A 57,671-nucleotide genomic window follows, 5' to 3' on the forward strand; every position below is an offset into this window, starting at 1 on the left:
GGAAGAATGCTTGCTTCCTGTAGGATCTATTGTCTTGATTATTGGTGCAGGCGGTGGCTTCAAACAAGTATTAATCGATAGTGGAGTAGGTACAACGATTGGTCAAATGTCTGAACATCTATCTCTATCACCACTTGTACTTGCATTTTTAATTGCTGGATTAATCCGTATCGCTACGGGTTCAGCAACAGTTGCATTAACAACAGCGGCGGGTATTGTTTCACCGATCATTGAGCACATGTCTGGTGTTAATTTAGAACTTCTGGTTATCGTTACGGGCGCGGGTTCACTAATGTTCTCTCACGTTAATGATGCTGGATTCTGGATGGTGAAGGAGTATTTAGGATTAACAGTAAAAGAAACGTTCAAAACATGGACTGTTCTGGAAACGCTTCTATCCTTTATTGCTTTTGCAGGAGCACTTATTCTAAATGCAATAATCTAAAAATAAGACTCTTTTACTCTGTGTAAAAGAGTCTTATTTTTTTATGAAAGAAAAGAATTTACTAGAAAAATAATCAAAATATTTTATTTATTCGTTAAATTATGGCAAAATAGAAATAGAAGAACAATAGCTTCTAAGAAGGGAATGACAGAGAGTGAGTAATCAACTAGTATTTTTCACAAACTTTTCAGAAGGAAAATTAGATTCAGACGTTTCTTGGTATTGTCCACCAGCTCAATTTCAAATTGATACGGAAACGAATCGATTAGTGATTAAAACAGACGCTAAAACAGATTTTTGGCAGCGTACTCATTATGGCTTTGAAGCGGACAATGGACACTTTCTTTATCGTGAAGTAGAAGGCGACTTTGAAATCATGACAAAGGTGCATACATATCCAGTTAATCGCTACGATCAAGCAGGTCTCATGATTCGTGTATCAAAAGATACGTGGATCAAAACGTCAGTTGAATACAACCCCGATGGCCCTAACCAATTAGGAGCAGTCGTAACCAACCAGGGCTTCTCAGATTGGTCCAGTCAAAATTTTACTCAAAACAAATCAGCGCTTTATTTTAAAATTCAGCGCAAAAATGATGATTACACCGTTTGTTATTCAAGTGATGGAGATTCCTGGACTCAGCTCCGACTCGCTCACTTATTGCACTCATCCAAAGAACCTGTTCAAGTTGGGATTTACGCTTGTAGTCCTCAAGGAGAAGGATATGAGGCCCAATTTGATTTTATAAAAGTAGAAAAGCTTTAAACGAAAAACACGATTTAGTCACAGCTAAATCGTGTTTTTTATTTAGAGAGTACATTATCTAAAGGCTGTGTGGCAGCAGTGGGTGTCGATTGATTGTGTAAAGCAATTTTTTGTTTGAAATAGCTGATGACAAACCCTGTAATCGCAATGGACATAACAGAGAAAATTCCTTTTGAAAATCCAATTGAATACATGCTCGACAGCACGACGAGGAAATCAAATGAAAAATTCACTTTTCCAGGATCCCAACCGAATTTTCGCTGCGCGAATAACGCTAGAATATTAGCACCCCCAAGAGAAGCTCCGTTCATAAATAAAATGGATAAGCCAAGACCGGCAATTAGTCCGCCCGTAACAGCACCCATCAGGCTGGGAAGTGTAAAAGCAGGAAGCAAGTAATCGAGTGAAGTGAGAAGTGATAGCAAAGACACTGATCCTATAGTTGTGACGGTAAATTTCCATCCCATTTGAAAGAAGGAAAAGAGATAAAAAGGAATATTAATGAGAAAAAAAATCACCGCAAACGACAAAGGAAGGGCATATGACAAGCTAAGAGACAGACCAGCTGTTCCCCCCGTCACTACGTGAGAGTGCCGCAAGATAAGAACACCAATACTTGCAATCGTACATCCAAGAATAATCCATAAAACTTTTTTCATAAATAAACCCCTTTGTTTGTTTTTTCGGAATTTTCATTTTCAATTATCTACTTTAATGATAGGATATTAAATAAAGAAAACACATGTATAAATGAAGGAAATAATACTTGTTCTGTTATCAACTTGAATAAAGATTTTATTTATTATATTCATTTTGAAAGGAAAGGTTTGTATGGATCAAATCGATGCACAATTATTGTCTATTTTGCAAAGAGACGGGCGTATGACGATTAGTGATTTATCAAAAAAGCTGGCTCTTAGCCGTCCAAGCGTATCAGAAAGGCTGCAGCGCCTTCAGGAACGAGGAGTGATACAGCGTTTCAGCGCTACGGTGTCTCCGAAAGCTTTAGGGAGAGATACACAGCTGTTTATTCAAGTAAGCGAATTAAAAAGAAAACCAGAGGAATTTGAAGACTTTATTGAGCAAAATGAAGATGTGCTTGAATGTCATCGCGTAACGGGACCGGTTTCTTATTTTATCAAAGCAGCCGTATCTGGAATGGATGGACTTAGAATGCTCGTGGATGAACTGATTCCTTATGGAAATGTGAATACCTCAATTATTTTAAAGTCGCCTGTAGAAAACAGGATGATTACTCCTATACAAAAACCGACCCCATAAGAGGCCGGTTTTTTGTGTAAGGACATATTAATAAAACCCTTTAATAATATAAAAATGATTTTGCAAAATATCAGGAACTTCTTCTTCTGAAACGTTTCTTTTCGTCTTTTTTCCGCCGTCTGTTACAGTTAGTGTTTCACCAGAGAGGGTAATTCGCCCTGTAGGTGTTGCGATCGTAACAAGGCGTTTGTGTACAAACGGAGAATCAGCTGACGTTTGATTGAACTCACACATGGGAGTAAAGTCTGTCAGTTTCTTAGGAAGCGTAGACACACGGTACAGCGTTTTCCATACATCATCTTCCCATCGCTGCAAATCATACATATGCTCAGCAACGTTTGTCATACGATAAGAGCCGCTTACATCTCTTACTACTTCGCCATTTAAAGGCATTGGCTTGCGAACAGAATCTCCAAATCCAACGTCTACGATATAAGACTGATTTTCAACCGTCACAAGGTTTGTAGCGTGACTTCCTTCAATGGTCCACGTGCCATCGGGTTTTTTGACGGTAGCTGAAACGTACGAGACTTCATAACCGCTTTCTTTTAACAGCCAGCCAAATAAACCGTTTAATTCGTAGCAAAATCCTCCGCGCAAATTTACAATTACTTTTTGAAAGATCCGTTCTAAATCAATGATAATAGGAGTTTGAGACAAAACGTCTAAGTTCTCAAACGGAACATGAAGCATATGCTTGTTCTGTAAAGCAGCTAAGTTTTCATACGTTGGACTATCCGGTTTCTTAGCTAAAAACCGACTAAAATAATAATTAATATTCATCAAATACACCTCTTAGTGAATCATTTCTCTTTGTCTTTAAGCTTAGCAGAATATTCATGTAACAGCGTTTTTTCAATGGTTTCTTTGGAAGTAAATTCTTTCAATCTCAGCTTTTTGTTCTTTACTGACTTCTCTTAAAGGATTAGTGGCTAGAAAACATAGTGGACAGACAAATCAAAATAAAATTCAGCGTGTGCTTTCATCCCGTCATGCTCCTTTATGGCATGTTTTTAGTTTATCAAAAGTAAAGACGGTTCTTCCAACTTGGGGACTGTGGAAAAATAGTTGACAAAATTGGATAACTCTTTCTATAATATATTCAATACATATCACGAGCGATTAGTTCAGTGGGAGAATACATCCTTGACAGGGATGGGGTCGGGGGTTCGAATCCCTCATCGCTCATACCAAAGCCGTTTTCTTATTAATAAGAGAGCGGCTTTTCTCTTTGGCTTAACAAACCAATGCTATATTAAATCTTGAGCGCGCATAGAAGAATTAAAGTATAATGAAACATAGTGCATCAGGTCATGATAAAGATAATCACTAATTTAAAATAAATGAGGGTACAAAATGAATCAAAGAAGTTTTAGTCAATATGGTCTTAGTGACAAGGTAGCTAAGGCGCTTTCTAGCCTGCAATACAATCATCCTACGGAAGTACAAAGTAAGGTGCTTCCCATTGCGCTAGAAGAAAGAGATGTGGTCGTGAAGTCTCAAACAGGAAGTGGAAAAACGGCTTCCTTTGGCATTCCACTGTGTGAATTAGTTAATTGGGAAGAAAATAAGCCCCAGGCCTTAGTGTTAACACCTACACGAGAGCTGGCTGCGCAGGTAAAAGAAGATATTACAAATATCGGCCGTTTTAAGCGAATTAAAGCAGCAGCTGTTTATGGAAAATCACCGTTTGCCAAGCAAAAAGTAGAATTAAAGCAAAAAACACATATTGTTGTAGGTACGCCTGGACGAGTGCTTGATCATATAGAAAAAGAAACGCTGGCATTAGAGAAAATTCGTTATTTGGTTATTGATGAAGCAGATGAAATGCTAAATATGGGTTTTATTGACCAAGTGGAAGCGATTATTCAACATCTTCCTAGTGAGCGTGTAACGATGCTTTTCTCGGCTACGCTTCCGGAAGATATTGAAGAACTGTCTCGCAAATATATGAAGAAGCCGGTTGATGTTGAAATCAAAGCGAACGGATTAACAACAAGCACGATTGACCATTCTATTATAACAGTACAAAATGAAGGTAAATTTGAACTGCTGAAAGACGTAACTACAGTAGAAAATCCAGACAGCTGCATCATTTTTTGCCGCACGCAAGAGCAGGTAAATACGCTGTTAGATGATTTAGATGATCTTGGATATCCTTGTGATAAAATTCATGGGGCAATGGTGCAAGAAGACCGTTTTGAGGTTATGAATGATTTCAAAAAAGGGAAATTCCGCTATTTAGTAGCAACAGATGTAGCTGCGAGAGGAATTGATATTGATAATATCACGCACGTTATTAACTATGACCTTCCGTTGGAAAAAGAAAGCTACGTTCACCGTACGGGAAGAACGGGACGTGCCGGTAAAAAAGGGAAGGCTATCACATTTGTAACGCCTTATGAAGAGAGAATGCTATCGGAAATTGAAGAATATATTGGTTTTTCGATTCCAGTATCTACTCCTCCTTCTAAAGAAGAAGTACAGCAGGCAGCATTCGCTTTTAATGAAAAAATTAATGAGCGTCCAGAAGTTAAAAAAGATAAAAGCGAGTCATTAAATAAAGACATTATGAAGCTGTACTTTAACGGCGGAAAGAAAAAGAAAATTCGAGCGGTCGATTTTGTAGGAACAATCGCAAAATTAGACGGAGTAACCGCAGACGATATTGGAATTATTACCATTCAAGAAAATGTCTCGTATGTAGAGATTCTGAATGGAAAAGGTCCCAAAGTGTTGCAAGCAATGAAAAACAAAACAATTAAAGGAAAGAAATTAAAAGTTCATAAAGCGATTAAATAATAAAGGCAAGTCCATCTTTTTAAAGATGGGCTTTATTTATACAGCCAATAAAGGAGTTGAAAGTATGAAGTACATAAAAGAAGCGTGTGTAGAAGGGTATGAGCAGGCAAAAAAAGCCGAAAAGCTAGGAGCAGACCGCATTGAATTATGTGACAATCTCAGTCAAGGAGGCACTACGCCAAGTTACGGCACCATTCAACATGCAAGTGAACATCTTGATACAGATATCAACGTGATTATTCGCCCAAGAAGCGGTGATTTTTTATATTCCGAAGCAGAATTTCAAATTATGAAAAAAGACGTTAAAGCATGTAAAGACCTTGGAGTAAACGGAGTAGTATTCGGCATATTAACAGAAAAAAATGAAATCGATCACGGACGCACTAAAGAATTAATAGCAGAAGCTCGTCCTTTAAGCGTTACGTTTCATATGGCATTTGATGAGATTAAAGATAAATACAAAGCCATTGATATACTTAGTGAAATGGGAGCAGACCGCATTTTGACCAAAGGTGGGAAAGGGTCTGCTTTGCAAAACTTGCAGGTGATCCGAGAACTGATCACATACGCCAATGACCGTCTTATTATTTTGCCCGGCGGAGGAATTCATGAAGGCAACGCAGATCGGGTTATAAAAGACACACAGGCGACTGAATTACACGGAACAAAAATTGTAGGAGATTTATCGGATTAAATAAAAAGAGGCTGGGACAAAAGTATGTTAGTCAAAGTGAAAAACGAACCACTAATCAACATGTTTGATTGGTGGTTCGTTTTTTTGTGATGGTAAATATAGTTTTATGTGTTTCGTTCCTTCTAGCAGGTGATTGGAGGGCAAGGCGAAGACTCCTGCGGGAACAGCGGCCGCCCGCGGAAAGCGAAGTCTTGCACGGAAATCAACTGCGGTGTAATAAGCAGTCCAGCTCATCTATCTCCCTTGTTCATCTTTAGGTTGGATTCATTTCGTTATGTCTCAACCTCTTTTATTTTGATGTGTTTTCTTTTGCTGCTAAGCCGCTCGTCATTTTGGTACGCTGAAAGAAAAACGAACCTACGACGAGTACAGCAATTAAAAGAGTTAAAAAGAACTGTGAACGCAATGAATCAATAAATGCCATGGCAATAAAGATACTAGTGATGGCAAGGATTGTAGCGTAAGTTAAGTAAGGAAACAACCACATTTTAATTTTTAATGCTTCAGGGTTTTCTTTTTCATATTTTTTTCTCATTTTAATTTGTGAAAATGCAATAACGAGGTACACAAGAAGGGCTACGCCGCCTGATGCATTCACTAAGAACAAAAAGATTTTATCTGGCGAAATATAGTTAAAGATGACGCTGATGTACGAAATAACTGTACATGCTAATATCGCGCTAACCGGTACGCCTTTTTTATTTAATTTTGAAAAGCTTTTTGGCGCATTACCATTTTGAGACATGGAAAACAGCATACGAGAGCTTGTATACAAACCAGAATTCAGACAAGAAAGGACAGCTGTTAAAATAATAAAGTTCATAATTTGAGCGGCGGCCGGTATGTTTACTAATTCAAGAATAGAGACAAATGGGCTTTTCATTAGGCTTGATGAATTCCACGGAAGAACGGTTACTAAAATAAAAATAGATCCTAAATAGAAAAATAAAATACGATAAATAACGGTATTGGTCGCAATGGTAATGGCTTTTTCAGGTTGAGAAGATTCACCTGCCGCGGTTGCAACAATTTCTGTTCCCATAAAGGAGAACATGACAAGGGCGATTCCTAAAAATACAGAGCTAATTCCATTCGGTAAAAAGCCGCCTTTATGCAAAAGATTGGAAGTGCCGGGAGAATCAATTCCTGGAATGAATCCACAAATAATAGCAATACCTAAAAGTAAAAAAAGAACGATACTGACAACTTTAATGAGAGAAAACCAATATTCAAATTCTCCGAAAGATTTAACAGAGTACAGATTGGTCATCGTTAATAAAAAAGTAAGAGCCAGGCTGACTCCCCAAGACGGTAAAGACGGGAACCAGTATTGAATAATATTTGCACCTGCAATGGCTTCAACAGCAATAACGATAACCCAGAAAAACCAGTAGAGCCAGCCAATTGTGTAGCCGGCCCAAGGGCCTAATGCCTCTTTTGCATAAGTGGAAAACGAACCGCTGGAAGGATTTGCAGTAGACATTTCTCCAAGCATTCGCATGACTAAAATAACGAGTAAACCAGCAAATGCGTACGAAAAAATAGAGCCGGGTCCAGCGGTGTTAATGAGTGATCCGCTTCCAATAAACAATCCAGCGCCAATAATTCCTCCAAGAGAAATCATGGTGATATGCCGGATCTTTAACTCTTTTTTTAACTGTGGCTGTGGATGGCTGTTCATTTGTAACCTCCTATATAACCTGAATTTTTAGTTAATACGGAGAATTATAGTATGTTATAAGGTGCAAGGACAGGATGTTGTTAGAAGTTCTTTCATATAAAAAACCGGATATGAATGGTTGCATTCATATCCGGCTTACTCTGACACAGACATTCATTATGCGTAGAAAGTACCTGATTAGCGCCTTTTTTCTTTATTATAATAAGCAATGCAGATGAATTTTTTATGAATGGTAGCTGAAAATAAGCTGAATGATTGTTTTAGATACGTTAATCAAAAGAGATGTACATCCGATTAAAGGATAATATGGAATGATATTCAAACTCTCCGTAAAGCGCTAAATGCGGGTTTTCCTTTCTGAAAACGGGTATATATAGTAGTAAGAAGTTCATTCTTTTACTAAGTATAAAAGAAAGATGTGCGATAGAAACAGGAGGTTATAAATAATGAAACATGTTGAAGTAGTAGAAAACGGAGCGAATATTAACGAAGCAGTTAATCAATTTGCAGATAAAGGTTTTGAGAAACATGAAGTATACGTGTTTACCTATGACAAGGAAAATTCTAAAAATTTAACTGAAGTAACGGACACAAATATTATTCGACTGTCTGAAGAAGGTCCTTTACATTCAGCAGCGAGTTTATTTTTAACAAGAGAAGATGAGCTTCGAACAAAAATGGCTTCGCTAGGCTTATCAAAAGACGAAACTAAAAAATATGAAGAAGAGTTAAAGAAAGGCAGTGCGATTGTAGTGGCTGCTACGGGAGAAAGAAAAGACGTTTAATTAGGGCAAAAGTAGTTTAGTTAAAGTAAGATCCGAACGAGGTTATTCTCTATCAAGAATCAGCCGCGTTCGGATTTTTTTGTGGGGACGGTGTAACAAGTGATCTATACGAGCTCCTTTATTCCATTTGTTTGTCTTTAAATTCACTCGATTTCGTTATGTCTCACACTCTTTTTTGTTTTTTCCAATATATGATTGATAAAACTAATGGTATTAGTTAAAATAAAAACTAATACCATTAGTTTTTATTTTGATAATAGGGGATGAGGAAATGAGAATAGTTCGTGAGAAAATGTTGTATCAATTGACGTTTTTGCCTCGATTTTTTCCAGTGAATTGTTATTTAGTCGAAGAGAAAGACAGTCTTACGTTAATTGATGCGGCTCTTCCTTACAGCGCGTCAGGTATTTTGAAAGCTGCAGATCAAATTGGAAAACCGATTACTCGAATTGTTTTTACTCATACTCATGAAGATCACATCGGAGCGATTGATAATTTGAAGAAAAGTTTGCCGAATGCTTCTGTTTATATGTCGCAAAGAGATTATCGATTATTTTCAGGAGACTTTGCACTCAATTCTGAAGAACCTCAAAACCCAATCCGTGGAGGAATACCAAAACTAGGAAAGATTTCAACTAAAATTGATCATTTCATCGAAGAAGAGTCTTATATAGGCTCACTTGCTCCTATTTTTACACCTGGACATACACCTGGGTCTATGTCTTTTTTAGACCAGAGAACAAACGCATTAATTGCGGGAGATTCTTTCCAAGTGCGGGGAGGAGTTGCCGTATCAGGTCAGTTAAAACCGCTGTTTCCGTTTCCTGCCTTTGGAACGTGGAGCAAAGAGCTAGCGCTTAAAAGTGCAGAAAAGCTATATGAATTAAACCCGTCACTTCTTGCTGTTGGACACGGAAGAATGCTTTCTCAACCGCTAAAAATGATGGAAAAAGCAATACAACAAGCAAAAGTAAAAATAGAAAAGAGGAGATGAAGGGATGTCGCCACGACAAGGACTAGATTTCAAAAAGGTTATTCAAACAGGTGGAAATTTGGCCAATCGTGAAGGGTTTTATGCTGTTACAATTGCTTCATTAGCCAAAGAATTAGATGTTCGCCCTCCGTCTTTGTATAATCATATAAAAGGGTTAGAAGAGCTGCGCAAAGAACTGGCTTTAAGCGGACTGCAGCAGCTACACTATCTTCTAAAAAGTGCTGTTGAACATGCTTCTGCAGAAGACGCTGTTTATCAGCTAAGTAAAGCGTACGTTTCATTTGTAAGAAAGTCTCCCGGAATATACGAAGCAACGGCAACGGTGGCACCAACGATACAGGATGAAGAAGTACAAAAAGCATCTGATAACATCGTATTTTTAGTGCTGGAGGTGTTAAAACCGTATCATCTTCCGGAAAGTGAAGCCCTTCATGCTGTTAGAAGTCTCCGCAGCATTTTACATGGATTTTCTTCTTTGGAGCAAAAAGGGGGATTTGGCATGCCGTTGAGTACTGATGAGACACTAGATTTTTTAATTCGTACGTTTGTATTGGGGCTACACCGGTATGAACAGACCCCATAAATTTCATTAATGCCACTAAGCCTAACGCTTTAATGGAAATTGAAAAAAAACAGAAAGAATGATAGATTACAAATAAAGACATTTATTCCTATTGTTTTAGGGTTGTTACTGATGAAGCAGGCAAAACCTAAGCTGCAAGGACAGAAAAGGTAGTTTCTGTTTGTTGCTGTTTAGGTATTTTTTGCTTTTGTTTAAAATAACCAGCTCTTTTAATTTATTTTATAAAGGGGAAATCTTCTGAGAATGGAGAGAAACAAACATGCTTAATTCAAGAATGATCGTCATATTAAGAGAACTAATGTCCGTACAGTCTACATTATCAACCGTTACGAGCGAATATTTAGCAACAGTAAATCAGGTATCTTCTCGAACTATTCGAACGGATATAAAACAGTTAGATGACATGTTGTCTCAGTACGGGGCCAAAATTAAATCAGCTCGAGGGACGGGATATGAACTTAGCGTTTTAGATGAAAAACAATTTCATCAGCTATTAAAAGAACTTTCGGCTAATCAATTATTTGATTCAACTTCTATTCCAACCGTTCCTGATGACCGCGTGCATTATTTAATTAAAAGACTGCTGCTAGCAGACGGATATTTGAAGCTCGAAGATTTAGCAGACGAGTTATATATTAGCAAATCAACGGTTCAAAACGATTTAAGAGATGTTAAAAAACAGCTGTGTAAGTATGATATTCTTTTAGAAAAACGTCCTAACTATGGCTTGAAAGCTAAAGGGGACGAAATGAAAATGAGATTTTGTATGTCTGAGTACATATTTAACCGAAAAGATAAAGAAGTAGATATGGTATACAATGAAATATCCATCCTGCCCCAAGAATCAATCTTAACGATTAAAGCCCACATTTTAAATCAAATAAAACGATACAATATTATGGTTTCAGATATTGGATTAAATAATTTAATCATTCATTTAGCAATAGCTTGTAAGCGAATACAAGAAGAAAATTTTATCTCTTTGTATTCAGAAGACTTGCTTGAAATTATGGAGCATAAAGAATATGAAGTAGCAGCTGAAATTGTGAGGGAAATTGAAAAGGCATTCAAGATTCGTTTTCCGAAATCAGAAACAGCGTATATCGCCATTCATTTGCTAGGTACAAAAATGCTCAACAGTAGCAATCATGAAGACAAAGAAGTGAAGCAGTTTATTGCCGCAGATATTTATGAATTAACAGCGGCTATATTAGAAGCAATTGAAAAAGAGCTTCATTTAGGAATTAGTGAAGATTCAGAGTTGATTCTTGGCATGAGTTTGCATTTGAAACCGGCTATCAACCGCTATAAATATGGAATGAATCTGCGAAACCCGATGCTTGAAGGAATTAAGAGTCATTACCCTCTTGCTTTTGAAGCTGGAATTATTGCCGGGAAGGTTTTAAAAAATCGCCTTGAAATTGACATGCATGAAACGGAAATTGGCTATTTAGCTTTACATATTGGAGGGGCCATTGAACGTCGGAAAATTATCAATCAGCCTAAGCGCTGTTTGATTGTATGCGCATCGGGAGTAGGGAGTGCCAAGCTATTATCATATAAGCTGCAGGCTACGTTTGGATTAAATCTTACTATTTTAGGAACAACTCAGTATTATAAGCTTCACCAAATGTCGCTGCACTCTTTAGATTTTATTGTTAGTACCATTCCAATTCCAGAGGATCTTCCTGTTCCTGTAGTACAAGTAAGTACAATTCTAGGAAACAATGATTTTAAAAAAATTGAATGTTTAATGAAGAATAAACCGCAGTCTTCGTTAGAATACACGAAAAAAGAATTAGTATATTTACAGCAAGAATTTCAAACAAGAGAAGAAGTGCTTCATTTTTTAGGAGAGAAATTAACTCATCTAGGACTAGTTCCTTTTCAATTTATAGAATCTGTTTTTGAAAGAGAAGCTGCATCCCCAACAAGTTTTGGCAATCTCGTTGCGATTCCGCATCCTATGGTTCCTCAAACCGATACGACGTTTTGGGCCATTTGCACGTTAAAAAAACCGATTATGTGGGAAGGAAATCTTGTGCAATTTATTTGTCTTTTAAGTGTAAAAGCGAATAATCAAGGCGATTTGCAGAAGATGTACAGTTTGTTGGTTCGCGTTGTGGATGACAAGCAGGTCGTGCAGCGCTTAGTAAAGTGCAAGGATTATGAGGAGTTTATAGAGGTATTTATGAAAAATATTAGATAAAAGAAGTCCAAGAGAGGGGCTTCTTTTTTTATCTGAATGTTCAAACATAATTTTTCCGTTACTAACGGAAAAAGGTTGTGTATAAATGTAAGCGCTTTTATTTTAAGATAAAACTATCAACAAAACAGATAGCAAAATAAAAAAACGGGGGAATGACAGATGAATATTCTATTATGTTGTGCAGCTGGAATGTCTACAAGTTTACTAGTAACAAAAATGGAAAAAAGTGCTCAGGACCAAAGCACGGAGTATAAAATTTGGGCAGTTCCTGGTGACTCTGTTCGCAATCATATTGATCAAGCAGATGTACTGTTATTAGGACCTCAAGTGCGCTACTTGCTGCCGCAGCTTAAGAAGCTAGGTGAAGAAAAAGGAGTGCCAGTTGACGTTATAAATCCTGTTCACTACGGAACGTGTAATGGAGAACAAGTGTTAAAATTTGCAGCTCAACTAGTTTCAAAATAGGAGTGTGGACTACATGAGCAAATTTAATAGTATGCTTGAAAGCAAAGTAATGCCTATCGCCGGAAAAATGGCAGGTCAACGCCATTTACAAGCACTTCGAGACGGTATTGTTCTAACAATGCCGCTCATTATTATCGGTTCCGTATTTTTAATACTATCGAATTTACCGATACCAGGTTACAACGACTTTATGGCAGGGATTTTCGGAAAAGAATGGGCCACAAAAATGGCGTATCCAGTTGGAGCTACATTCGATATTATGGCGCTGCTTGCTTGTTTCGGAATAGCCTATCGATTAGCTGAAAAATATGGAGTAGACGCTTTGTCCGCAGGTGCTATTTCACTTGCTGCCTTTTTACTTGCTACTCCGTATAAAGTGTCGTTTCTCCCAAGCGGCGCTAAAGAAGCTATTTTAGTAGACGGCGGAATTCCAACCGCTTTAATGGGAAGTAAAGGACTTTTCGTAGCAATGATTGTCGCGATTCTCTCTACGGAAATTTACAGATGGTTTATTCAAAAAGATATTGTCATCAAGATGCCTGATGGAGTTCCACCCGCTGTTGGAAAATCGTTTGCCGCTCTTATTCCTGGCTTCACGGTAATAGCATTTATTTGGATTTTACGTTTGTTAGTAGAACAAACGCATTTTGGAAGTCTGCATAATATCGTTGGAGAATTGCTTGGAAAGCCTTTAGGTGTGTTAGGCGGCAGTTTAGGCGGTACGCTAGTTGCCGAGCTTGTTATTATGCTCATGTGGTCTTGTGGACTTCATGGAGCGAATATTGTCGGTGGAATTATGGCTCCAATTTGGTATGGAGCTATGGATGAAAACAGAATAGCATTTGCTAACCATGAAGCATTACCAAATATTTTTACACAGCAGTTCTTTGATATTTGGATTAATATCGGAGGCAGCGGAGCGACACTAGCTCTAGTCGTTGCCATGATTTTAAAAGCGCGCAGTCAACAAATGAAGCAGCTTGGTAAATTAGGAATAGGGCCAGCTCTTTTTAATATCAATGAGCCAATCATCTTTGGACTTCCGATGGTGATGAATCCAATGATGCTTATTCCGTTTATTATTACCCCTCTTGTGACGGTAGTAGCAACCTATATTGCCATGTCGACAGGACTGGTAGCAAAACCAGCAGGTATTGCGGTTCCTTGGACCATGCCTCCGATTATTTCTGGCTATTTGGCCACAGGAGGAAATTTATCGGGTGCAGTTATGCAAGCTATTAACATCGGAATTTCTGTTTGCATTTATTATCCTTTCTTTAGAATGTGGGATAAACAAAAATTCACTGAAGAAAATGGTATACAGCCTGCAGTTGAAGGGGTACCGAATGATACACAGAAAGATATTGTGTGAGGAGGGATAAAGAATGGAAAGCGTTCAAGAATATATTTTTAAATTAATCTTACATGGTGGAAACGGCAGAAGTTCAGCAATGGAAGCGATAGCGGCTGCCAAAAATGGGGATTTTTCAGAAGCACGTGAAAAGCTTACACAAGCTGCGGAAGAATTAAATGCTGCTCATCATATCCAAACGTCGTTAATTCAAGGAGAAATTAGAGGGGATAGCACAGACATTTCTCTGCTCATGATTCATGCTCAAGATCATTTAATGAATGCGATGACGGTAAAAGAAATGGCTACTGAATTTGTAGATTTATATGAAGCAATCAAAATTTCTGGGGGGATTACATTATGACAAAAGGTATTAAGATTGTAACGATTGGCGGAGGTTCAAGCTATACGCCTGAACTAATAGAAGGGTTTATTAAACGATATGATGAACTTCCAGTTCGAGAACTGTGGCTAGTAGACGTGGAAGAAGGAAAAGAAAAATTAGAGATTGTTGGAAATTTAGCGAAGCGAATGGTGAAAAAATCAGGTTTGCCAATCGAGGTTCATTTAACGTTAAATCGAAGAGAAGCACTAAAAGATGCGGATTTCGTAACGACTCAATTTCGAGTTGGCTTGTTAGATGCACGAGCGAAAGATGAAAGAATCCCGCTTAAATACGGGGTGCTTGGTCAAGAAACAAACGGACCGGGCGGATTATTTAAAGGACTTCGCACAATTCCCGTTATTTTAGATATCTGCCGTGACATTGAAGAGTTATGTCCAGAAGCTTGGCTGATTAATTTCACAAATCCTGCGGGCATGGTAACAGAAGCTGTGCTCCGCTATAGTAACATTAAAAAGATTGTAGGACTTTGTAATGTGCCAATCGGAATGGAAATGGGGATTGCTAAGCTGCTTGATGTAGACCACTCTCGCATTCGAATTGATTTTGCTGGTTTAAATCACATGGTCTACGGATTAGATGTATATGTAGATGGTGTAAGTGTCAAAGATCAAGTTATTGATTTATTGAGTGATCCAACTAACAGCAGCTTTGTGAAAAATGTAGCAGGACTTGGATGGGAGCCAGAATTCACAAAAGCGCTAAATGCGTTAACGTGTCCATATCACATGTACTATTACAAAACGCGTGAAATGGTAGAAAAAGAGCTTGTTAATTATGAAAAAGGTGAAACCAGAGCAGAAGTCGTGAAACAGTTGGAAAAAGAGCTGTTTGAACTGTACAAAGATCCTAACCTAGACATTAAACCGCCTCAATTGGAACAGCGCGGAGGTGCTTATTATAGTGATGCAGCGGTTCGATTGATTACATCCATTTATACGGATAAAGGCGATATTCAACCTGTAAACACAGTGAACAATGGCGCTATTGCAAGCATTCCAGCTGATTCTGCTGTAGAAGTAAGCTGTATCATTACAAAAGATGGTCCGAAGCCAATTTCAGTCGGCGATCTTCCCGTACCTGTCCGCGGTCTTGTTCAAACCATTAAGTCATTTGAGCGGGTTGCAGCTGAAGCAGCAGTGACAGGAGATTATGACAAAGCTATTTTAGCATTAACCATTAATCCTCTTGTTGCTTCTGATAAACTAGCTAAACAAATCGTCGATGAGATGTTAGAAGCTCATAAAGATTACTTGCCTCAATTTTTTAAAACCGTTCAAGCTTAAAGTCAAGCTGTTCGAATACAGTACGTATTCGAACAGCTTTTTTGTATAAAAGATATCTATTGTTTTTACTCTTTTCCATTTATACTAAGACACAAGACTCAGGGGGGATACAGCGTGAATAGGAAGAGAGAAGAACTAAATAGTATTGATGAAATAGCGGATGGAGAATTAAAAACTATTTTTGATATTTCTCATGATGCTATTTATATGTCTGATGGAGAAGGAAGAACATTAAAGGTAAGTTCGGGGTGTGAAAGGATATGGGGATACAAGGAAACAGAGTTGCTTGGAAAAACGGTTTATGAGTTAGAAAAAGAGGGGGCATACAGTCCATCGATTACGAGGCTTGTGTTAGAAAAGAAAGAAAAAGTATCAATGATTCAAGTTACAAAGTTAGGAAGGCGATTAAAAGTAATAGGTGCACCAATAAAAAATACGAAGGGGGACATTATTCGAGTCGTTAATATTTCAAAAGATATTACGGAACAGAACCAGTCTTTACAAAACGAAAAAAAAATTGCTCCATTTGAACATCTTCCTCAGGGTCAGATGGAAAGGTTGAATAACAAAAAGGTAAAGCAGATGTACATTTTGAGCGAAAACGAAGAAATGAAAACAGCGGTTTCTAGAGCTGAGAGAGCAGCTTTAGTAGAATCTAGTGTGTTAATCCATGGAGAAAGTGGAATTGGTAAAGAAACCATGGCATATTTCATTCACGAGCGTAGTCCACGGAACAAAGGGCCGTTTGAAACAGTTCGTTGTGGTGCAATTTTATTATCTAATATAGAAAAGGAGATTTTTGGGCAAGGGGAGGAAATAGGAGCAATTGAAAAAGCCGGCGGCGGTACGGTTTTTTTAGATGAAATTGATTTATTGCCTTTGCCACTACAGCTGAAGTTATCTTACCTCGTAGAACAGCAATTAACATCCTCATATACTAGTGCTCGGTTTATTACGGGGACTTCAACTAATTTAACGGAAAGTATAAAAATAGGGGAATTTAGAAAAGAGCTGTATTATCAGCTAAGTATTATCCCTATTCAAATACCTCCGCTTCGAAACAGAAAAGAAGATATTATTCCATTGACGTTACATTTTTTAGAGAAAATTAATTTCTTGTATGAAAGTAAGAAAAAGCTACATCCTAGGCTGTTGAAAAAACTACAAAACTACTACAGCTGGCCAGGAAATGTTCGAGAGCTTAAAGCGTTAGTAGAGCGATTATTTGTATTAACAGAAGGAGAGTGGATTCAAGAAGAACAGTTAATGAGTGACATACTAGTAAGTGCAAAAAATGAAAAGAAAATTGAAATTCATGAGCTAATGCCTTTAAAAGCCGCGGTTCATTTAGTAGAACAAGAATTGCTGAGAAAGGCTAAGAAGAAATATAAATCCACTACACAAATAGCAAGAGCGCTGGGCGTTAATCAGTCTACAATTAGTAGGAAGCTAAGCCGCTTTTAATCGAAATAAAATGCCTATGCAAAAGTGCATAAATTATAAAAGGAGGGAGATAAACTCTGTAACTATCAAATTTTTATAAGAAATACGTTCACAAAAACTTATGCATAGACGCATAAGTTTCTTTTTTTATGAGATTGAATTTTCAGAAAATAATTGATATTAATAATAAAGTAGAGCAGTTTTATAGGCAGCATATTTTTCGTAGGGAGTGAGGAAAATGAGAGGAAAGTACAGATATTTTATTATGGGTATGATCGTATTTATGACCGTAGTGAATTATATCGACCGAGGTGCTATATCGTATGCACAAGAAGCAATTATAAGCGAGTTTAACCTAAATCCTAAAACATGGGGAGGGATATTAGGCTATTTCGGATATGGTTATATGTTTGGTGCATTATTTGGCGGAGCGTTAGCTGATAAGAAAGGACCTAAATTTGTATGGATTGTAGCAGGTATGGCTTGGTCCGTATTTGAAATAGGAACGGCTTTTGCTGGTGAAATAGGGATGGCCTTGTTTGGTGGGTCTGCTATTGCTGGATTTGCTGTTTTCCGGGTTTTATTTGGATTAGCGGAAGGGCCTACTTTTTCAACCATTAATCGTACAATGGCTAACTGGGCAGCTCCGAAAGAACGAGGATTTGCTGCTTCTATCGGATTACTTGGTACGCCGCTTGGTGCACTGTTAACTGCTCCAATTGCAGTAGCCCTGCTGTCTTTTACAGATTGGAAAACGATGTTTATTATCCTTGGGTGTATTGGTCTTGTATGGATTACGATTTGGATTAAAGTATTTACTAATCAGCCGGAAGAAAATAAAAGAGTTTCTCAAGAAGAATTAGCCGAAATACGATCCAATCAAGGTTTGCTAAAGTTTGAGAAAGAAAGTGGACAGAATGAAGAAACTGTTCCTTGGTATCACTTCTTTAAAAATCCTACGTTAGTCATGAACGCTATCGGTTACTTTGCTTTTCAATATGTGAATTTTTTAATTTTGACTTGGACTCCTAAGTATTTGCAAGATACATTTGATTTTCAATTAGGGTCACTATGGTATTTAGGTATGATTCCATGGACAGGAGCTTGCATCACCGTGCTGTTAGGAGGGAAAATATCTGATTACTTACGAGAAAAAACAGGAAGCCTGCGCATAGCAAGGTCTGGATTAGCCGTTGTCTCTCTATTTTTTACAGCTCTCTGTTTTATTTTCATTCCTACGGTTAACAGCGTAGCAGCAGTACTGACACTAATGACAATTGGAAATGCATTTAATTTCTTGCCCAACTCTGTGTATTGGACAGTAATTATTGATACAGAGCCGTCAAAAGCAGGAACGTTTGGTGGTGTTACGCACTTTTTTACAAATATCGCCACGATTGTAGCACCGACATTAACAGGTGCGTTAGTAGCTGCTAGTGGATACGGAGCGATGTTTACTGCAGCTGCCGTAGCCGCTGTTGTTGGAATGATAGCCATGATTTTTGTGAAGCCAGGAAAGCGTATTATTAAGCCTATCATTCCTGTTAAACAAAGTAGCTAACCTTATATCATAGTAAAAAGAGGAGGCATATACTTATGCATTCAGATTCTATTTTAAACATGGATATAACAACGTTATCCTTAAAAATAAAAAATAAAGAGATCTCTCCGGTAGAGATTACAGAGTGCTTACTAGATCGTATTAAAGATATTAATCCTGCTTTAAATGCTTTTATAACGATAAACGAAGAGGCAGTAAAGCAGGCGAAAATAGCAGAAAAAGAAATTATGAATAACGAGTATAAAGGAGCGCTTCATGGTATTCCAATTGGCGTTAAAGATCTTGTATACACAAGAAATATGAAAACGACGATGGGTTCTAAAATTTATCAACATTTTACGCCGGATTATGACGCAACCGTGGTAGAGAAGCTTCATCATGCAGGAGCGATTACGATTGGAAAACTTAATACACACGAATTTGCGTATGGGCCAAGCGGAGATGTTTCATATTATGGAGCCGTAAAAAATCCGCACGATACGAAGAGGATTTCAGGAGGTTCGAGCAGTGGTTCTGGGGCAGCTGTTTCAGCTGGATTATGTTATGGAGCGATTGGTACAGATACAGGAGGATCTATTCGTATACCTTCATCTGCATGTGGCATCGTAGGGATGAAGCCAACGTTTGGTCGAGTAAGTAAGCATGGTGTTTTTCCACTTGGCGAAACGTTGGATCATGTAGGACCGATGACGCGAACCGTTTCAGATAATGCTTTATTTTTAGAAACAATTGCCGGCTATGATACAAAAGATCTTTATTCAGTAAATAAGCCGACCGAACATTTTAGTAGATTCATTGGTTCTTCTATTTTAAAAAAAACGATTGGCATACCTTCTAATTTTTACTTCGATGCTTTAGATTCAGAAGTTGGGAATGCTTTAAAAGAGGCAGTGAAGTGTTTGGAAGAGCTAGGTGCAAGTGTAAAGTCTATTGAGCTTCCTATGCTGTCACAAGCATCTTGGGCACAGTCGAAAACGATTCAAAGTGAAGCCTATATGGTTCATGAGAAGCGAATGAAAGCGTATAGACAAGACTATCAGCTTCCCGTTCTTGAGAGGCTGGAAGAAAGCCAAAAAGTAACGGGATATGAGTATGCAAAAGCGCAGCAAATTCGCTTACAAGCTCAGAAAGAATTTCAGGACGTATTTGAAAGTGTAGATGTGTTAATTGCTCCGACGCTACCGATTCTACCTCCTTATATGGGAGAAGAAAAAGTAAGAGTTGATAATCAGATGAAGTTAGTTCGTTCAGAGCTCCTTCGCTTAACAGAACCATCTAACTTACTTGGTTTGCCTACGCTGTCGCTACCATGTGGTTGTTCTCGTGATGGGCTTCCAATCGGAATGCAGCTCATAGGACCACATTTTGCTGAAGCTGCTCTCTATCAAATCGGATACGCGTTTGAACAACATCGCCATATCCCTACACTAAAATGGAATATTCAAACACAGCCAACGTTAAGCTAAAGAAAAAGGTTCATTTTTGAACCTTTTTTCTGTTTGTTCAGCTAGATTTCTAGCAGCATCAGTGTAACAATATAAGGTAGAAACAGTTGGCAAAGGGTGGCTAAAAATGATTCATTTATTAATTATGATGGTAGAACGAGTCGGAGTTATTGTCATTATAGGTTTTTTGCTAGCACATACAAAAGTTTTTCGGCAATTTCTCCGTAAACAGCAAGGTTATAAAGGAAAAGCTGTACTTATTTTTATTTTTTCTCTTTTTAGCATTATTAGTAACTACACGGGAATTGAAATTCAAGGAACGATTATTCGAAATGAAGATTTATTATTAAAAGTAGATCCATCAAGCTCGATTGCAAATACGCGAATTATGGGTGTGGAAATGGGCGGTCTGCTTGGCGGTCCTTTTGTTGGTTTAGGAGTAGGACTACTTGCCGGCGTTCATCGCTTTATGTTAGGTGGGAGTACGGCGTTTAGCTGCGCTGTTTCATCCGTTTTGGCAGGAGTGTTAACTGGATATATCGGTTATGCCTACCGGAAAAAACATCGAACGATTACACCGCGCTTTGCTGCACTTGTAGGCATAGCGATGGAAACGCTTCAGATGCTGATTATTTTATTATTTGCTAAACCGTTTGATTCGGCATGGACGCTAGTGAGTATTATTGCTATTCCAATGATTATTGTAAATGGTACGGGAAGCTATATTTTCTTATCTATTATTCAGTCCATTTTACGGCAAGAAGAACAAATGAGAGCGCTTCAGACACACAAAGTATTATTAATCGCGGATCAAACTCTTCCGCATTTTCGGCAGGGTCTCACTAGTGAATCATGTGAAAATGTTGCAAATATTATTCATCGCTTCACAGGTACGGACGCTGTTTCGTTAACGGATACGCACAAAATTTTAGCTCATGTGGGAGAAGGAATTGATCACCATGTTCCTTCGCACAGTTTAATTACCGGGCTGTCTCACGAAGTGCTGAAGACGGGGAAAATTATGAAAGCAAAATCGAGAGAACAAATTGATTGTCAGCATAAAGACTGCCCGCTTCATGCCGCAATTGTAATGCCGCTTACTTCTCACGGTACTACCATTGGAACACTAAAAATGTACTTTAAAGATGCGAGCGGGTTAAGCCGGGTGGAGGAAGAGCTGGCAGAAGGATTGGCCAAACTTTTTTCAACTCAGCTAGAGCTCGGCGAAGCAGAGCTTCGAAGTAAATTGCTAAAAGATGCGGAGATTAAAGCTTTACAGGCACAGGTGAATCCTCACTTTTTATTTAATGCCATTAATACGATATCGGCGCTGTGCAGACAGGACGTAGAAAAAGCTAGAAAACTGCTACTGCAACTAAGCGTTTATTTTCGTTCTAATTTGCAAGGTGCAAGGCAGCTGTTGATTCCGTTATCAAAAGAGCTTGACCATGTTCACGCGTACTTATCGCTTGAACAAGCCAGATTCCCTAATAAATACGAAATTGACATGTATATTGAAGAAGGACTAGATGATGTCTTGCTTCCGCCGTTTATTCTTCAAGTACTTGTGGAAAATGCCATTCGGCACGCGTTTCCGCGCAAACAAAAACACTGTCGCGTAGAAGTTTATATTGAGACAAAAGATAAATATGTATACGTAAAGGTAAAAGACAATGGACAAGGTATAGACACAAAACGATTGGAACTGCTTGGCAATGAGCCTGTTTTTTCAGAAAAAGGAACGGGGACGGCTCTTTACAATATTAAACAACGTTTACATGGATTGTTTGGAAAAGAAACGACACTGGAGTTTGACGTAACAGAGGGAACAGCAGTTTCGTTTGTTATACCAATTGAATTAAAAAGCGAGGGTATGTAATATGCTGCGAGTACTAATAGTAGACGATGAAATGTTAGCGCGAGATGAATTAAAATATTTACTCCACCGAACGAAAGAAGTAGACTTCATTGAAGAAGCTGAAAGTATCGAAGAGGCGTTGGATAAAATGATGGATGAAAAGCCGGATTTATTATTCTTAGATATACAATTGTCAGATGACAGCGGTTTTGATATTGCGAAAAGACTTAAAAAAATGAAAAACCCGCCTGCTATTATATTTGCAACTGCGTACGATCAGTACGCTTTACAAGCCTTTGAAGTAGATGCAATTGACTATATTTTGAAGCCTTTTGATGAAGAAAGAGTGGTGCAGGCCATTCATAAATATAAAAAAATGCGTGTTCCTCATCACGCTGTTAAAGAAGAAGAACCGATAGGAGAGTCTTCTTCTCAAACGGGAAAGTTAGCGATTTCTGTAGACGATTCAATTGTGCTAGTAAATATAGAGGACATCTTGTTTGTAGGGCTAATAGAAGGAGAAGTTACCATTCAAACCATAACCGAATCCTATCATACTGCAGATACGCTGGCTATGCTAGAAAAAAAGCTCCCTTCTCAGTCGTTTGTTCGTGTGCACCGGGGTTATATCGTCAACGTACATCATATTTCCGAAGTACAGCCATGGTTTAATTCCACGTATAATTTAGTGATGAAAAACGATAAGCGAGTTCCTGTCAGCCGTACATATGCTAAAGAATTGAAGAAACGTTTAGGAATTTAAGTAAGAAACAGCTTGCGTATGCATTTTAGCAGGCTGTTTTTTGCATTTCAAGGCTCGATTTTTGTAAGTGAGCACAAATATTCGACTCTTCAATTTGAAAACGCTTTCTAACTTGTTTTCATTTTATATAATGAAGTCAACAAACAGAGAGAGGTGAAAGAAATGAGTGCTAAAAAAGTGTATGGCTTTTTAACACAAGCATTTATTTTTTCCGTAATTATGTTGATTTCAGATTTTATTGCAGAGCATTTGCCTTTTCCGATGCCAGCTTCAGTTATTGGACTTGTGCTGTTATTTCTTGCACTCTGCTTGAAGATTATTAAACTAGAGCAAGTTGAATCACTGGGAACGGCTTTAACTTCTTTGATCGGATTTTTATTTGTACCAGCAGGTATTTCTGTTATGAATTCATTAGGTGTTATGCAGCAGTACGGCATTCAAATTTGTTTAGTTATCATCGTGGCAACGATTATTTTGTTAGGCGTTACAGGCTTATTTTCACAGCTTATACTTGGCATGACAAAAGATAATAAAGCAAAAGAAGAAATAAAAGATGTAGATATGAGTGAAAAAACAAAAAAACAGGGCATTGCGTAATATCAATTATAAAGAGACAAGGTGGTTGGAAAGATGAATCCGTATTTTGGAATCGTGGTTTCTTTAGCTGCGTACGGTATTGGAACGTATTTATTTAAAAAGTCAAAAGGGTTTTTCTTATTTACTCCTTTATTTGTGGCAATGGTGCTCGGGATTGCTTTTTTGAAACTTGGTCACTTTTCTTATGAGGAGTACAGTAGCGGCGGAAAAATTATCAGCTTCTTTTTAGAACCGGCAACAATTGCTTTTGCCATCCCTTTGTATAAGCAAGCCGATAAATTAAAAAAGTACTGGTGGCAAATTCTTTCTTCTATTGCAGTAGGATCAGTTTGTTCAGTAGCGATTATTTTTGCGATTGCTAAAGGTATTCATATGGATGAAGTCGTGATGAAATCAATGCTCCCACAAGCAGCTACAACAGCAATTGCACTGCCATTGTCTCAAGATATTGGAGGGATTCCTGCTATTACTTCCTTTGCCGTTATTTTTAATGCAGTTATTGTATATGCACTGGGCGCATTATTTTTAAAAGTATTCAAAGTGAAAAATCCAATTTCAAAAGGATTAGCGCTGGGAACGTCCGGGCATGCGCTAGGAGTAGCCGTAGGGATTGAAATGGGAGAAGTAGAGGCAGCCATGGCAAGTATTGCAGTCGTTATTGTAGGTGTCGTCACAGTTGCCGTTATTCCACTTTTTGTTCAGCTAGTCATGTAATAAAAGCCTGAAGATGTCAGAAAACCTCTGACTTCTTCAGGCTTTTATTTGTTAATACACCACTCCAAAATGTCGTGATGCGCAGTTTTGGCAGGTTGTATGGTCAAAAAGACTCTCAGGAATGATAAATTCAAAACAAAATTGACATTGTTTGAATTGACTTTGTCTATAAAACATTGTCTCTAAGAAAATAGCTGTAATATGTTCGGTTATACGCTTATGGGAACGTTGTTCTAAAGTGGACCACGGAATAGACTGATGCTCTATGTAAATCGGAGAAGAAGTATAGGGTGTATCCCATTGAATGGCTTGATATCCAAACGTAAGGCCATGACGTGCTGCTGATGTAAATATGATCAGGTTTTGATGGAATTCTGGTAGAGGTAATTCTAGTTTTTGATCTTTAAGCGATCTCGTTTTGGAATGAAGGTTATACAATTTAATTTGAAAATGAATCCACTGAGTGGCGTGAACGGTTATTGACATGTTTTAAACCTCCAATTCAGAATCTTTCTTTTATCATAATTGATTTCAAAATAAATAAATAGTAGGCAAAAAGAAGATAACAAAATTTTATATAGAGTACTTATAAAGCGTAGAGAAAGGTAATGCAAGCACAGCATCCTTTTTTCTACCCCTTTTTAAAGCAGATTAATCTTCTATATAAAAGCCTGCTTTCAACGAAAGGTATCGGCGTATTCATACGCTTTAAACAGATTTTAATGTTAGAAGTTATAACAAGGTCCATTTCTTTTAGAGAAGTTTATGAAATAATAAAAAATGTATATTTTACGGTCTGAATCTATGTGTTGGAGGTTTTTATATGACGAAACAAAAGCTGATAGTAATCGGAAACGGAATGGCGGGAATGCGCTGTATTGAAGAAATTCTTATTCATTCTCCAGAGTGTTTTGATATTACTGTTTTTGGAAGTGAGCCTCACGTTAACTATAATCGAATTTTATTATCAACCGTTTTACAAGGCAGTACAAAGCTTGAAGATATTAACATTCATTCTTTTGCATGGTATAACGAAAATAATATCAATTTATTTAAAGGAGAAAGTGTTACGCACATAGACACCAAGAGAAAAATAATAAAAACAGATAAAAACAGAGAGACGATGTACGACAAGCTTATTATTGCTACCGGTTCGAGCCCGTATATGCTCCCCGTTAAAGGGGCTGAAAAAGAAGGGGTCCTCGGTTTTCGTACCATCGAAGACTGTCGGAAAATGATTGAAATTTCTAAACGGTATAAAAAAGCAGCGGTTATTGGAGGGGGTCTGTTAGGGCTGGAAGCTGCTAGAGGACTATTAAATTTAGGAATGGATGTTCAAGTTATTCATCATTCGGGTTTTTTAATGGAGCGACAGCTAGACAGAGCAGCATCTGCTATGTTAAGAGAAGAATTGGAAAAGCAAGGCATGAGTTTTCTATTAAACAAACATACGGATGAGATTATAGGGGAAAACCGAGTAGAAGGCGTCCGATTTAACGATAACAGCAAAATTGCAGCTGATTTAGTTGTAATGGCTACAGGAGTGAGGCCAAATGTGAATCTCGCTAAAAAAAGCGGAATAGCAACAAATAGAGCAATTATCGTAAATGATTATTTAGAAACGAGCATCCCGGATATCTATGCAGTAGGTGAATGCGCTGAACATCGAGGGATGACATACGGCCTTGTTGCTCCCCTTTACGAACAAGGAAAAGTCTTAGCGCGACACCTTTGCCAAATGAAAAATGAGGGTTATGGCGGGTCCGTTCTTTCCACTCAGTTAAAAATATCAGGAATAGACGTTTATTCGGTCGGAGAGTTTAAGGGAAATCAAGGTGCAAAAGCTATTACGATTTCGAATATGTTAGATGGTATATACAAAAAAGTAGTTTTTCGCGAAGGGAGAATAGTGGGAGCCGTTCTTTTTGGGGATACCAGTGAGGCTATAAAGCTATCACAAATGATTAGTGAAAAAAAGGATTTGTCGCAAGCGGAAAAAGTACAATTATTTCCTTCTCAATATGAAAAGGAAAATGCAGCAGCTTCTATGTCAGTTACAGATATGGTATGTAACTGTAACGGTGTAACCAAGGGAGGTATTATTGAAGCAGTACAGAAACATGATTTAACGACAGTAGATGAAATAAAAAATTGCACGAAAGCTTCTGGTTCATGCGGAGGATGCAAGCCCCTTGTAACAGATCTTTTAACGTATATTCAAAGCGATGAATTTGATGAAAACATTGAACAAAAAACCTTTTGTGCTTGTACACATCTATCAGAAGATGAGCTGGTAAGAGAAATGCAGCAATATCAATTTGAAACGGTTCAGCAAGTAAGAGAAATGTTAAAGTTTAAAGACATGAAAGGCTGCTCGTTATGTGAAGGCGGTCTTCATTACTATTTAAATATGATGAATCCTCATTATGAAAATAATCGACATTCTTTATTTACTACGGAGAATGAACAGGCCGTTTTGCTTCATGACGGTACTTATGCAGTGGTACCGCAAATTCACGGTGGTCTGACAAATGTACAGGAATTAAGGAACATAGCAAATGTAGCTGAAAGGTACAACATCTCGAATATTCGTTTAACAAGTGATCAGCGCATTCAACTTATTGGAGTGAAAAAAGAATATCTTTCGTTGATAAGTGAGGAAATAGATAGAGGACTTCAGCAGCTATATGAACGTACAGTTAAAAATGTATCTGTTTATATAGGAAAAGGAACGTGTATTTGTCAGTATGAACCTGCTCTTGCTTTATCAAATGAATTAGACAAACAGCTTGAATACGTAAAGACCCCATGCGATATCAAAATCAGTATTGCTTCTTGTTTTCACATTACAGAGGATGTCACAACAAGTGATATAGGATTAAGAAGAATAGACAGAGGTTGGGAAATATATGCTGGCGGAAGCAGCACAGAAGCCAGAAGCGGGGAGCTGTTTTATGTGGCCGAAACGAACGAAGAAGGGATAGAAATCAGCTGTTCTTTGATTCAATATTACCGTGAAACGGGAAACTATTTAGAAGCTGTCGGCAGCTGGATCGAGCGAGTAGGAATTGTTCATGTCAGAGAAGTTTTGTTTGAGGCAGACAATCGAGAGTATTTAATGAAGCAGCTCAGCTCAGAACGCTCTCGTGCAATCACATATTTATTATAGGAAAGAAGGGTGACCTACGATGACTGAGATGCTGTTGAAATATTTTCGTGAGCAGCAAAAGCAAGTTGAAACCGAGCGTATCTATAATACACAGTGTCCTTACTGCAGCATGCAGTGCAAAATGCAGTTAGTTGAACAAACACATGTAAAAAGAAAAACGTATAAAACAATTGGAAGAGACAACCCTACTTCTCAAGGAAGATTATGTATCAAAGGAATGAATGCGCACCAGCATCCTTTGCATAAAGATCGGATTCAATATCCTTTGTTAAAAGTAAACGGAGAGTTTGTAAAGATTTCTTGGAGGGAAGCTCTTGACTATATTAAAGAGCACGTTACAGAGATTCAAGAGAAGAATGGAGCAGATGCGCTAGGTGTTTATGGAAGTGCCTCTATTACAAATGAAGAAGCTTATTTATTAGGGAAATTTGCTCGAGTTGCGTTAAAAACAAAGTATATTGATTACAATGGACGCTTATGTATGTCAGCTGCTGCTTCTGCTGCTAGTAAAACATTTGGCATGGACCGAGGATTTACGAATAGCTTACAAGAGATTCCGTTTACTGAATGTATTATGTTAGCTGGAACAAATATTGCGGAATGTCAGCCAACGATTATGCCTTATTTTGAAAAAGCAAAAGAAAACGGAGCTTTTATTATTGCTATTGATCCAAGAGAGACAGGTACAACTAAAATAGCTGATTTACACCTGAAGCTTAAACCGGGGAGCGACGCGGCATTAGCCAATGGAATCTTGAAGGTCATTATCGAAGAAAATTATCTAGATGAACGATTTCTACAAGAACGTGTTAATGGATTTGAAGAGGTAATGCAATATGTGGCGTCTCTAGAATTTAGTGTCATTGAAGAAATAACGGGAGTGCCGCTTGAGAAAATGTATCAAGCTGCCCGTATGTTTGGTCAAAGAGAAACAGGAATGATTTTTACTGCTAGAGGGGTAGAGCAGCAAACAGACGGGAGTGCTGCTGTGCAGAACTTTTTGAATATTCTACTTTCTGTCGGGAAAATCGGTAAACCTCGCTGCGGATATGGAGCCATTACTGGTCAAGGAAATGGGCAAGGAGCCCGAGAACACGGTCAAAAAGCAGATCAGCTTCCAGGCTACCGTTCAATCGAAAATCACGAGCATCGGATGTATATAGCAGATGTTTGGAACATAGAGGAGAAAGGTCTTCCTAGAAAAGGTGTTTCTGCATATGAAATGATTGAAAAAATTCATGACGGTGAAATTAAAGGGCTGTTTCTGGTATGTTCAAATCCAACCGTTTCAAATCCAAACGCTAATTTTGTTAAGAAGGCTTTTGAAAAGCTTGAATTTCTAGTGGTAGCAGATATGTTTGAATCAGAAACGGCAAAATTAGCAAACTTAATTTTACCAGCATCCTCTTATTTGGAAGATGAAGGAACGATGACAAATGTGGAGGGAAGAGTTACATTGCGCGAAGCTAGCTTTCCGCGCCGTGGCGAAATCAAACACGACTGGGAAATACTATGTGAAATTGCTAAAGTTTTAGGGAAAGAGGAATATTTTTCGTTTTCATCAGCTGAAGAAATATTTAATGAACTGCGAATAGCAAGTAAAGGAGGAATCGCGGATTACTCCGGTATTACGTACGAACGATTACGAGCGGAAAAAGGAATTTTATGGCCATGCAGAAGCTTAACAGATAAAGGAACCGAGCGCCTGTTTGAAACACGTTTTGCTCATAGTGATGGAAAGGCGATGATGGTCCCTGTCTCGAATCAAGCTATTGTTCCTAAAGCAAAAATAACGAAAAAATATCCTCTCTATTTAACAACAGGGAGAGTGGTGTCACACTATTTAACGGGTGTACAAACGCGAAAAAGTGCATCTTTATCTGCTAGAAATTTCGAATCTTTTATGGAAATCCACCCTTCAACAGCGAAAAAATATGAAATATCGAATCAAGAATTAGTACAAATTGAATCTTCATATGGAAGGATTGTGGTAAGAAGCAAATTTTCAGAGGGCATTCGGCCAGATACCGTATTTGTTCCTTTTCACTGGGCGGATTCTCAAAATGTTAATAACCTTGTTTCTGAGAAATTAGATCCCGCCTGTAAGATGCCTGGCTTTAAAGTAAGTGCCGTGAATATTAGCCCTTCTGTAAAAAGAAGCAGTTATTAAAAATGCTGATGCAAAAAGCCTCTTGCAAAAAGAGGCTTTTTACGTGGAATCAGGCAAGGTGCTTTTGGTTAATACGTACATCTTGTTTTTTGAATCCAGAATAATTCAGTAAGAGACAGAATAGAGCAAAAAGCGCTAGTAAGGAAAAACCGACAACGTAATCTCCGCTTGTATCTTTTATAAAGCCTAGCACAATAGGAGGGAAAAAGCCGCCTACTCCTCCGAATGCTCCTACAATCCCCGTAACAGCTCCAATATTTCCTGTTGAAACAGATGGAACCATTTTAAAAACAGCTCCATTTCCGATACCAAGGGTAATGGCTGCAAGTAAGCAACCTGCGCTGAATAGCGCGAAGGAGCTGATGGTAAAGGCGATAAATAATCCTATTAGCAGCATTCCGGTAAAGACAAAGGTGAGTACTTTTTTTGCTCCGAATACATCCGATAAATATCCTCCAAGAGGCCGTACAAACGTTGCTAATACAACAAAAATAGCTGTTTTCAGCCCGCTGTCTACGGTTGATGCATTAAATTGATCGTGCAAAATGGTAGGGAGATAGATGCTGAATGTGACAAATCCACCGAATGTTAAAAAATAGAAAACGGACAAAAACCACGTTTCTCTAAATTTTAATACCGATAAAGATTCCTGCAACGTTTTAGGAGAAGCAGCAGAAGGGTGGTCTGAAGTTTCTACCCATAATAAAAGAGCCATTAAAGCTACCGCAATTGCTAAACTCCAAAATACCCAAGGCAAGCCAAAAGAAGAAAAGATAAGTGGAATACTAAAGCTTGCTACCGCTGATCCTAAGTTGCCCATCCCGGCAATTCCTAAAATAAAACCTTGCTTTTGAGGTGAATACCATTTAGAGACATATGTAATGGAAATAGCAAATGTTGTTCCAGCCATGCCGATAAAAAATGCCCAAAAGAGCAGCATGGAGTAAGAATGAGTAAAGCCTGCACAAATGGTAGGGAGTAAAAGAGCAAGCATTGTTAACGAATACACTTTTCTTCCGCCGAAGCGATCTGTTAAAATTCCCATCGGAATCCGCATGAGTGAACCTAATAAGACGGGAGTGGCAATTAAGATACTTTTTTCAGCGTTGGTTAATGAATACATCACTTGAATATCTGCGGCGATAGGCGCGAAGACAGACCATACTGAAAAAGCAATAATCATAGATAAAGTCGAGATAAGAAGTACAGATAAGGGCCGTTTAGAAAACATTGCTTAAAAACCTCCTTTTTTATATACAGCGTAAAGCTGTTGCAATATGGTAATTATGATACTATGCTTTCTTTCTTATGTATCATTCTGTGTTAGGCTTTCTTCCGTGGTTTTATGGGAGACCTATATTACTAATAGAAATGGGAGGAAACTTAAAGATACACGAAGTGTTCATAAAAAAACTCTCATCGTCATGCGCAGCGATGAGAGTTTTTTTATCAGTAAAAGTATCGTTGCTTATTCAGCCGTCGCAATTTCTTCTTCTACATCATGGTCTTCTAAATTAGCATTTAGAAATTCACTTGTGTCCGATAAATTGAGATTTAATTTCGTTTTTTTGCAAATTTGAATGGTAACATCCTGAACGGAGACGTCTAAAACATGTCCACCTTCTTTTTTATATTCATCAATAAAGTGCAGGTGATACCCGGGAACACCGATGCCTGAAGAATATTCTGGCGTGTAAAAACCTGCTAGTGTTCCATTTACATCTGAAGATGTAAATATAGGCTGATCAGCAGCTGCATCTACCATGGAAGGATAGGGTTTCTCTTGCTTTGCAACAGTGCGAGTTTTTACTTCTTTAAACTTCCCGTCAATACGAACTGCATAGAATAAATTCGGACTGGGAATAAGCTCGTTCATTAAGGTTTCTAGTTGTTCACGGTTCATTTCCTCTTCTACACGATAAGAGATATCTTCATAAAAGGTTGTCATAATGGCAAAAGGTGTTTTTGCATCTTCACTAATAGGTGCGGCTTTCCCATCAGCAATGTGATAAAATTCTCCGTCAAAGGCAATCATTTCACCATCCAGCTGATTAAACGTGCCGATGCCGAAATCACCTTTCTTAGCTAAATCCCTGTATGTGACAACACCGTCAAATACTCCGTCCAATAAAGCAATCATAGTGGAAGTTTGGTGAATCGTTAATTTTTCTTTATTGCTCATTCTTTACTCAGTCCTTTCAGTTAATTTGATCTGGCAGTAGTTGTGTATTTAATTTTTCATTATCTTTATAATCTACAGGCACGTCGATGATAACGGGGCCTTGTTCACGAAAAGCGCTTGCTAGAGTGTCCGAAAATTCTTCTGGTGAGTTCACTCTAAATCCTTTGGCACCAAAACTTTCAGCAAGCGTAACAAAGTCTACACTCCCGAACTCTACCGCAGATTTTCGGCCATATTTAATCTGCTGTTGAAAGCCAACCATATCGTAGGTTTGATCGTTCCAGATAATGTGAACAATTGGTAAGTTTAACCGAACGGCTGTCTCGAGCTCCATAGCTGAAAATAAAAACCCGCCGTCTCCAGACATGGACAGAACTTTTTTATGGGGGCGAACGAGTGCAGCTGAAATAGCCCAAGGCAAAGCAACACCTAGCGTTTGCATGCCGTTGCTGAATAGTAAATGCTGAGGTTCATAGGAACGAAAATAACGAGCCATCCATATGTAATGCGAACCAACGTCACATGTGATGGTAGTATCATCTTCAACAAAGTCCTGCAGAGCTTCAATTAACTGTAGGGGATGAAGGTGAGTGTCATTAGAAAACTCGTACTGATCGTCAGGTTGTTCAAGTTTGCTTTTTAGCGTTTTTAAAAAAGAAGCACTTTCTTTTGAACGTATTAAATGTGGGAGTTTATCCGTTAATATGTCGATGGTGCTTGGGATATCCCCTACTAACTCAATTTCCGGCTGATAATGGTGGTCAGCTTGTGCTTGTACATCATCTAAATGAATAATGCTTCTTTGACTTTCTGAGTTCCAAAGAGAAGGAGGGTATTCAATTGGGTCATATCCGATTGTTAAGACGACGTCAGCATGCTTCAATAAGACGTCTCCAGGCTGATTGCGAAAAAGACCTACTCGTCCAAAAAAGTGAGTTTCAAGCTCTCGTGAAACAGCTCCCGCACCTTGGAACGTTTCTACGACAGGAAGGTCATGTTCTGCTACGAGTTGACGGATTGATTCCACTGCTTTAGATTTACTTGCTCTCATACCTAAAAGTAAAACAGGTAGTTTTGCTGTGCGAATAGTGTGTATAGCTTGGGCAACAGCGTCTAAATTAGCAGCGCCAATCGTAGGAGTTTTTAGAAAGGATAGAGTGGAAGCTGATGTTTCGCCATCCATTACATCCTGCGGCAAGCTGACAAAAGATGCTCCTGAAGGAGAAGAAACAGCTTCACGAAAGGCGTCTGTTATCACTTCTGGAACGTTTGCAGCATCTTCTACCTCAACGCTGAATTTGGCGATAGATTTAAATAGTCCTTCATTGTCCATTGATTGATGCGTCTTTTTTAATCGATCTGCTCTTGGAACGGCTCCTGCTAGGGCTACCACTGGATCACCTTCAGAAGTAGCAGTGACAAGGCCAGTTGCTAAATTAGCGGCACCTGGACCTGATGTGACAAGGCAAACGCCCGGCGTACCTGTCAATCTTCCCATAGCAGCTGCCATAAACGCAGCATTTTGTTCGTGGCGGCAAACAATTACTTCCGGTCCTTTTTCTTTCAAAACATCAAATACGCCATCAATTTTGGCTCCTGGAATGCCAAAAATATAAGGCACATTCTGACTTGCTAAACTTTCTACTAGTAAATCGGCGCCTTTTTTTGTTTCGGTAGTATCAGCATTACTCATCATGCATTCTCTCCTTTAAGTTTCTTAAATAAGTTTTAAGGCCTACTGATTGAATACCCAATTTGTATGACAACTAACCAAAGGAAAGGAGAAGGTTTTAATTTTCTAAATAAAAAACTTCCCTAATTAATTAGGGAAGCAGAGATGTACCTATTGCGAATAAAACACATCTGTTTTATCTGTAGGTTTATGGTACTTGGGGGATAGCAAGTGAAAGTCCTACGCGGCTCTTATTTGGTATGGTTAAAAAGCTTTTGGTAACGAACAATTTTTTGATCTAGCTTTTGACTTAATTTTAAGATCTCACCGTGAGAATAGCTGCTTGTTTTCTTAGCTAATTGGTAAATATCTGATTGTAAGGCTCGAATTTCTTTTTCTAACTGTGGTTGCTTCATTGAAATCCTCTCCAAGTCAGAATACTTCTATCTTCTATCTTTTATCTAATAGTATGAAATTCCTTCATATTTGTAAAATGTTTTTTGTTTTGAAAAATATGAAATAGGTAAAGAGCTGCTGACAAGCTTTGTCGAACACTTTTTTTACCTATTTTCAACAAATATGATATACTAAGGCTAGGAAAAATGACAATCCGGAGCGCACGTTCAGTTATTCTTAACAAGCGAATGAATTCTTAGCTTTGACAAGTTTAACTTGTAAGGTGAAGAAATTCATCACATAATCTTATTAGATCTGAACCTTGTTAGCCCGGATGAGGATTTGTCGAAAACGATTCACTAGAAAAAACCTTCGAGACCGCCAACTCGGAGGTTTTTTTATTTTTGTGTATGGGAAGTAAAAAAAAGACATAGACTAATAAAGAAAAAGGTCCTGCACCCATAATCGGCCGTAGTTGATTACACCTTGTCCATTTCTGCAAGGAAGCTGTCTTTTTACTATAGGGAAGTGCCGCCAAACACCATTCCCTAAAGACAATCAGCACACGAGCCTTATGGATGAAGAACCCTTTAGACGATACTTATCGGTGATTACTTATTTTACTACTGGAAAAATAGCAAAATAAGAGCGACTATGGCTCCTAAAAGCTCCACGTAAGCCGTTAGGAGCTGAACATTCTCAGCATCTAGGAAAAATGACTTGAGGATTCGTCTCAGACTATCCACCACCTTTTTTTTCCTTGCATGAGTTCCCAAGGGAAAGAAAGGGGACGACAGTGCTTCTTTATTTTAACAAAAGTAGGAAATGATAAGTAGATTTATTTGAAGTGTAAATTAAAAAAGCATGTAAAATACATGCTTTTTTAATTTGGGTAAATTTCTTTTATGCGTCCGACTTGTCCATCTGTTAAACGAACTTTGATACCGTGCGGGTGAAAGCTTGAATTGGTCAGAATGTCTTTGACCGTTCCGTGTGTAAGTTTTCCAGAACGCTGATCTGCTTTTAAAACAATGTCGACTTCAATTCCAGGGGCTACGTCTTTTCTATTTTGTCCGTTCATTATACACCTGTTCTCTTTCGCTGATTATTCGTTTTTTTGGTTTGTTGACTCGTCAGCTTTTTGGTTGCTTGATTGGTACTGCCGTTCTTAGCTTTACTTGAAGATTGATTTTTCTTATTAGCAAGCTGCTGTTTGATAGCATCTTGAAGGCTAATTTTCTTTTTAAGTTGTTCTGTCATAAAGGTTCCTCCTGAATACGTACATCGTCTGAAAAAATAAAGAAAGTAAGGGAATGAAAAAGCTGACTATCTAGTCAGCTTTTTTTAATTAGAAACAGTGACTTCTTCTACAGGCTGCATAAGTACAGCTTCTTTATCAGGGTACGTTTTTTCAATATGATGTTCTCCCCAAGAGCATAGTGAATCAAGAATGCTTTTTAAAGACCATCCGTAATCTGTTAAAGAATATTCTACTCGAGGCGGCATTTCATTGTACATTTTTCTAACAATGATGCCGTCTGCTTCAAGCTCACGAAGCTGCTGCGTTAATACTTTTTGTGTAACGCGCGGCATAATTCTTTTTAATTCTCCAGGGCGTTTTGTCCCTTTAATTAAGTGGCAAAGAATAACGACTTTCCACTTGCCTCCAATGACTTCTAATGCCGCTTCCACTGGAATATTATATTTTTTCACGTTAACAACTCTCCTTGTTCTAGAGATAACGGTTAAATGCATGGTTTCGCATTTTTTCTGATGTTTATCATACCACTATAGCGCAGAATTTTCTAGGTGTAAGCATTTTTTTAGAATACCCAATAGTTCATGACTTTAGTATTTACGCTTATTGTAACCTCCAGGTACCTATATCACTTGAAAGTGCGTACTTTTTCTTTGGTTTTACATCGCTCATAATAACAATTGTTGATGGCCGGTTAGCGAATATATGAAGGGTACCTAAGCTAATCAGCTGTAAGAGAAGCTATTATAAAAAGTTATTATAACGAACAGGAGGCGTTAAGAAGTGAATACACTTTCACAAACACAACAAAGTAAAAAAAGCGGTGCTTTGCCGCTATTAGCGCTAGCTATTAGCGCCTTTGGAATCGGGACAACAGAGTTTGTTCCAGTAGGTTTATTATCATCGCTTGCAGATGATTTAAATATTTCCATTACACTAGCAGGGTTATTAATTTCAGGGTACGCAATGGGAGTTGCATTTGGAGCGCCCGTATTAACAGCATTAACAAGTAAAATGAGCAGAAAATCATTGCTGATGCTATTAATGGTTATTTTTATCGTAGGAAACTCAGTAGCAGCTTTATCAACAAGCTTTGGGCTGCTGCTTATAGCACGAATTATTACTGCATTTTCACACGGGATTTTCTTTTCTATCGGTGCGACTATCGCTGCTGATTTGGTGCCGGAAGATAAGCGGGCAAGTGCCATTGCTTTAATGTTTACAGGTTTGACAGTTGCAACTGTTACAGGTGTTCCACTTGGTACATTTATCGGACAAGCTTTCGGCTGGAGAGCAACATTTTGGGGAGTAGCGTTACTTGGCGTTATTGCCATTATTGCCAGTGCTCTTTTAGTGCCTAAAAACTTAAAAGAAGCGCCGCCGGCAAAGTTTAGTGATCAATTAAAAATTTTGAAAAACGGGCCGCTTTTACTATCGTTTGCTATTACTGCTTTAGGTTATGGCGGAACGTTTGTAGCTTATACGTATTTAGCACCTATTCTTGAAAAGTTAACAGGATACGCACCAAGCGCAGTTAGTATCTTGCTATTAGTATACGGCGTAGCAGTAGCCATCGGAAATACGATTGGAGGAAAAGCTGCGAATAAAAATCCGTTAAAAGCATTATTTTGGATGTTTTTAATTCAAGCCGTTATCTTAGTTATTTTATCGTTTACTGCATCGTTTAAAGTAGCGGGAACAATTACGATTTTTGCCATGGGCTTATTGGCATTTATGAACGTACCTGGACTGCAAGTGCTGGTCGTGAACTTAGCTGAAAAGTATGTTCCTTCAGCAGTAAACGTAGCCTCTGCGCTGAATATTGCTGCATTTAACGTTGGAATTGCTATTGGTTCTTTTGTAGGCGGCCTGATTGTTGATTCCATTGGTCTTGTTCATACTCCTTGGATTGGAGGAGTGATGGTTTTAGGAGCAGTCTTATTAACCGCATGGAGCCGCTCAATAGAAGCAAAAGCAAAATAAAACAGAGATCATCGCCTTTTGCGATGATCTCTTAGCTATAAAAGGAGAGGAAGCAAATGACTGCATTTCAATATCATAAGGCGTATCGTCGTATGTACAAGGAGAATGAGTTAACGTTAGGTTTGCATATGCCGCTTGAAAATTATCAGTATGCCACGCCTACGATGGAGAAACAAGTAGAGCTCACGCAGCTTGCAGAACAATATGGATTTACAAGCTTATGGTTCCGTGATGTCCTTCTTCAAGATCCATCATTTGGCGATCCAGCCACGGGTCAAATTTATGATATGCTTATTTATTTGACTTACCTTGCCAGTCAAACAAAAGAAATTGCTCTCAGTACATCTGCTATTGTGCTACCTTTACGCCATCCGCTTCGTGTAGCTAAAGAAATGGCAACCATTGATCAGCTTTTTCCTGAGCGTTTGATTATGGGCGTATCCTCTGGAGACCGTCAAGCAGATTTTCGAGGGTTAGGTATTCCTCATGAAGAAAGAGGAAAGCGATTTGCAGAGGCTTTTCATTATTTAGAAGAAGCGTTAAATAAAGAATTTCCATCTATCCAGTCTGCTTTGGGGTCCATTCAAGGAGCAAATGTTGTTCCTAAGCCAACGAAACGTATTCCAACGATGATCACGGGATACAGCCAGCAAAATATGGAGTGGTTTGCACAGCATGGAGACGGCTGGATGTATTATCCTCGTCATCCGCATTTTCAAGCAGAAGCCATTAAACAGTGGAGAGAACTGGTTGATATCTATCATCCAGGCGTTTTTAAACCTTTTACACAACCTATGCATCTAGATTTGGCAGAAGATCCAAATGAAATGCCAACGCCAATTCGTTTAGGATTTCGAGCAGGGCGTAATACATTAATTGAGCTTCTTTCTATTTATAAAGAAATAGGAGTTAACCATCTCTTTTTTGCTCTTTTTGATAGTAAGCGTCCGGCTGAAGAAGTCATACATGAGCTTGGTGAAGAAGTGCTTCCGCATTTCCCGTCTCATATGTAGCAAACAAAAAGAGGCTGAGACAAAAGCAGTTTACTTAAAGGAAAATCCGAACGATGAATCGTTCGGATTTTTTCATTTATCCAATTCGCTCATCTTTAGATTCCAGATTCCATTGATTTCGTTATGTCTAACTCTTTTTTTATATAGATTTCAAGTTATAGGATATATAAGAAATATGTATTAGAGTTATTGATTCTATGTTCTTTATAATAAAAGTATCCATTATCTCCTTGGGTGATATAAAGTCGAAAGGAGAAACACGATGAGTGTTGCATTTCTATTTCCAGGACAAGGTGCACAATATGCTGGTATGCTTCATGATATAAAAAATAAATGGGGATTAACGACTACGTTTGAAGAAGCAAGTGAGGCTTTAAATCAAGACGTATTATCGTTAGATTCGTCAGAAAAATTAAAATATAATAAAAATGTTCAGATATGTCTTTTTATTGCAGGAGTGGCTACGGCTAGATCGTTTAAAAACAAAGGTTACTCGCCAGACGTGGTAGGAGGGCATTCAATAGGGGCGTTTGGAGCAGCAGTTATATCTGAAGTGTTATCTTTTAAAGAAGCTCTTTTTCTTGTGGGAAAAAGAGGGGAACTGATGGGAAATGCCTATCCTGATGGTTATGGTATGGGGGTTGTAATGGGACTGCGCGAACATCAGCTTCTCTCTATTGTACATGAAATATCCACCGATGCAGCTCCTGTTTACGTAGCGAATCTAAATGCTCCTGATCAAATAACGCTTTCTGGCACCTTAAAAGCAATTGAGGAAGTTCTTGAAAAAGCATCTAAAAAAGGGGCTAGGAAAACCAAAATGCTTCATGTAACGGTGCCTTCTCACTGTCCTCTTATGGAAGGAGTTTCGAGCGAATTACGAAAAATAATAACGGAAGTGAAAGGAAAAGACCCGATCGTTCCTTTTATAGGTAATTGTAAAGCTCGGAAATTATGGAAAGCTGCTGATATTAAGGAAGATCTGGCAGCGAGTGTTGCCCTGCCCGTCCGTTGGCATGACATGACGGAAGTTATGTATGAAATGGGTACAAGATTATATATTGAAATGGCTCCAGGAAGAGTACTAACGGATTTGACTGCTAAGAGCTTTCCGGAAGCAAGGGCTATTTCTGCAGCCGAATCTACTATGAAATCTGTGTTAATTTTAATGGAGAAAGAAAAAATGTAAGCGCATTAATTTAGGAGTGGAAGAAAGGAGCTAGAACATGAGTGGAATAAAAAAAACTTCAAAATCATGGACAACCCGCCGAGATCAAAAAGCAGCTCGCCTTGCGAAAATAGACCAACTTCTTAAAGGAAAGTTATTGGATAATGAACACATTATTGAAGCGTTAGAATTGCTTATATCACCTGGAGATAAAGTAGTGCTTGAAGGAGACAATCAAAAGCAAGCATCTTTTTTATCAAAGGCGCTGAATGAAGTAAGCGCTGATAAAATAAACGGTCTTCATATGATTATGTCTAGTATTTCACGCCCGGAACATCTCGACATATTTGAGAAAGGAATTGCTGAAAAAATTGATTTTTCGTACGCCGGTGCTCAAAGTCTTCGCGTATCTCAAATGATTGAAGATGGCACGTTGAAAATGGGAGAAATTCATACATATCTAGAGCTTTACGGACGCCTTTTCATTGATTTAATTCCCAATATTGCATTAGTGGCTGCCGATAAAGCGGATGCACAAGGTAACTTATATACAGGAGCAAATACGGAAGAAACGCCGACGATTATCGAAGCAACAGCGTTTAAGGACGGAATTGTCATTGTGCAGGTAAATGAACTTGTTGAAGAACTTCCGCGAGTTGATATTCCGGCTTCTTGGATTGATTGTATCGTCGTGGCCAATCAGCCTTATCAATTGGAAGCTTTATTTACCCGAGATCCTCGTCATATTACAGAGCTCCAAATTCTAATGGCTATGATGACGATTCGAGGTATCTATGAGCGCCACAGCGTACAATCATTAAATCATGGCATTGGCTTTAATACAGCTGCAATTGAGCTTTTGCTGCCTACCTATGGAGAAAAGTTAGGGCTGAAAGGTAAAATATGCAAGAACTGGGCTCTGAACCCTCACCCTACGTTAATTCCGGCTATTGAAAGCGGATGGATTGAGAGCGTACACTGCTTTGGCGGAGAAGTAGGAATGGAACAATACACAGCAGCCCGTCCAGATGTATTTTTTACAGGACGCGACGGCAGCCTGCGCTCAAACCGTGCGATGTGTCAAGTCGCTGGTCAATATGCGGTAGATGCTTTCGTGGGATCAACTTTGCAAATAGATGGAGAAGGAAATTCTTCTACCGTCACATCTGGACGTTTATCAGGGTTTGGCGGAGCGCCTAACATGGGGCATGATCCTAGAGGCCGACGGCATTCTACGTCTGCTTGGTTGGATATGATGAACGATAAGCATGAATTAGCAAGAGGCAGAAAGCTAGTTGTACAAATGGTTGAAACCTTTCAATCAGGAAATGAGCCTGTTTTCGTTGAGTCTTTGGATGCGGTAAATGTAGCTAAACAAGCAAACTTAGCTACTGCTCCTGTCATGATTTACGGGGATGATGTGACACATGTCGTGACTGAAGAAGGAATTGCTTATTTATATAAAGCACAAAGCTTGGAAGAAAGAAAAGCAGCGCTTGAAGCAGTAGCGGGGGTAACGCCTATAGGGTTACGGCACAACCAAAATAAAGTGGAAAGAATGCGCAGAGATGGCTTAGTGGCTTTTCCGGAAGATTTACAGATTCGCCGTACGGAAGCAAAGCGTTCGCTGTTAGCGGCGAAAAGTGTAGAAGATTTAGTAGAATGGTCAGATGGTTTATATAATCCGCCTGCTAAATTTAGGAGCTGGTAAAAAATATGCGTATTCAAGAAGAGCCAAAAACAACTGTGTTTTCTTCATGCCTGATAGCTAAAATGGCAGTTACCGCTTTGGTTGATGAAGCGGTACTTACACCTAAGCCGGGGCTTGTAGATGCAGCAACAACTGGATCTCATCAAGATATGAATATTGAGACGCTGCTAGCCTCTGCTTATGCTTTACAACCGACCTTCTCACAGATTGCATTATATAGTCAAGGAAAGCAGCCGAGTCAGATGCTAAGGGAAGAAATTGCTCGAATTGGACGCGAAGGTGAACAAATTATGTACGCGGCTACGGATGGTGTCAATACACACAAGGGAGCTATTTGGGCATTAGGTCTACTTGCTTCTGCAACAGCGGTTTGCGGTATTCAAGCATCACCTGCATCCATCACAGAAGCTGCAGGAAAAATTGCTCGTTATGCAGATCGCTTTTGTACTCTGCATTCATCTAATGGACTTCGTGTGAAAAAAAAGTATGGCGCAAAAGGAGCGGCTGGAGAGGCGAAGCAAGGATTTCCTCACGTGATTCATATAGGCTTGCCTGCTTTACATAAGGCTCGCAAGCTAGGCATACATGAAACATCAGCGCGGATTGATACTTTAGTAACACTAATCGCCAATCTTGATGATACGTGTATTTTGCATCGTGCTGGTCCAGTTGTATTAGAGGAGGTTAAAATGGCGGCATCCAATGTGTTAGAAGTTGGAGGGGTATCTACATCAATAGGAAAACAGCGGCTGGAAGCGTTAGATCATATTTTTCTATCATCTAACGCTTCTCCAGGTGGAAGTGCAGATTTGCTGGCTGCTGTATTATTTTTAGATCGAATATCTCTTTTTAAAGAATCATAAACGTCTGCAGGGAGGAGTGAGTGGCTAATGGAAACGTTAGTGTTTAAATACAAAGCCGATCGAAAGTTAACTCAGCGCGCACATGTAGGCGTTGTTGGTTCAGGGGATTTAGAAATCTTAATGGTTCCTTCTGATGAAGAACATGCTCACGTATCAGTACGAACAGGAAGTGAAGGGTTTAGTGAAACCTGGAAAGCCGTATTAGATCGGTTTTTTAGTGCTCATATGATTCAAGCGAAAATTGTAATTAATGATTTCGGTGCTACGCCCGGTGTAGTCGCTTTGCGTCTTGCACAAGCTTTGGAGGTGAGTGAAAATGGGAGTGAATAATCAAAGCTTTATTGAGTTAAATGGAAGAGAACGAGCCCAGGCAATCTTAGATCAAGGTACATTTCGTGAGCTGCTCGGCCCTTTTGACGGGATCGAGTCGCCTCATTTACCTAAGCAAAATATTGTTCCTCAAAGCGATGATGGTGTCATCATAGCAAGTGGGCTAATAGCAGGGGAGCCAGCAGTTGTCATTTCAATAGAAGGAGGATTTCAAGGGGGAGGCATTGGTGAAGTATCGGGAGCTAAAATTGCAGGAGCTTTAGAATTAGCTCTTAATAATCACAAAAAAGGTGTTCCTGTTAGACCTGTTTTTCTATTCGATACAGGAGGGGTAAGGCTGCAAGAAGCGAATTATGGACTTTTGTCGATATCTGAAATTGGCTCAGCGGTAGTTGCTCTGCGTGAGCATACACCTGTTGTCGGAGTTATTTCAGGAAATGTAGGCTGCTTTGGAGGAATGTCTATCACTGCTTCACTCTTTAGTTATCTCATTATGACAAAAGAAGCAAGGTTTGGTCTTAACGGCCCGGAAGTGATCGAACAAGAAGCGGGGGTTGAAGAGTTTGATGCAAGAGACCGAAGCTTAATCTGGAAAACGATTGGCGGTATTCAACGCTATGAAACGGGGTTTGCAGATACATTAGCACAGGATGATGTTACTGCTATTCAACGAGCGGTTCAAGAGACGTTTCAAAAAAAAGAAAAAGTAGCTAGTAAAACAGAACAAGTAGATTTTTATAGGCATTTGCTTAGCAAGGTTGATCCTTCAGAAAAAATGGCTCCTTATCAATTTCAAGAATTGTATAAAGCAACAAAAAATGAACATATCCCTTCAGCAGTCTCTTACTCGTTGAACGAAGTTCCAGGTAGCATGCCTAACAGCCGCGGTCGCGTGTGGATTAACGCTTTAATAAATGATGAAGAAGCAGATTTTGAAATTCCTTCCGTTCTTTATAAAGACGCACTGCTAGGAAGAGAAAAGGTCCGATATATATCGGTTGTACCTAATCCTTATAATCGTTTCTTACGTGCACGAAAAGGCGAAGTAGGACTAGATGAAGGATGGGCAATTGCTAAGCACGTTCGTGAAGTAATACAAGAAGATCGAAATCAATCTCCGCGCCCTATAATTGCCATTGTGGACGTACCGAGTCAAGCGTATGGCTATCATGAAGAACTTCTAGGTATTCACTATGCTTGCGCTGCTGCAGCTGATGCTTATGCAGCAGCGCGCTTAGCAGGTCATCCGGTTATTACGTTAATTGTCGGAAAAGCAATTTCAGGAGCATTTTTGGCTCATGGATACCAATCGAATCGAATTTTGGCTTTAAAAGACGAAGGAGTGAATGTTCACGCCATGTCCAAACAGTCGGCAGCGCGCATTACTAAAAGAAGTATAAAAGAACTTGAGGAAGCTTCAAAGAAAGTCCCGTCCATGGCTTATGATATTAAATCATTTGCTTCACTTGGCGCTTTATATGAGCTGGTTAGCGGTATTCAAGCAGAGCAGCCCACAGAGCGCGACGTTCAAATGATTCAAGATATTTTAATTGGAGCAGTAGAAGATGTTCGCTGTGAAGGTGTATACGATTTAAGCAGCCGGCTGCACAGTGAGCAAGCAAGAAAGGAAGGGCGAAAAGCTTCTTTATGGGTAAGAGGTGAGTTGGAAAAACAATGGAATATATAGCTCATGATTTGCTTCAGTTAAAAGAGGAAGCAAAGCTTATCAGTTATACACCTATCCCCGAGTGGGTGGAATATTCATTAGCCAAGGCTCCATTTGTAGTGGTAAGGCGTGCTGTTCACCGAGATAAACTGATACCTATTGGAGTAAGAGGAGAACGAAGGAATCAGCGTTTTGGTGCTTTTTTATCTGAGGAGGCCATTAAACAAACAATTAGGCCGGAAAATCTCGTTTCATTTTTTCAAAACGTCCAGTCTAGAAACATGCCAGCTATACGCGCTTTGGAAGAGGTGGCTATTATTTTTGAAAAATTTGCGTGGGGACCAACCGGCAGTGTAGGGTTCGAGCTTGCAAGCGGTGAAGAAGTTGTCACGACAACCAGTGATTTAGATGTACTTATTCGCCTTTCTTCTTATTTGTCGGTGAAACAAGCGGAAATGATAGTCAGTAAGCTAAAGAGATGCCCAGTTTCTGTAGATGTACAGGTAGAAACAGAAAAAGGAGCCTTTTCTCTAGCGGAATACGCAAAAGGCGAAGAGACGCTGCTTCTGCGTACTGTATATGGTCCTGCCTTAGTAAAACTGAATCAATTAGCATAAAAGACGGATGAGGGATTTGAACCTTTTCCGTCTTTTATGTCAATACCAGCTTTTTTCTTGGCTTAACAAACGCTTGGCTTCAAGAAAAAATATTTGAATAAACTTTTTGGTGTTAATGCGAATCGGCAAAATTTTAGAATCTCCCTGCAGTTCTTTCATTTTTTTACGAACGGCTGTAAAGTCAAAAAACTTAGAAGCATAATTTTCAAACTTTGGATTTGAAAAATCTGTTAATCCAATAGAAGCAAAGTGATTCAGTGAGTGAGTAACTGCTCGTCTTATTCGCTGTTCACAAGCCTTGGTTTCACGATTAATTTCAATAGAAGACGCGTGAGCTCCCAATTTTTTCTCAGCGACATTCACAAAAATAGTTTTTAGAGAAGGGAAATGTTTTTCCACACTTTCTCTTTGGTCATAAGTGTACAGAAACTGTAAAATATCCAGTAAATCTTTTGCACCATTTTCTCCTACAATACCTAATTCGGCTAATAAGAATTTCCCTACATCATATAGATGGGCTTGTTTCGTTATCGGCTGGCTTGAAGGGGGAGCGTGATGGGCTGTCGCTAAACTATTCAAGGAGGTTTTAATATCATCGATTGATTTCTCAAGAGAGATTCGTTCAATTACTTTTCGAATAACCGTTAAAATTTCAATTCGATTAATTGGTTTTGTAATATAGTATTCAATTCCTAATGAATAGGCTTCTCCTATTAATTCTTTGGACTCTACCTGTGAAATCATAATCATTTTTCCTTTAAATGAATCTTTTAAATGACGGATCGTTTCGATTCCATCTCGTCCTGGCATAAGTAAATCAATAAATAAAATATCAATTTGCTTTAAATTTAACGTAGAGGCATCTAAAAAGCTGCCGTCTACGACTTCTTCTACAACTTCTCCTAAATCCTCATCTTCAATCAGCTGACTGAGCGTTGAACGAATGGCTGAATCATCATCTGTAATACAAAATCGCATAAACTCATCCTTTCTGAATTAGACTACAAAGAGGTATTTGAATGATAAAAATCATCCCTTTATCTCCTTGTTTAGCTTCAATCGTACCTCCAAGTTCTTGAACAATATCTCTTACGTAAGAAAGGCCAATTCCAGTAGAGGGATTTCCAAATTGATCGTATTTTGAGGTGAAACCAGGTTCAAAAATAGCTTTTTCGTACTTCAAAGGCACGCCAGGACCATCATCTTGTACATGGAATTCTACAAATTCAGCTTGTCTATGTACGGATAAAACAATCATTCCCTCATCTTTAATCGCCTCCACTGCGTTTGCTACCAAGTTATTAATGATCGATAAAATTGTGTAAACGTGGTAGCTGAAATGTTCCCCGGTGACAGAGGAAAAAAAGCTAATTTGTTTGTGAAGAGAATCGGCATATTTTTTGTTGATGCGTACGATCAGCTCGATTAATTCCTCTGCTTTCATATAATTTTGGAAACTTTCATTTGAAATTGTTTTAGATAAGCCCGCAAAAATACGCTGGTTGTCTTTTTTTACTTCGTGAATATCTCCGGCAATCCGAAGCGCTTTTTTACTGAGCGATTGGTTAAGCACAGAATGATCTTTTTCCTGCTGATGTAATACACGGTATAAATCGTACGAGGCTTTTGTAATCACTTCTGTATTATGAAGGGTCTTTTTTAAATGAACGGTTTCTTCATAAAGGCTTGTAATAAGCATTAGCATGTGCTCATTTTGTTTGCGAATTTGACGTTCTCGTGACTGTGATTCATAAATTGTCATCATATTAAAAAAGCTAAGTACAATGAAGCTGTGAGCAAAAGCAATAACGGCCATGTCGGATAATGAATCGATATGAATGGTTGTGTGCAAAACGATATACTGCGCAGTTAGTTCGACTATATCAGCAGCTATTTCAATGATGAGTCCAATTAATCCAATCACAATAGCACTATAGTTCATGCGGCTTACTTTAAAAATAAAAAATAAAAGTGCATACGTAAAGTAAAAGAAAAACGTAGGGTAATGCGTATGTGCAGAAGCCGCAAATTGAAAATGATCGAGCGTGATATAATCGAGCATGATGCGAAAGAGAACGACGCTTAAAGCGGTTAACAAGCCGCCAGATAAAACGGTTTTCCGTTTTAAAAGCAATAGGAAAAAGAAAAATGTTGGAGCTCCAAATGTAATTCGAAATGTTTCATTTAACGGATAAAATTTTAGCTCTCCCGCCAGCGGAACAGTAATGAGCATGAGCAATAAAATGTACGGATCTTTTCGAATGAAAGATTTAAAATTCAGATAATTACACCTCCTGAAGTGATTCGTGAATTAGTATACATTGTGACAGCGTCCAGCACAATGGAGAAGAGTACCAAAGATAAAAATATAATTCCAAAAAGTTTTGTAGGTTTTTGTATGCTCTCGTAGGTTGCATTGTACATTAAAAACGAAAATGAAATCCCGCTTTATGAAAGCGCTTTAAAATAAAAAGTTAATGAAGTGATGAGGTGATTTTAATGAAAAGAGAAATTGAACAGGAAATGTCTTACTTACAGGTCACTGCAAAAGAGCAGTTACACGAGTGGGTAGAGCAAATAAAAGAATTTTCGTCAGAAGGAAAAACGGCTGATTATATCCCCGCTCTGAAAGATATGGACTCGTCTCAATTAGGTATTTGTTTGATTGGTGCTGACGGAACGGTTATCCAGTCTGGGGATTATGAAGCGGTATTTACTCTTCAAAGTATTTCTAAAGTCATTAGCTTTATAGCAGCTTGCTTATGCTGCGGCATTCCCTACGTACTAGAGAGAGTAGATGTAGAGCCAACTGGAGATGCATTTAATTCTATTATAAGACTGGAAATGCATAAACCAGGAAAGCCGTTCAATCCTATGATTAATGCCGGTGCTTTAACGGTTTCATCTCTTTTATCTGGAGAGACGGCAAAAGAAAAACTAAGCTATTTGTTTGATGTAATAACAATGCTTACTGGGAAAACACCACTCATTAATGAAACCGTCTTTGAATCAGAATGGCAAACGTCTCATCGAAATCGTGCGCTTGCCTACTATTTAAAAGAAACAAACTACTTACAAGGAGAAGTAGAAGAAGTTCTAGAGGTTTACTTAAAGCAGTGCTCAATTGAAGTAACGACTGAAGATATTGCGCTGATCGGATTAATTCTATCATTAGACGGATATCATCCAGTGTTTCACAAACAAGTAATTCCAAAAGAAGTAGCTAAATTAACAAAAGCGCTTATGCTTACATGCGGTATGTATAATGCCTCAGGAAAGTTTGCGGCATTTGTTGGTATGCCAGCTAAAAGCGGTGTATCAGGAGGAATCATGTCATTGGTGCCACCTAATACGAAAAAGCAGTCTCCATTTCCAGACGGATGCGGTATCGGAATTTACAGTCCAGCTATTGATGAGTACGGGAATAGCGTAAAAGGCGTTACGCTGCTAAAAAAAATCGCAAAAGAATGGGATTTGAGTATTTTTTAGTCTATTTACGTACTATTCATTCTCTTCAATAATATAAACACCAAGAGAAAAAACTTTCATGTTTTGCATTTGTTCTACCAAATTTTTTAATGAGGTGATAGGCGTGCAACAAGCAATCGAAAGTGTAATTAGTGTCATCAATGATTTTTTTTGGTCGAATTTATTAATTATTTTACTTGTATCAATCGGTATTTATTTTACGATCCGCTCTCGTTTTTTGCAGTTTCGCATGTTGAAAGAAATGGTACTTGTTTTGAAAGAAGGACGAGCGGCTAAAGATGGGGGAGTCTCCCCGTTTCAAGCTTTCTGCATAAGCATGGCAGCTCGAGTAGGAACAGGAAATATTACCGGTATAGCGATTGCTATTGCTCTTGGTGGCCCGGGTGCTGTATTTTGGATGTGGATTATTGCCATTATCGGTTCAGTATCAAGTTTTGTAGAAAGTACACTCGCTCAAATCTATAAGGTAAAAGGGTCAAACGGATTTCGAGGAGGACCCGCTTACTATATGGAAAAAGGGTTAAATAAAAGATGGATGGGCGGGCTATTTGCTGTACTCATTACACTGTCATTTGGCCTGGTGTTTAACGCTGTGCAATCTAATACGATTACGCTGGCATTTGAGAACTCTTTCGGAACGAGCCGCTTATTGATTGGGATTATTATGACAGTTATATTTGCGATAATTATTTTTGGCGGGATCAAACGCATCGCTAAGATATCGGAATACATCGTTGTCGTATTAGCCGTTTTATACATTGGAATGGCTCTGTTCATCATCTTTAAAAATATTGATCAAATGCCTGCCGTTCTATCTCTAATTGTGAAAAATGCATTTGGATTTGAACAGGCGCTTGGGGGATCAATTGGTGCAACGTTAATCAACGGAGTAAAGCGCGGACTGTTTTCCAATGAAGCAGGGATGGGAAGTGCTCCCAACGCGGCGGCAACTGCAGTGACGAGTCACCCAGTTAAACAAGGTCTTATCCAAGCATTTGGTGTCTTGACGGACACACTTGTGATTTGTACAAGCACAGCATTTATCGTTCTCTTATCCCCCGCCTATAAGCAGGGACTAAGCGGCATTGAATTAACACAAGCTTCTCTTAGTACACATATCGGTTCTTGGGCATCAGGATTTTTAGCTATCATGGTATTTCTATTTGCTTTTAGTACGTTAATTGGCAATTATTATTATGGAGAAACGAATATTGAATTTTTAAATTCAAATAAGATGTGGCTTTGGTCTTATCGTGTAGGTGTTTTAGCGATGGTTATTTTTGGATCGGTCGCTCAGCTTCAGCTTGTATGGAATTTGGCAGACTTATTTATGGGGATGATGGTAGTGGTGAACTTAATTGCTATTTTTCTATTATCGAAAGTGGCGTTTTCTGCCTTGCATGACTATACTCAGCAGAAAAAGGCAGGAAAAAATCCAGTCTTTTATAAAGATGCGTTAGAAAACAATCAAAATATTGAATGTTGGGAAAGAGAATCGACTTCCTCCCCTTCTGAAAAAGAGAATATTATCTAAAAAAAGTTCAGCCAGTTGGCTGAACTTTTTTTATGCGTTTTTCTTTAATTCAGTTTGCGTAGTGCCTTGAGAAAATAATGTTTCTTTCACGCCATTTGTTGCTGCTTTGGTTTTTGCAGCAAAGATTGGATTTAAAATAAAAACTACGAGTAGGTTAGATAATAATCCCCAGAACCCTTCATAAAGGCCAAATGAATTTCCTGTGGCATGAACGGTAAACGTTACAACCAGCCCTACTACTAATCCAGCAATCGTACTTTCTTTCGATTGATTTCTCCAAAACAGGCTGATAACAATAGCCGGGAAGATTTGTACCATGCCGGATACCCCTAGTAACTGTAGGGAAACAAGTGCTTGTGGGAATAATAAACCGAATAAAAGTGCCAGTCCAATAACAACAAAAACCATAGAACGAGTAACCATTGTTAATGTTTTACCCTGTACATTTGGATTAATTAAATCTCTAAATATATTATTTGCAAATAAGTTAGACGCTCCGATCGCCATGATAGAACATGGAATTAATGAAGCAAGAGCAATCGTTGCATAAGCTAACCCTTGGCCAATGCCACCATATGAATATTGAATCAAGGTTAATAATGCTAATCTAGGATCCGTTGTATCTTGAGGTAATACTTGATAAGCAATAAACCCTAAGAAGATCACTAGAATTAAAACAATATTGTAAAGAGGTAAGAAGACAGCATTTTTACGAAGCGAATCTGCACTTTTAGCAGTGAAAACACCTGTAGCAGCGTGGGCCCACATGAATAAAGCTAAAGCAGATACGAGTGATGCTGTAATAAACCATGGAATGCCCTTAGGTCCTTGTGTTGGGATCGTTAATAGCTGAGGTGCATCCTTTGCAACATTGTCAATCATGTTGCCCCAACTTCCAAAATGCATAATTGGCAGAGAAACAACCATAAATAACATAATCGCCCATACTAAAATATCTTTAATAATTGCCGTATAAGTGGGACCTTTAATTCCGCTGAAAAAAGTATAAAGAGCCACAAGAAAGAATGAAAGAATAACGACAGCTTTTACATTAATGTAGCCAGTTCCTGCAACGCGAAGAGTATCTTGAATACCGCTAAGCTGAAGATCGATATATGGAATAAGCATCAATACACCTACTATGGCAATTAAAGAGGAGAGAAATTTACTGCTAAAACGTTCTCTAGCATAATCAGCAAGTGTAGTAAGTTTGTGCTTTTTAGCAACAGTCCAAAGTTTTGGAAGAAAAAAGTATGAAATTAAAAAGGCTAAAACAGAGTAAGGAATGGCAAAAAATGCGATGCTTCCTCCTTGATAAGCTGTACTTGTAAGACCTAGGAATGTATAAGCAGTATATAAATCTGCTCCTACTAAAAGCCAGACGAGCAGGCTTCCAAAACGTCTTCCCCCTACAGCCCACTCTTCAACGGAGCTTCTAGATGATTTGTCACGTCCTGCTATAAAGCCAATGGCGATAACGACAAGAACAATTGCTGATGTGATTAAAAGTGCGGTTAAATTTCCTTGCATTATTCAATGTCCCCCCAAGATTTTTGTAAACGATAAATGATAAATGTACACACAGGCGTTAAGAAGACCCATAAAAATAACCATAAATGCAAAATAGGTAATCCAAAAATAATTGGATGAATGTTATTTACAAAAGGTAAAAAAGCGAATTGAGCAATAAACGGAATGATGAATAAAATAAATATTATGAATTTTCTGTTCAATTTTTACTCCTCCTCTAAAATTTATCTAACAATGTTCACTATGATAGCAAGTCTGACATAGTAAAGCAATAAGTTTTTTGAAAATTTCGTTATAAATTACGAAAATTTTTTTAGAAAAACAAAAAAAGGGTATGAGAAGAAGATATTTGAAATGATTAGGGAAGAAAAAGCAGGGGAGAACTTAAGCGCAGTTGCCTTTGAAACAAAAAAAGAACGGAAAAGAAGAAAGGTAGTTTTCTCGATGAGATAAAGTATATTGCTATTGCATTAAAGAAAAAGAATTTGTATGTTCAAATATAGATTTATGGAAGCTATAAAAACGAGCAAATAAAAAAACTAGACAATAAGTGCTTGTCTAGTTCCACCACTCTGTCAATGGTCCTTTGTCGCCATAAACAGGATCTGTTGTAGGAATAGGTACTTGTGCAATTTCATCAAATACGTGAGGGCGATCCGTTTGTTTTCCTGTTCGTAAGTTGTAATCCATGCCCTCTGGATAAGCTCCAACCACTTTAAAATCAGCAGTTGACTGCAGACGCATATGTCCTGTACCTGCAGGGAGTACGAGTACATCCCCAGCATGCACCACGATATTTTCTCCCATATGTCCACCTAGTTTTAAGCGTGCAGATCCGCTAATTACACCTAGTGCTTCATGAGAATTGCTGTGGTAATGGTGAAAATCATATATGCCGCCTACCCAGCTGTTTTTCCAGTTGTGAGAATTAAAAATGCTCTCTACTTTCTCTTTCTTACTAATAAATACGTGTTCATACAACAAAACTGGAAGACGAGGGTGATTTGGAATGGTTCCGTCGTCATCAAAATAAAGAACTTTTACATTTGCATAATTCATAAGCATCCCTCTAACAATCTTTTTTCGTAATTTTCCCTGTTTTTTGCTTGCGTAAACAGAGAAGTTTGCTCGAAGTACTTCATTCGTTGCGAAGTGCATGATATGTAGGTGTTAACGTTTTCCCAAAAGATGTCTCCCACTTCAAGCGTAGCTAAGTGGTGGGCAGTTTACTTTAGTATCTTTTCTTCATATTGTATATAAGTAAAGGGGCTAGTGCAAGAATTCTATGGATATATAGATGTTAATTCGTATTTTGTAAATGAATAATATATATTAATATAATTTTTAGAAGATGATATGATCGTGAAGTAAAAGAATCAAATAATAAGCAAGGTTAGAGTTTTAATTGTTTTTTGTAATTAGGAAGAGATTTTAAGAAGATTTATTCGGAATTTTACGAATAATTCATTACTTTTGTAAAAGTAATGTAAACATTTTTGTGTATTGAGTAATAGTAATGAATGTTATATACTGATAAAAAATATATTCCTATATGTGACTGGCGCAACATGGATGACCATGGGGGAGCATATAGCGTATAAGCCGCGCGCCTGGGCAAACACTTGAGAAAATTTCGCAAGTGTTTTTTTTATTTTCCTAGGGAAGAGGAGTAGATTTGGATGAGCAATATGCAAAGGAAGATGGGAACATTTGCTTTAACCATGACAGGTATAGGTTCGATTATCGGTTCAGGATGGCTGTTTGGAGCATGGAAAGCAGCTCAAATTGCAGGACCAGCGGCTATTTTTTCATGGGTTATTGGAATGGTAGTTATTTTGACCATTGCCCTATCGTACGCTGAACTGGGCGCGATGTTTCCGCAAGCAGGGGGGATGGTTAAATATCCTCAGTATTCACACGGATCATTTATTGGATTTTTGGCTGCTTGGGCTAACTGGATTTCAATCGCTTCAACGATAACAGTGGAGGCTATTGCATCTGTGCAATATATGAGTACTTGGCCGTGGAAATGGGCTCGCTGGACTCATGAATTAGTAGACAATGGCATTTTAACGTCCAAGGGGTTGGCAGTTGCGTCTCTGTTATTATTCATTTACTTTTTTGTGAACTATTGGACGGTAAATCTCTTTGCTAAAGCAAACTCATTTATTACGATTGTTAAATTAATTATTCCTGGTTTAACGGCAGGGGCTTTATTTTTTGCTGGTTTTCATAGCGGGAACTTTTCAAGTGAGCATGGGGTAGCACCTTACGGATGGGCGAGTGTTTTAACGGCAGTGGCAACATCAGGTATCGTGTTTGCATTTAACGGGTTTCAAAGTCCTGTAAATATGGCAGGAGAAGCAAAGTCACCTAATAAATCGATTCCGGTAGCTGTAATTGGTTCAATTTTTATTGCTGGAATTGTATACATTATATTACAAATTGTTTTTATCGGAGCAGTAAGTCCGTCATCAATTGCGAATGGATGGAATCATTTGAATTTTAATTCTCCTTTTGCTGATTTAGCGATTGCGCTTGGAATTAACTGGCTAACAATTGTGTTATACGCAGATGCATTTGTTTCTCCTTCCGGCACAGGTGCTACATATACGGCAACGACTTCTAGAATGTTATACGGGATGCAGCAAAATGGATATTTGCCAAAGATATTTGGTACTCTTCATCCACTTTACAATGTCCCGCGCCCAGCTATGTGGCTAAATTTAGCAGCCTGCTTTTTGTTTCTCTTTTTATTTAGAGGATGGGGTGTCTTAGCAGAAGTGATCTCAGTAGCGACGCTTATCTCCTATATTATGGGCCCTGTAGCGCTTATAACATTAAGAAAAACGGCTTCACACTTTTACCGTCCATTTTATTTAAAAGGGGCATCAGTTATTGCGCCATGCAGCTTCGTTTTTGCTTCTTTGACGCTTTACTGGGCAAGGTGGCCACTTACAGGTGAAGTGATTTTTATTATGGCAATTGGCCTGCCAGTTTATTTTTATTACCAAGCGAAAAATAAATGGGTGGGCTTTAAAAAAGAATTTTTAACCGGGGCTTGGATGCTTATCTATTTAGCGTGCATGATTTTTATTTCCTACATAGGAAGCGAAAAATTCGGAGGCAAAAATATTTTACCTTTCGGATGGGATATGCTAGTGATTGCTTGCGTATCATTAGCCTTTTATTACTGGGGAATTAAAAGTGGCAAATCTAACCGATATATGAAAGAAGCTGAACAAATCAATCAAGAAAATTTTAAATCTAAATAAAAAACACGAGCCGGTGCTCGTGTTTTTATTTAGATGAATGGAGAATTTAGACTTAGTTTTTATCAAAATATTGTAAAAAACATAGATTTTAAGGTTTAAGGATTTACACAGAGGGAACCTTTATTTGGGATAAAGTTCTAAAAAAACAAAATAAAGGGGATTGGGCAGCTGTGAAAAAAATGAATGTTTTGGCTTTGGTTTTTGTACTTATGCTAGTATTAGCGGCTTGTAACAGTTCTAAGGAAACGGGAGGATCCACTTCGGCTAAAAATAAGGCGATTGAAGCATCTATTGACAGCGCTTCTTATATTTTAGTAGATAGTGATGAAGGAGCTACAAGTGAAGAAAAGGGGCTGTTGAAAGTTGATTTAAAAGTGAAAAATGTATCCAAAAACAGTATATCTTTATCGGATTACGACGGTGTGTATTTATATGAAGGAGATGAACAATTATCTCCAAAAACGGGAGTGAACAGTAGGGAACTTGGACTAGAAAGCAGTTCATCTGACAAGATTGGCGCTGGGAAGCAAAAAAAATTAATGTTCGTCTTTGAAGTCAAAAAAGATAAAAAGTACAAAATTGGGCTTCAGCCAAAATCATCTGATTATGATGAAGAAATTGACGAAGTAACATTAACACTGGATACGAAGAAATACGCGAAAAGCTATAATAAGCTGCAAGACCCAGAAAAAGCTCTGCAAGCTTACACGGAAGTTCTTTACTTAAACAAAGAAAATGTAGATTATGATAAATATGTAACAGCGGACAAAACAGCTGTCATAGAAGAACAGAAAAAAGCGTTTAATGAGGAATTAAAAGGTGCGTTTTCTAATAGTTTAACCGATAAAGCAAAAAAAGATTTTTTTAACATGTATAAAGATGTTTTGAAAGAAAAAGCAAGCGTAAAGACAAATGTGATTGCCAATGCAAATAATAAAGCTGTAGTAGAAGTGGAGTACACTACTGTTAATTTATCAGACTTATATTCATACGTATCGCAGCTTAAGAGAGCATATACAGATGAAACAAAAGATTACGATACAAAACACTCTGAAGAGTTTGCGGCTTCTAAATTCAAAGATATTGTAAATGAATTAGAAACGAAAGAAGGAAGTCGTCCGCTACGAATTTTTATGGTGAAAGAAGATGGGAAATGGACTGTGAAGTCAAGTGACCTATACAGTGACTCTTTAGGTAAAACGTTTGGATCAAGCTACATTCGATAGACAAAAAAGAGGCTAGGACAAAAATAGTTGAGCCCAAGTAAAAAACGAACCATTCATCAATCTGTTTGATGAGTGGTTCGTTTTTTTGCGATGGTGCATATCGTTTTATTTGTTTCGTTCCTTCTAGCAGTTGATTGGAGGGCAAGGCGAAGACTCCTGCGGGAAAAGCGGAACAGGTGAGACCCCGCAGGAGCGTAAGCGACGAGGAGGCTCAGCGCCCGCCCGCGGAAAGCGAAGCCTTGCACGGAAATCAATTGCGGTGTCATAAGCAGTCCAGCTCATGTATCTCATTTGTTCGTCTTTCAATTGGATTTATTTCGTTATGTCTCAACCTCTTTTTTGTTTTCTGTAAATAAATCAACGAGTTTTTTGTAAAGCTAAATTTATCGAAATATGCTAGTATAGGTTCATTCATTCTTTTATTCTTATTATGATAGGCATCAATGGAGGTTCTTACTAATGAAAGCAAATTATTGTAAAGATACAAAGGCCGTTCGAACGAGCCGCATTTTCCCTAATGATATTAATAATCACAATACGTTATTTGGCGGAAAATTAATGAGTGATATTGATATGATTGCGTCCATTTCAGCTTATCGTCACAGCCGTACAGAGTGTGTGACGGCTTCAGCAGACTCTATTCACTTTCTGCACCCTATTACGCCTCAGGATTCTGTATGTTTGGAGTCATACGTATCATGGACAGGTCGTTCATCCATGGAAGTGTTTGTGAAAGTGATTAAAGAAAATTTAAAAACCGGGGAGCGTCAAATTGCAGCTACATCATTTTTAACTTTTGTGGCAATGGATGATGATGGAAAGCCCCGCGCAGTACCGGAGCTTATTCCAGAAACAGAAGAAGAAAAATATCTGTTTCAAACGGGGGCAGATCGTGCTGCCACACGTAAACAAGTGCGTAAAAAAAGCAATGAACTAGCCTCAGTGTTGGATTTAGGACAACCTTGGTAGCATAAAAGAGAGGCTGAAAAGTATTTTAGCTCAAGTGAAAAACGAACCACTGATCAGCACGTTTGATTAGTGGTTCGTTTTTTTTGTTATGGTGAAAGTAGGTTTCAGCTGTTTCGTTCTTTCTAGCAGTTGATTGAAAGGAGAGGTGAAGTCTTCCAATCAACTGCGGTGTCACAAGCGGTTCAGCTTATGTATCCCATTTGTTCGTCTTAGGATTGGATTCATTTCGTTATGCCTCATCCTCTTTTTTATATTTGATGAATCTTTCCTCCTAATCGAGAGGAGGAAACAAAATTATATGAAATTTATTTTCGTTCATGGTAATATGAATTTAATATAATTTTCTAAAAAGTTTAAAAAGTACAACATTTATAAAGAAAGGTGTCGTGTCTAATGGTAACAGTAGAAGCAGCAGAAAGACAAAACAGCAGCACTGCCCTGCGCCGTGATGTGAAATTTCTCGGTCAATTGTTAGGGAAAGTTCTGGTTCACCAAGGTGGAGAAGAACTGCTCAACAAAGTAGAAAAAATACGCGAAGTGGCAAAATCACTTAGAGAAAACAAAGATGAAGCCATCTATAAAGAAATAAAAAATGAAATCGTTACTCTTGAACAGCCGATGCGCGCGCAGGTTATTCGGGCATTTGCCGTTTATTTTCATTTAGTTAATATTGCAGAGCAAAATCATCGAATTCGTCGCAGACGGGAATATCAGCAGCAAGAAGATTCTATTATGCAGCCGGGTTCATTGGAAAGCGCCGTTGTTTCGCTTAAAAATAATGGCGTGGCGCCAGATGTAATTGCTAACTTGCTTCAAACTTTATCACTTGAGCTTATCATCACGGCACATCCAACAGAAGCCACTAGACGAAGTGTCCTTGATATTCATAAACGAATGGCTGAGCTTCTGAAAAACTTGGATAATTCAACGTTAACAAAACGTGAACGTACAGAAATTGAAGAAAGACTGTTTAGCGAAGTGTTAATTTTATGGCAAACAAATGAACTGCGAGATCGCAAGCCAACCGTAATGGATGAAGTATCCAATGGATTATATTATTTTGATGAAACGTTATTTGAAGTGCTTCCTCAACTTCATCAGGAATTGGAAAATTCATTGCAGGAGAATTACCCCGAAGAAAATTGGAAAGTGCCTAATATTCTTCGATTTGGTTCATGGATTGGCGGAGACCGAGATGGAAATCCAAACGTAACTCCTAAAGTAACGTGGCAAACGCTTGTCAAACAAAGGAAGTTAGCTATTCGTAAATATAAAGAGTCGCTTACTCAATTGAGACAAAGGTTAAGTCAGTCTACAAAAAGAG

53 protein-coding genes, 1 tRNA gene and 1 riboswitch (2 of these 55 only partly in view) are annotated in these 57,671 nt (G+C 38.4%); of the genes, 38 read left to right on the top strand and 16 right to left on the bottom strand.

The window, feature by feature from the left end:
- Together NST66_RS02360 and NST66_RS02365 are read left to right on the top strand one after the other, a co-directional pair.
- Positions 1-445 carry the end of a GntT/GntP/DsdX family permease gene (locus NST66_RS02360; RefSeq protein WP_034269380.1) on the top strand. 884 nt of this gene lie to the left of the window's left edge, so the window shows 445 of its 1,329 coding nt (coding positions 885-1,329); its start codon lies off the left edge, out of view; it ends in the stop codon at positions 443-445.
- A gap of 154 nt (positions 446-599) precedes the next feature.
- Positions 600-1,211: a DUF1349 domain-containing protein gene (locus NST66_RS02365; RefSeq protein ID WP_028412329.1), complete on the top strand. Its 612-nt coding sequence runs from the start codon at positions 600-602 to the stop codon at positions 1,209-1,211.
- Positions 1,212-1,249: 38 nt separating this feature from the next.
- Here the strand turns inward: NST66_RS02365 and NST66_RS02370 are convergent, their stop codons facing one another.
- Positions 1,250-1,870, bottom strand: coding sequence for a YitT family protein (locus NST66_RS02370; RefSeq protein WP_034269383.1), 621 nt, complete (start codon positions 1,868-1,870; stop codon positions 1,250-1,252).
- A gap of 172 nt (positions 1,871-2,042) precedes the next feature.
- Between NST66_RS02370 and NST66_RS02375 the strand changes: the two genes are divergently transcribed.
- Positions 2,043-2,492 (top strand): Lrp/AsnC family transcriptional regulator, encoded by a 450-nt coding sequence (locus NST66_RS02375; RefSeq protein ID WP_034269385.1) that lies wholly within the window; start codon positions 2,043-2,045, stop codon positions 2,490-2,492.
- Positions 2,493-2,519: 27 nt separating this feature from the next.
- Here the strand turns inward: NST66_RS02375 and NST66_RS02380 are convergent, their stop codons facing one another.
- On the bottom strand, positions 2,520-3,275 hold the full coding sequence (locus NST66_RS02380; protein WP_034269388.1) for an arylamine N-acetyltransferase family protein: 756 nt from the start codon (positions 3,273-3,275) through the stop codon (positions 2,520-2,522).
- A gap of 333 nt (positions 3,276-3,608) precedes the next feature.
- On the opposite strand from NST66_RS02380, the gene NST66_RS02385 reads away from it, so the two are divergent.
- The 3 genes from NST66_RS02385 to NST66_RS02395 all read left to right on the top strand — a co-directional run bounded on the left by NST66_RS02385 (position 3,609) and on the right by NST66_RS02395 (position 5,988).
- Positions 3,609-3,680: transfer RNA gene (locus NST66_RS02385), tRNA-Val, on the top strand.
- Positions 3,681-3,848: 168 nt separating this feature from the next.
- Positions 3,849-5,294: a DEAD/DEAH box helicase gene (locus NST66_RS02390; protein ID WP_154989566.1), complete on the top strand. Its 1,446-nt coding sequence runs from the start codon at positions 3,849-3,851 to the stop codon at positions 5,292-5,294.
- A 64-nt stretch (positions 5,295-5,358) separates the two neighbouring features.
- A complete protein-coding gene (locus NST66_RS02395; protein WP_033578077.1) occupies positions 5,359-5,988 on the top strand; it encodes a copper homeostasis protein CutC in 630 nt (209 codons plus the stop codon).
- A gap of 289 nt (positions 5,989-6,277) precedes the next feature.
- Here NST66_RS02395 and NST66_RS02400 read toward each other — a convergent pair whose 3' ends face one another.
- Positions 6,278-7,669, bottom strand: a complete 1,392-nt coding sequence (locus NST66_RS02400) for an amino acid permease (RefSeq protein ID WP_033578078.1) — start codon at positions 7,667-7,669, stop codon at positions 6,278-6,280.
- 446 nt (positions 7,670-8,115) lie between these two features.
- On the opposite strand from NST66_RS02400, the gene NST66_RS02405 reads away from it, so the two are divergent.
- The 15 genes from NST66_RS02405 to lrgB all read left to right on the top strand — a co-directional run bounded on the left by NST66_RS02405 (position 8,116) and on the right by lrgB (position 24,126).
- Complete coding sequence (locus NST66_RS02405) at positions 8,116-8,454, top strand: general stress protein (protein ID WP_033578079.1); 339 nt, start codon at positions 8,116-8,118, stop codon at positions 8,452-8,454.
- 271 nt (positions 8,455-8,725) lie between these two features.
- Entirely contained in the window at positions 8,726-9,448 is a 723-nt protein-coding gene (locus NST66_RS02410; protein WP_033578080.1) for an MBL fold metallo-hydrolase, read from the top strand.
- Between the two features lie 4 nt (positions 9,449-9,452).
- Entirely contained in the window at positions 9,453-10,031 is a 579-nt protein-coding gene (locus NST66_RS02415; protein ID WP_033578081.1) for a TetR/AcrR family transcriptional regulator, read from the top strand.
- A 259-nt stretch (positions 10,032-10,290) separates the two neighbouring features.
- The gene (locus tag NST66_RS02420) at positions 10,291-12,240 is read left to right on the top strand and encodes a BglG family transcription antiterminator (RefSeq protein WP_033578082.1); all 1,950 of its coding nucleotides are present in this window, start codon (positions 10,291-10,293) and stop codon (positions 12,238-12,240) included.
- A 159-nt stretch (positions 12,241-12,399) separates the two neighbouring features.
- Positions 12,400-12,705 carry a PTS sugar transporter subunit IIB gene (locus NST66_RS02425; RefSeq protein WP_028412318.1) on the top strand — a complete coding sequence of 102 codons (306 nt, stop codon included), beginning with the start codon at positions 12,400-12,402 and terminating at the stop codon, positions 12,703-12,705.
- A gap of 13 nt (positions 12,706-12,718) precedes the next feature.
- Positions 12,719-14,077: a PTS cellobiose transporter subunit IIC gene (gene celB, locus NST66_RS02430; RefSeq protein WP_033578083.1), complete on the top strand. Its 1,359-nt coding sequence runs from the start codon at positions 12,719-12,721 to the stop codon at positions 14,075-14,077.
- A 13-nt stretch (positions 14,078-14,090) separates the two neighbouring features.
- Complete coding sequence (locus tag NST66_RS02435) at positions 14,091-14,420, top strand: PTS lactose/cellobiose transporter subunit IIA (RefSeq protein ID WP_014461523.1); 330 nt, start codon at positions 14,091-14,093, stop codon at positions 14,418-14,420.
- On the top strand, positions 14,417-15,745 hold the full coding sequence (locus tag NST66_RS02440; protein WP_033578084.1) for a 6-phospho-beta-glucosidase: 1,329 nt from the start codon (positions 14,417-14,419) through the stop codon (positions 15,743-15,745). Before NST66_RS02435 ends, NST66_RS02440 begins: the two co-directional genes overlap by 4 nt.
- Before the next feature lie 114 nt (positions 15,746-15,859).
- Complete coding sequence (locus NST66_RS02445; RefSeq protein WP_340843045.1) at positions 15,860-17,209, top strand: sigma 54-interacting transcriptional regulator; 1,350 nt, start codon at positions 15,860-15,862, stop codon at positions 17,207-17,209.
- A gap of 217 nt (positions 17,210-17,426) precedes the next feature.
- Positions 17,427-18,749 carry an MFS transporter gene (locus NST66_RS02450; RefSeq protein ID WP_033578085.1) on the top strand — a complete coding sequence of 441 codons (1,323 nt, stop codon included), beginning with the start codon at positions 17,427-17,429 and terminating at the stop codon, positions 18,747-18,749.
- Positions 18,750-18,784: 35 nt separating this feature from the next.
- Positions 18,785-20,215, top strand: coding sequence for an amidase (locus NST66_RS02455; protein ID WP_230624605.1), 1,431 nt, complete (start codon positions 18,785-18,787; stop codon positions 20,213-20,215).
- Between the two features lie 106 nt (positions 20,216-20,321).
- Positions 20,322-22,073: a sensor histidine kinase gene (locus NST66_RS02460; protein WP_033578086.1), complete on the top strand. Its 1,752-nt coding sequence runs from the start codon at positions 20,322-20,324 to the stop codon at positions 22,071-22,073.
- 1 nt (position 22,074) lies between these two features.
- A complete protein-coding gene (locus tag NST66_RS02465; RefSeq protein ID WP_033578087.1) occupies positions 22,075-22,815 on the top strand; it encodes a LytR/AlgR family response regulator transcription factor in 741 nt (246 codons plus the stop codon).
- Between the two features lie 162 nt (positions 22,816-22,977).
- The gene (gene lrgA, locus NST66_RS02470; RefSeq protein WP_028412310.1) at positions 22,978-23,412 is read left to right on the top strand and encodes an antiholin-like murein hydrolase modulator LrgA; all 435 of its coding nucleotides are present in this window, start codon (positions 22,978-22,980) and stop codon (positions 23,410-23,412) included.
- Between the two features lie 33 nt (positions 23,413-23,445).
- On the top strand, positions 23,446-24,126 hold the full coding sequence (gene lrgB, locus NST66_RS02475) for an antiholin-like protein LrgB (protein WP_028412309.1): 681 nt from the start codon (positions 23,446-23,448) through the stop codon (positions 24,124-24,126).
- 51 nt (positions 24,127-24,177) lie between these two features.
- On the opposite strand, the gene NST66_RS02480 is transcribed toward lrgB, so the two are convergent.
- Entirely contained in the window at positions 24,178-24,612 is a 435-nt protein-coding gene (locus NST66_RS02480) for a hypothetical protein (protein ID WP_033578088.1), read from the bottom strand.
- A 337-nt stretch (positions 24,613-24,949) separates the two neighbouring features.
- Here NST66_RS02480 and nirB point away from each other — a divergent pair, with 337 nt between their 5' ends.
- Positions 24,950-27,295 (top strand): nitrite reductase large subunit NirB, encoded by a 2,346-nt coding sequence (gene nirB / locus NST66_RS02485; protein WP_033578090.1) that lies wholly within the window; start codon positions 24,950-24,952, stop codon positions 27,293-27,295.
- 19 nt (positions 27,296-27,314) lie between these two features.
- A complete protein-coding gene (nasC, locus tag NST66_RS02490) occupies positions 27,315-29,465 on the top strand; it encodes an assimilatory nitrate reductase catalytic subunit NasC (RefSeq protein ID WP_049162957.1) in 2,151 nt (716 codons plus the stop codon).
- Between the two features lie 49 nt (positions 29,466-29,514).
- Here the strand turns inward: nasC and NST66_RS02495 are convergent, their stop codons facing one another.
- The 7 genes from NST66_RS02495 to NST66_RS02525 all read right to left on the bottom strand — a co-directional run bounded on the left by NST66_RS02495 (position 29,515) and on the right by NST66_RS02525 (position 35,428).
- Entirely contained in the window at positions 29,515-30,696 is a 1,182-nt protein-coding gene (locus NST66_RS02495) for an MFS transporter (protein ID WP_033578092.1), read from the bottom strand.
- A 237-nt stretch (positions 30,697-30,933) separates the two neighbouring features.
- Positions 30,934-31,647 (bottom strand): acetolactate decarboxylase, encoded by a 714-nt coding sequence (budA, locus tag NST66_RS02500; RefSeq protein WP_340843046.1) that lies wholly within the window; start codon positions 31,645-31,647, stop codon positions 30,934-30,936.
- 16 nt (positions 31,648-31,663) lie between these two features.
- Entirely contained in the window at positions 31,664-33,343 is a 1,680-nt protein-coding gene (alsS, locus tag NST66_RS02505) for an acetolactate synthase AlsS (RefSeq protein WP_080754376.1), read from the bottom strand.
- Positions 33,344-33,570: 227 nt separating this feature from the next.
- On the bottom strand, positions 33,571-33,735 hold the full coding sequence (locus NST66_RS02510) for an aspartyl-phosphate phosphatase Spo0E family protein (protein WP_080754377.1): 165 nt from the start codon (positions 33,733-33,735) through the stop codon (positions 33,571-33,573).
- Between the two features lie 863 nt (positions 33,736-34,598).
- The gene (locus NST66_RS02515; RefSeq protein WP_013055498.1) at positions 34,599-34,796 is read right to left on the bottom strand and encodes a YwbE family protein; all 198 of its coding nucleotides are present in this window, start codon (positions 34,794-34,796) and stop codon (positions 34,599-34,601) included.
- Entirely contained in the window at positions 34,796-34,975 is a 180-nt protein-coding gene (locus tag NST66_RS02520; RefSeq protein WP_028412301.1) for a hypothetical protein, read from the bottom strand. The genes NST66_RS02515 and NST66_RS02520 overlap by 1 nt, the downstream gene beginning before the upstream one ends.
- Positions 34,976-35,059: 84 nt before the next feature.
- Positions 35,060-35,428, bottom strand: a complete 369-nt coding sequence (locus NST66_RS02525) for a winged helix-turn-helix transcriptional regulator (protein WP_013055500.1) — start codon at positions 35,426-35,428, stop codon at positions 35,060-35,062.
- Positions 35,429-35,756: 328 nt separating this feature from the next.
- On the opposite strand from NST66_RS02525, the gene NST66_RS02530 reads away from it, so the two are divergent.
- From NST66_RS02530 to NST66_RS02565, 8 genes are all read left to right on the top strand, one after another.
- Positions 35,757-36,956 carry an MFS transporter gene (locus NST66_RS02530; protein ID WP_014461498.1) on the top strand — a complete coding sequence of 400 codons (1,200 nt, stop codon included), beginning with the start codon at positions 35,757-35,759 and terminating at the stop codon, positions 36,954-36,956.
- Between the two features lie 56 nt (positions 36,957-37,012).
- Positions 37,013-37,969, top strand: a complete 957-nt coding sequence (locus NST66_RS02535) for an LLM class oxidoreductase (protein ID WP_033578094.1) — start codon at positions 37,013-37,015, stop codon at positions 37,967-37,969.
- 262 nt (positions 37,970-38,231) lie between these two features.
- Positions 38,232-39,158, top strand: a complete 927-nt coding sequence (locus NST66_RS02540) for an ACP S-malonyltransferase (protein ID WP_033578095.1) — start codon at positions 38,232-38,234, stop codon at positions 39,156-39,158.
- 37 nt (positions 39,159-39,195) lie between these two features.
- Positions 39,196-40,848: a malonate decarboxylase subunit alpha gene (mdcA, locus tag NST66_RS02545; protein ID WP_033578096.1), complete on the top strand. Its 1,653-nt coding sequence runs from the start codon at positions 39,196-39,198 to the stop codon at positions 40,846-40,848.
- A 5-nt stretch (positions 40,849-40,853) separates the two neighbouring features.
- Entirely contained in the window at positions 40,854-41,711 is an 858-nt protein-coding gene (locus tag NST66_RS02550; RefSeq protein WP_028412296.1) for a triphosphoribosyl-dephospho-CoA synthase, read from the top strand.
- Between the two features lie 27 nt (positions 41,712-41,738).
- Complete coding sequence (locus tag NST66_RS02555) at positions 41,739-42,041, top strand: malonate decarboxylase subunit delta (protein ID WP_028412295.1); 303 nt, start codon at positions 41,739-41,741, stop codon at positions 42,039-42,041.
- Positions 42,028-43,728 carry a biotin-independent malonate decarboxylase subunit beta gene (mdcD, locus tag NST66_RS02560; protein ID WP_033578098.1) on the top strand — a complete coding sequence of 567 codons (1,701 nt, stop codon included), beginning with the start codon at positions 42,028-42,030 and terminating at the stop codon, positions 43,726-43,728. The genes NST66_RS02555 and mdcD overlap by 14 nt, the downstream gene beginning before the upstream one ends.
- A complete protein-coding gene (locus tag NST66_RS02565; RefSeq protein WP_033578099.1) occupies positions 43,716-44,324 on the top strand; it encodes a malonate decarboxylase holo-ACP synthase in 609 nt (202 codons plus the stop codon). Before mdcD ends, NST66_RS02565 begins: the two co-directional genes overlap by 13 nt.
- 39 nt (positions 44,325-44,363) lie before the next feature.
- Here NST66_RS02565 and NST66_RS02570 read toward each other — a convergent pair whose 3' ends face one another.
- Both NST66_RS02570 and NST66_RS02575 read right to left on the bottom strand, forming a co-directional pair.
- Positions 44,364-45,302 carry a response regulator gene (locus NST66_RS02570; RefSeq protein WP_033578100.1) on the bottom strand — a complete coding sequence of 313 codons (939 nt, stop codon included), beginning with the start codon at positions 45,300-45,302 and terminating at the stop codon, positions 44,364-44,366.
- Between the two features lie 4 nt (positions 45,303-45,306).
- Positions 45,307-46,557, bottom strand: a complete 1,251-nt coding sequence (locus NST66_RS02575; protein WP_033578101.1) for an ATP-binding protein — start codon at positions 46,555-46,557, stop codon at positions 45,307-45,309.
- 266 nt (positions 46,558-46,823) lie between these two features.
- Between NST66_RS02575 and NST66_RS02580 the strand changes: the two genes are divergently transcribed.
- On the top strand, positions 46,824-47,813 hold the full coding sequence (locus NST66_RS02580) for a glutaminase (protein ID WP_028412290.1): 990 nt from the start codon (positions 46,824-46,826) through the stop codon (positions 47,811-47,813).
- Between the two features lie 103 nt (positions 47,814-47,916).
- Positions 47,917-49,347, top strand: coding sequence for an alanine/glycine:cation symporter family protein (locus tag NST66_RS02585; protein WP_033578102.1), 1,431 nt, complete (start codon positions 47,917-47,919; stop codon positions 49,345-49,347).
- A gap of 30 nt (positions 49,348-49,377) precedes the next feature.
- Here the strand turns inward: NST66_RS02585 and NST66_RS02590 are convergent, their stop codons facing one another.
- The 3 genes from NST66_RS02590 to NST66_RS02600 form a co-directional block, all read right to left on the bottom strand.
- On the bottom strand, positions 49,378-50,877 hold the full coding sequence (locus tag NST66_RS02590; RefSeq protein ID WP_033578103.1) for a sodium:solute symporter family protein: 1,500 nt from the start codon (positions 50,875-50,877) through the stop codon (positions 49,378-49,380).
- Positions 50,877-51,080: a DUF3311 domain-containing protein gene (locus NST66_RS02595; protein ID WP_033578104.1), complete on the bottom strand. Its 204-nt coding sequence runs from the start codon at positions 51,078-51,080 to the stop codon at positions 50,877-50,879. The genes NST66_RS02590 and NST66_RS02595 overlap by 1 nt, the downstream gene beginning before the upstream one ends.
- Positions 51,081-51,435: 355 nt before the next feature.
- Positions 51,436-52,035 carry a cupin domain-containing protein gene (locus NST66_RS02600; protein ID WP_080754378.1) on the bottom strand — a complete coding sequence of 200 codons (600 nt, stop codon included), beginning with the start codon at positions 52,033-52,035 and terminating at the stop codon, positions 51,436-51,438.
- Between the two features lie 386 nt (positions 52,036-52,421).
- Positions 52,422-52,500, top strand: a riboswitch (ZMP/ZTP riboswitch).
- A 56-nt stretch (positions 52,501-52,556) separates the two neighbouring features.
- On the opposite strand from NST66_RS02600, the gene NST66_RS02605 reads away from it, so the two are divergent.
- From NST66_RS02605 to ppc, 5 genes are all read left to right on the top strand, one after another.
- Positions 52,557-54,152 carry an APC family permease gene (locus NST66_RS02605; RefSeq protein ID WP_033578105.1) on the top strand — a complete coding sequence of 532 codons (1,596 nt, stop codon included), beginning with the start codon at positions 52,557-52,559 and terminating at the stop codon, positions 54,150-54,152.
- A gap of 179 nt (positions 54,153-54,331) precedes the next feature.
- Positions 54,332-55,378: a DUF5105 domain-containing protein gene (locus NST66_RS02610; protein WP_205689700.1), complete on the top strand. Its 1,047-nt coding sequence runs from the start codon at positions 54,332-54,334 to the stop codon at positions 55,376-55,378.
- Positions 55,379-55,508: 130 nt separating this feature from the next.
- The gene (locus NST66_RS02615) at positions 55,509-55,646 is read left to right on the top strand and encodes a hypothetical protein (RefSeq protein ID WP_167387308.1); all 138 of its coding nucleotides are present in this window, start codon (positions 55,509-55,511) and stop codon (positions 55,644-55,646) included.
- A 191-nt stretch (positions 55,647-55,837) separates the two neighbouring features.
- Positions 55,838-56,347, top strand: coding sequence for an acyl-CoA thioesterase (locus NST66_RS02620; RefSeq protein WP_013055518.1), 510 nt, complete (start codon positions 55,838-55,840; stop codon positions 56,345-56,347).
- A 393-nt stretch (positions 56,348-56,740) separates the two neighbouring features.
- Positions 56,741-57,671, top strand: partial view of a phosphoenolpyruvate carboxylase gene (ppc, locus tag NST66_RS02625; RefSeq protein ID WP_033578106.1) — the 5' end (the start) only. The gene runs 1,838 nt beyond the window's last position; the window shows 931 of its 2,769 coding nt (coding positions 1-931); the start codon lies at positions 56,741-56,743; its stop codon lies off the right edge, out of view.

The sequence above is a fragment of the Priestia sp. FSL W8-0524 genome, from assembly GCF_038005965.1.
Taxonomy (GTDB): domain Bacteria; phylum Bacillota; class Bacilli; order Bacillales; family Bacillaceae_H; genus Priestia; species Priestia zanthoxyli.

Excerpts from the sequence above, each read along its gene's own strand:
- mdcD (WP_033578098.1), top strand. The coding sequence starts at position 42,028 with ATGGGAGTGAATAATCAAAGCTTTATTGAGTTAAATGGAAGAGAACGA.
- NST66_RS02420 (WP_033578082.1), top strand. The coding sequence starts at position 10,291 with ATGCTTAATTCAAGAATGATCGTCATATTAAGAGAACTAATGTCCGTA.
- nirB (WP_033578090.1), top strand. The coding sequence starts at position 24,950 with ATGACGAAACAAAAGCTGATAGTAATCGGAAACGGAATGGCGGGAATG.
- NST66_RS02370 (WP_034269383.1), bottom strand. The coding sequence starts at position 1,870 with ATGAAAAAAGTTTTATGGATTATTCTTGGATGTACGATTGCAAGTATT.
- mdcA (WP_033578096.1), top strand. The coding sequence starts at position 39,196 with ATGAGTGGAATAAAAAAAACTTCAAAATCATGGACAACCCGCCGAGAT.
- NST66_RS02540 (WP_033578095.1), top strand. The coding sequence starts at position 38,232 with ATGAGTGTTGCATTTCTATTTCCAGGACAAGGTGCACAATATGCTGGT.
- NST66_RS02455 (WP_230624605.1), top strand. The coding sequence starts at position 18,785 with ATGCATTCAGATTCTATTTTAAACATGGATATAACAACGTTATCCTTA.
- NST66_RS02495 (WP_033578092.1), bottom strand. The coding sequence starts at position 30,696 with ATGTTTTCTAAACGGCCCTTATCTGTACTTCTTATCTCGACTTTATCT.
- NST66_RS02515 (WP_013055498.1), bottom strand. The coding sequence starts at position 34,796 with ATGAACGGACAAAATAGAAAAGACGTAGCCCCTGGAATTGAAGTCGAC.
- NST66_RS02460 (WP_033578086.1), top strand. The coding sequence starts at position 20,322 with ATGATTCATTTATTAATTATGATGGTAGAACGAGTCGGAGTTATTGTC.
- NST66_RS02450 (WP_033578085.1), top strand. The coding sequence starts at position 17,427 with ATGAGAGGAAAGTACAGATATTTTATTATGGGTATGATCGTATTTATG.
- NST66_RS02405 (WP_033578079.1), top strand. The coding sequence starts at position 8,116 with ATGAAACATGTTGAAGTAGTAGAAAACGGAGCGAATATTAACGAAGCA.
- NST66_RS02440 (WP_033578084.1), top strand. The coding sequence starts at position 14,417 with ATGACAAAAGGTATTAAGATTGTAACGATTGGCGGAGGTTCAAGCTAT.
- NST66_RS02375 (WP_034269385.1), top strand. The coding sequence starts at position 2,043 with ATGGATCAAATCGATGCACAATTATTGTCTATTTTGCAAAGAGACGGG.
- NST66_RS02390 (WP_154989566.1), top strand. The coding sequence starts at position 3,849 with ATGAATCAAAGAAGTTTTAGTCAATATGGTCTTAGTGACAAGGTAGCT.
- NST66_RS02600 (WP_080754378.1), bottom strand. The coding sequence starts at position 52,035 with ATGCACTTCGCAACGAATGAAGTACTTCGAGCAAACTTCTCTGTTTAC.
- NST66_RS02415 (WP_033578081.1), top strand. The coding sequence starts at position 9,453 with ATGTCGCCACGACAAGGACTAGATTTCAAAAAGGTTATTCAAACAGGT.
- NST66_RS02550 (WP_028412296.1), top strand. The coding sequence starts at position 40,854 with ATGCGTATTCAAGAAGAGCCAAAAACAACTGTGTTTTCTTCATGCCTG.
- NST66_RS02425 (WP_028412318.1), top strand. The coding sequence starts at position 12,400 with ATGAATATTCTATTATGTTGTGCAGCTGGAATGTCTACAAGTTTACTA.
- NST66_RS02435 (WP_014461523.1), top strand. The coding sequence starts at position 14,091 with ATGGAAAGCGTTCAAGAATATATTTTTAAATTAATCTTACATGGTGGA.
- NST66_RS02380 (WP_034269388.1), bottom strand. The coding sequence starts at position 3,275 with ATGAATATTAATTATTATTTTAGTCGGTTTTTAGCTAAGAAACCGGAT.
- NST66_RS02480 (WP_033578088.1), bottom strand. The coding sequence starts at position 24,612 with ATGTCAATAACCGTTCACGCCACTCAGTGGATTCATTTTCAAATTAAA.
- NST66_RS02590 (WP_033578103.1), bottom strand. The coding sequence starts at position 50,877 with ATGCAAGGAAATTTAACCGCACTTTTAATCACATCAGCAATTGTTCTT.
- alsS (WP_080754376.1), bottom strand. The coding sequence starts at position 33,343 with ATGATGAGTAATGCTGATACTACCGAAACAAAAAAAGGCGCCGATTTA.
- NST66_RS02620 (WP_013055518.1), top strand. The coding sequence starts at position 55,838 with ATGAAAGCAAATTATTGTAAAGATACAAAGGCCGTTCGAACGAGCCGC.
- NST66_RS02395 (WP_033578077.1), top strand. The coding sequence starts at position 5,359 with ATGAAGTACATAAAAGAAGCGTGTGTAGAAGGGTATGAGCAGGCAAAA.
- NST66_RS02555 (WP_028412295.1), top strand. The coding sequence starts at position 41,739 with ATGGAAACGTTAGTGTTTAAATACAAAGCCGATCGAAAGTTAACTCAG.
- NST66_RS02510 (WP_080754377.1), bottom strand. The coding sequence starts at position 33,735 with ATGAAGCAACCACAGTTAGAAAAAGAAATTCGAGCCTTACAATCAGAT.
- celB (WP_033578083.1), top strand. The coding sequence starts at position 12,719 with ATGAGCAAATTTAATAGTATGCTTGAAAGCAAAGTAATGCCTATCGCC.
- NST66_RS02410 (WP_033578080.1), top strand. The coding sequence starts at position 8,726 with ATGAGAATAGTTCGTGAGAAAATGTTGTATCAATTGACGTTTTTGCCT.
- lrgA (WP_028412310.1), top strand. The coding sequence starts at position 22,978 with ATGAGTGCTAAAAAAGTGTATGGCTTTTTAACACAAGCATTTATTTTT.
- NST66_RS02565 (WP_033578099.1), top strand. The coding sequence starts at position 43,716 with ATGGAATATATAGCTCATGATTTGCTTCAGTTAAAAGAGGAAGCAAAG.
- NST66_RS02575 (WP_033578101.1), bottom strand. The coding sequence starts at position 46,557 with ATGCTCATTACTGTTCCGCTGGCGGGAGAGCTAAAATTTTATCCGTTA.
- NST66_RS02605 (WP_033578105.1), top strand. The coding sequence starts at position 52,557 with ATGAGCAATATGCAAAGGAAGATGGGAACATTTGCTTTAACCATGACA.
- NST66_RS02580 (WP_028412290.1), top strand. The coding sequence starts at position 46,824 with ATGAAAAGAGAAATTGAACAGGAAATGTCTTACTTACAGGTCACTGCA.
- NST66_RS02570 (WP_033578100.1), bottom strand. The coding sequence starts at position 45,302 with ATGCGATTTTGTATTACAGATGATGATTCAGCCATTCGTTCAACGCTC.
- NST66_RS02520 (WP_028412301.1), bottom strand. The coding sequence starts at position 34,975 with ATGACAGAACAACTTAAAAAGAAAATTAGCCTTCAAGATGCTATCAAA.
- lrgB (WP_028412309.1), top strand. The coding sequence starts at position 23,446 with ATGAATCCGTATTTTGGAATCGTGGTTTCTTTAGCTGCGTACGGTATT.
- NST66_RS02400 (WP_033578078.1), bottom strand. The coding sequence starts at position 7,669 with ATGAACAGCCATCCACAGCCACAGTTAAAAAAAGAGTTAAAGATCCGG.
- budA (WP_340843046.1), bottom strand. The coding sequence starts at position 31,647 with ATGAGCAATAAAGAAAAATTAACGATTCACCAAACTTCCACTATGATT.
- NST66_RS02610 (WP_205689700.1), top strand. The coding sequence starts at position 54,332 with ATGAATGTTTTGGCTTTGGTTTTTGTACTTATGCTAGTATTAGCGGCT.
- nasC (WP_049162957.1), top strand. The coding sequence starts at position 27,315 with ATGACTGAGATGCTGTTGAAATATTTTCGTGAGCAGCAAAAGCAAGTT.
- NST66_RS02535 (WP_033578094.1), top strand. The coding sequence starts at position 37,013 with ATGACTGCATTTCAATATCATAAGGCGTATCGTCGTATGTACAAGGAG.
- NST66_RS02465 (WP_033578087.1), top strand. The coding sequence starts at position 22,075 with ATGCTGCGAGTACTAATAGTAGACGATGAAATGTTAGCGCGAGATGAA.